Below are 57,671 nucleotides of genomic sequence, written 5' to 3'. Positions count from 1 at the left end.
AAACACAAGGTTTCGGACCTGTTTTATTTAGAGAAGAATGTATTTTTAGAAAAGAATTAAAACTTTCAGACAAAATATTTATTCATACCAAAACATCAAAAATGAAGGCCGATGCTTCGCGCTGGTCGATCATTCACGAATTTAGAAGAGAAGACGATACACTTTGTGCAACTATTACAGTCGATGGCGCATGGATGGATACTAAACTTAGAAAACTAGCTTCTCCAACTCCTGAAATTGCCATTCAGGCGTTAAGCATTTTCCCAAAAAGTGATGATTTTGTTGGATTATAAAACCAAAAAGAAATGAAGTATTCTATAGCATTTTTATTTTTTTTAGTCATTTTTACAAACTGTGAGTTGCGTAAATCTTCAAAGGAAAACGTCGCTCAGGAATCGCCAAAAACTCCAAAAGAAACTGTTATTGCTTATTTAGCCGCAACAAATCAATTTGATCTTAAAGCAGCAAAAGAATTCATAATTCCGAACAAGGATAATTTGATGAATTTAGAAACGCTGAAAAAAATGGAAAAAAGCATTCCAGATGATCAAAAAGCCAGATTTCTGGATAAAGAAAAAAATGCTGAATACTACGAAAAAGAAATTACAGATTCGACTGCCCGCATAGTTGTATCTCCAAAGGAAGTTGCCATGCCAATAGAATTTAACCTGAAAAAAGTAAAAAACAAATGGTTAATCGAATCCGTAATTTCACTTTAATACAAAAATTCTAAAGCTATGATCGATTACATAAAAGACTTCAGAATAGGAATTTTTATTGCCATTATAGCCATCACAACGATAGTTTTAGGAGCTGTAACAGAAAAAATGCTTCGTTACTTTTTATATCGAAAACTCAGCCAGAAAGAATATGATGTTACGGGATTTAAATTCTTAAAACATTTAATAATAACCGTAATTTACATTCTGGGTTTTGCATTTGCTTTAATTCAAATTCCTGAATTTAAAATCATCGGACATTCATTTTTAGCCGGAGCCGGTGTTATTTCGCTCGTTGCGGGTTTAGCTTCACAGCAGGCTTTAAGTAATATTGTAAGCGGTGTATTTTTGGTAATTTTTAAGCCTTTCCGAATTAACGATAAAATCACAATCAATAATTTCGTGGGAACTGTTGAAGATATAAATCTCAGACAAGTTGTTTTAAAAGATGCCGAAAACAATCGAATCATAATTCCAAACTCAGTTATCAGCAATCAAATTATCGTAAACACCAATATGCACGATACCAAATGCTGTAAAATAATCGAAATTGGCATTGGTTATGAATCTGACATCGAAAAAGCTTTGGAAATTATGAAAGATGAAATTGCCAAACATCCGCTTTTTATTGATACCAGAACTGCCGAAAATAAAAAACAAAAAACACCTCTGGTTGTCGCAAGAGTAGTTGCATTAGCTGATTCCAGCGTAACTTTAAAAGCGTGGTCGTGGGCAAAAAACTCAACTGATGGCTTTGTTATGTATTGCGATTTACTGCAGAGTATAAAAAAACGTTTCGATGAAGCCGGAATTGACATTCCTTATCCACAAAGAGTTGTAACACTAAAAAAATAGTTTATTCAACATTTTTTCTGATAATTTTAAGAGTCTAACTTTTGGTTTTCAAAATACATAGCGGTAAATTTATAATTCTATCTAAATGTATTTTAAATGAAAATTATCAAACTCGCCATATTATTGCTGCCTTTGTTTTGTTTTTCGCAGGAAGACAAAATAAAACAATTAGATATTAATTTAACTAATTACGAATATCCGTTCCCAGTTCAGTTTTTAGAATTGAATATTCAGCGCCAGACTTTAAAAATGGCGTATATGGATATAAAACCAGACAATTACAACAATAAAAATATTGTTTTACTTCACGGAAAAAACTTCAACGCAGCATATTGGGAAACTACCATAAAAGACTTAACAAAAGAAGGTTTCCGCGTAATTGTTCCCGATCAGATTGGCTTTGGAAAATCATCCAAACCAGATAATTTTCAATATACATTTCAGCAGTTTGCAGAAAATACCAAGAAACTGCTTGATCATTTAGGCATTCAAAAAACAACAATTTTAGGGCATTCTATGGGTGGAATGCTTGCCTCAAGATTTGCTTTGATGTATCCTGAAACTACTGAAAAATTAGTTCTCGAAAACCCAATTGGTTTAGAAGACTGGAAATTGGTCGTACCATATAAACCCGTAGATTGGTGGTACGAATCTGAATTAAAGCAAAATTATCAGGCCATTAAAAAATATCAAATGGAAAATTATTACGACGGAAAATGGAATGCCGATTACCAAAAATGGGCTGAACTTTCTGCCGGGTGGACTTCTGCGCCAGATTATAACAAAGTTGCCTGGAATTCTGCTTTGATGTACGATATGATTTTTACACAGCCTGTTTTATATGAATTTAAAAACATCAAAAGTCCAACACTTTTAATCATCGGAACAAGAGATAAAACCGCAATTGGAAAACCTTTGGTTTCTGAAGAGGTTCGAAAAACAATGGGAAATTATGCTGAATTGGGCAAAAAAACGCAAAAAGCAATTCCAAACTCAAAATTGGTTGAAATTCCAAATACCGGACATTTACCACATATCGAAACTTTTGATCAATTTATAAAACCATTAATCGTATTTTTGAAATAAATAATCTTTTTTTAGCCACGAATTCACGAATTTTATTAATGAATTAATTTAAAAAATAATTCGTGAATTCGTGGCGGAAAATTTTTAAAATAACTAATCTAAAATTAAAATAATATGTTTACAATCGATCAAATCAAAGAAGCACATGCTAAAGTAAAAAGCGGAGCTGATTTTCCAAATTATATACAAGATTTAATTATTCTGGGTGTAAAAGGTTACGACACTTTTGTGAATGACGGACACGTTGAATATTATGGTGTAAATGGTTATTCTGTTACATCGGATGAAAAATACAGTCCAATTTCGATTGCAGTGAGCGTTAATAAAGAACTTTTTATTGAGTTTCTGTTAAAACATCAAAATGGAGAAACGGATTATCTTACTTTTTGCAATCACGCAGGTCAATGCGGAATCGCAAAATGGAGAGTCGATATTATTGAAATGACGTGTACTTATTTTGACAGTGCCGAAAACGAAATATTAATTGAAAAAATCCCAAGTTAATTTTATAATTGATGGCAAATTTTAATCAGACTTCATTAGCTAAAAAAAGTATTTTATTAATGCTTTTTTTAGCTTGTTTTTCAGGTTTTTCTCAGCATAAAAAAGACAAACCAAAATTTAAAGTAATTGCTTTTTATACTGCAAAAAACGATCAGGCACATATAAGTTTTGTACATGAAGCCAATAAGTTTCTTCCAAAACTGGCTGAAGAAAACCATTTTGTTTATGATTCTACCAACAACTGGGATAATCTTAACGCTAAATTTTTAGCCAATTATCAGGTCGTTTTGTTTTTAGATACAAGACCTGAAACAAAAGAACAGCGTGACGCTTTTCAAAAATATATGGAAAACGGCGGTGGTTTCATGGGGTTTCATTTTTCAGCATTTGCCTTAAACAATTCAAGTTATCCGCAAAACTGGGATTGGTACCACAATACATTTCTTGGTTCCGGCGAATATGGAAGCAATACCTGGAGGCCGACATCTGCCGTTTTGAGAGTTGAAAACCAGCATCCGGTAACAAAAAACCTTCCTAAAACTTTTTCATCAGCACCAAACGAATGGTACAGATGGAGCAACGATCTTAGAAAAAATCCTGATATAAAAATTCTTTTGGCAATCGACGAAAGCAGTTTTCCTTTAGGAACTGGACCAAAAGCACACGAAATTTGGCATGAAGGTTATTATCCTGTAGTTTGGACAAACAAAAAATACAAAATGCTGTACGTAAATATGGGACATAATGATATTGATTATGAAGGCGGAACTAATAAAACACTTTCTTATACTTTTGAAAATAAAACCGAAAGCAAACTCATTCTTGATGCGTTGCTTTGGTTAGGAACTTCTAAAAAATAAAACCATTAAAATGTCTAAACTTTCTCCCATCATAAACGTTGAAGATTTATTAAAATTAAATCCTTTAGAAATTATTCTAATTGATGCCAGAGCCGGAATTAATGCTGAGGAAAACTATAAAGCAGAACATTTAAAAGGCGCCCGCTATGTTGATTTAAACAAAGATTTGGCAACAGTTGAAGATCCTGCAAATGGTGGAAGACATCCACTGCCTTCGCTTTCTAAATTTTCTGAAGTGCTTTCAAAACTGGGAATTTCTCCTTCTTCACATATTGTAATTTATGATGATAAAAACGGATCAAATGCAGCGGCGAGATTTTGGTGGATGCTAAGATCAGCTGGACATGAAAAAGTTCAGGTTTTAAACGGAGGTTTACAAGAAGCTGTAAAAGCAGGCTTTTCAATAAGTTCTGAAAAAGAAAATTTTGAAACTACAGAAAAATATCCAATTTCTGAATGGAAATTAAAAACGGCTGATATAGAAGAAGTTGAAAAAGCCCGAAATAATAGTGATAATATTGTAATTGATGTAAGAGATAAAAATCGTTTTGACGGACTCACTGAACCTTTAGATTTAATAGCAGGACATATTCCCGGAGCTGTAAATGTTCCTTTTAGTGAAAATCTGGATGAAAATGGCCTTTTTAAATCTTCTAAAATTTTAAACGATAAATATTCAGAAGTATTAAAAGATAAATCGTCAGAAAACACAATTGTACATTGCGGTTCAGGAGTTACAGCATGTCACACTTTATTGGCAATGGATTATGCCGGAATTGAAATTCCAAAACTATACGTAGGTTCATGGAGTGAATGGTCCAGAAACGACCGCGAAATGGCGACCAAAAAATCAGAATAAAATTATATTTTTTTGCTACTTCCTTTAAAATGATTATTTCTTTTAACCCTTTAATCTGTGGCAAAAACAACAAATATTTAAAATACAAAAAATGCAACACTGGGACATATTATTATCTAACCAGGTAAACAAAAAAGCTTTTATAGACAACATACTTAATGGAGAAGCAGAAGGAGAATTAGCCATTTTTAATACTCAAAAAGGAATTTTGTTCTCTGACATAGCAATCGAAAAATTCATCGAAAAAGAATACCAATACGACAGCGTAGAAGCTTCTCCTGAATCACACCGACAATTACGCACCTTTTCATCTGGTGAACGTAAAAAAGAATTTTTAAAATACTGCATCAATCAAAAACCGGATTTTATCATTTTTGATAATCCTTTTGATCATTTAGATCAGGCTTCAAGAGTTATTTTAGCCGATTCACTTAAAGATTTAACGAATGATATTGCGATAATTCAACTCTTAAATCGTGTTGTTGATGTTTTGGAATTTGTTCCGAATAAAGCACTGATTAAAGACAATACTTTTGAATTACATCCGATTTCAAAAAACGAAAATCATTTTAAAACATTAAATACTTCTGCAGTTCCAAAAGCTTTAGAGCCGCATTCTTTTCACGAAAGTGAATTAATCAAACTCGAAAATGTTTCGGTTAGTTACGACGAAAGAAAAATTCTGAACAATATTTCATGGACTATCAAACAAGGCGAATTTTGGCAGTTAATCGGTCCAAACGGTTCCGGAAAAAGTACCATTTTATCTTTAATAACAGGAGATAATCCAAAAGGATTTGGTCAGGATTTATATTTATTTGGAAGAAAAAAAGGAACCGGAGAAAGTGTTTGGGAAATCAAAAAACAAATTGGTATTTATACTACTTCGATGATGGATTTGTTTCAAAAAGGCCACACGCTGGAGCAAATGATACTATCCGGATTCTTCGATCAAATCGGACTTTATACAGAACCCACAACGCATCAAAAAAATATCGTTTCGCAATGGCTTGAAGTAATCGAAATGACGCATTTAAGAAAAAAACGTTTCATCGATTTAACATTAGGTCAGCAAAGAGTTGGCTTGATTGTACGTGCCGTATTAAAACATCCGCCGTTATTGATTTTAGACGAACCGGTAGAAGGCTTAGATGACGAAAATGTAGATTTGGTAATTCAGTTGATTAATACCATAAAACAACAAACAAACGTTACAATTTTATATGTTTCACATCGAATTGAACAAGGGCTCGCTCCTACTTCGGTTTTTGAACTTTTACCATCTAAAGCTGGTTCAACAGGACAAATAAAAAGTTAATTTTAAACCATTAAGATATTAAGTTAATTAAGAATGTTGTACTTAATTTTCTTTTTAAGAATATTAAGCTTTCTGCCAACTTAACTTAATTAACTTAATATCTTAATGGTAAAAAACTGGACAAATATTAAACGTAAAGTATATCTGTAGAGACGCACTGCTGTGCGTCTACGCAACGAATATACTTTTACCATAGGAAACTGGTTCAACAGGACAAATAAAATATCATTCGGAGTTTGAGTTAAGGAAATATAAAAATCGGTAAATGAAGCAATACAGCATTAAACAGAATGGAAACAGCGAAATAACTGTTTCATTTGATTTAAACAAATCATCCTTAATTTTTCCAGTGCTTTTCACTAGTTCTATAGCCATTATAGTTCTTACGCAAATAAATATTCAAACTTTACAAAATCAATGGCTGTCATTATTGTTTAGCTGGGTAGTTATTGGTTGCATTGTATTTAAGGATTATTTTGAATGGTACAAAAACAGAAATCACGTAATCACCATAAAAGATGAAGATTTATATATCAACAATAAGTTTCGCTGTCAGCTTTATAAATTAAAATCAGTAAATATCTGCTATATAAATTCGTATAATTTAGGCTGGATGGTTTATCTTGATATATTTCCCGATTCATCTCATGATTATACCATTAAACAAAGATTACACGAGAAGGAAGCTAATGAAGTTGCTAAAGCGATTTCAATATTTCTCAACAGAAATATTAAAATTGAATCATAAAAAAAGCTCCAAATTGGAGCTTTTTTTATATAAGTGAATAATAATCTAATTAATTTTCCTCTTCCGTATTATGCGATTTCACATAATTACGCCATTTCTCAATACATTCTTTAAAATCGTCTGGCAGTTCAGTATCAAAACGCATCATTTCGCCTGTATTTGGGTGAACAAAACCAAGTGTTTTAGCATGTAAGGCCTGACGAGGCAAAGCTTTAAAACAATTTTCGATAAACTGTTTGTATTTTGTAAACGTTGTTCCTTTTAAAATCAAATGACCACCGTAACGTTCGTCATTAAATAACGGATGACCAATATGTTTCATGTGCGCACGAATTTGGTGCGTTCTTCCTGTTTCCAATTTACACGAAATAAGAGTCACATAACCAAAACGTTCCAAAACTTTATAATGCGTAATAGCAGGTTTACCAATTTCAGGATCATCAAAAACTGCCATTTGCATGCGGTCTTTTAAATGTCTTGCTAGGTTTCCTTCAATTGTACCGCTATCTGCAGCGACATTTCCCCAAACAAGAGCAATATACTCACGTTCAGTAGTTTTAGCCTCAAATTGTTTTGCTAAATGCGTCATAGCCGCTTCTGTTTTGGCAACAACCAAAAGTCCGGAAGTATCTTTATCAATTCGGTGAACCAAACCAGGACGCTCACTGCTGTTCATTGGCAGATTATCAAAATGATGCGCCAAAGCATTTACAAGAGTTCCTGTATAGTTTCCGTGTCCCGGATGCACAACCATTCCCGGCTCTTTATTAATCAACAAAAGAGCATCATCTTCATACACAATATTCAACGGAATATCTTCAGGAAGAATGTGGTTTTCAAACGGAGGATGCGACAACATAATCGTGATCACATCAAAAGGTTTTACTTTATAATTTGATTTTACCGGAATATCATTTACAAAAATATTTCCGTCCGTTGCTGCATTCTGAATTTTATTTCGTGTAGCATTCGGAATCAAATACATTAAATATTTGTCAATACGCAAAAACGCCTGACCTTTTGGAACTTCAAATCTGTAATGCTCAAATAATTCGTCTTCCAGATCTAAGTTTTCTTCAATATTATTGTTGTTCATCTTGTGGGGTTTCTACAGGCACTGCAGTACTGTCTGCCTGGCTGTCATCTACATAACTTGCTTTTCCGTCACCTAAAACCAAATCAATTTTAGACGCTTTCAAAACGCGGTCTCCTACTTTTAAATTTCTGCCTTTATAACGCATTTCAAGAACCATATCTTTTCCAAGATTCGGGATATAAGTAATCGTTCCCGGCTCAAGTCCTAAAGCTTTCAAAGTTGGAACCGCTTCACGATATGTTTTTTCAATTAAATCAGGAATCTTAACAGAAGAAAATCCCGATGAGTTAATTTTAATATATATTTTTCTTCCAACTTTAACCTTAGTACCAGGCAGCGGATCCTGCTCTACAACGCTATATTTTGGAAATTCACTTCTATAATCAACACTATCCAAAAGCACATAATCTAAGTCAAGCTCATCTAATTTTTCTTCAACTTGTTCTTCAGTCAGTCTGGCCAAATTTGGCACTGCAATTTCATGTCCGTGATCAGTTGTAAAAGTCAACCAATGCATAAACAAATACCCTAAAACTGCGATAATTCCTGCTGCACTTAATACTTGTAAAAAAAATACTCGGCTAGTTAAATACTTACGTAAACTCATAAATTTATTTTTAGTTGACGCAAAGATAAAGTATTTCATTTCAAAAAAAATGATAATTTTGTTTAAAACAAGAAAGCCGCTGACTGTCATCCTGAGCGAAGTCGAAGGAAGGAGCTATTTCCTGCTGTCCGCTGTATCTTTTGCGCCGAACCCCGGCACAAAAGGATGCCGCTCCCATCAGGGCTAGGGCATTCAGTTTCAAAAGAAGATTTTGTTTTTTATTAAAACAACGACAATATTGTCAGACTGAGCGAAGTCGAAGTCCCGCATGCTGCATCACTTTGCGTAGACTTCGACTTCGCTCAGTCTGACAAGCAAAACGATTAAACAAATTAACGATTAAACAAATAAACAAAAAGTCAATGAAAAACATTGCCATCATCATGGGCGGATATTCAAGCGAATATAAAATCTCGCTTATCAGCGGAAACGTTGTGTACCAATATCTTGACAAAACAAAATACAACGGATTCCGAATTCATATTTTTAAAGAAAAATGGGTTTATGTAGACGCAGACGACGCCGAATTTCCAATTGACAGAAATGATTTTTCTGTAACAGTAAATGGTGAAAAAATCAAATTTGACTGCATTTTCAATGCCATTCATGGAACTCCTGGCGAAGATGGATTAATGCAGGCTTATTTTGAATTATTAGGTATTCCTCAGTCATCATGCGATTATTACCAATCGGCATTGACTTTCAATAAAAGAGATTTGTTATCAGTTTTAAAACCATACGGAATCAAAACGGCAATTTCTTATTATCTAAATAAGGGTGATATAATTAATACTCAGGAAATCATTGCAAAAGTTGGTTTACCTTGTTTTGTAAAACCAAACAAAGCAGGTTCAAGTTTTGGAATTTCAAAAGTAAAAACAGAAGCTGAACTCCCAATTGCAATTGAAGTTGCTTACAAAGAAGATAACGAAATCATAATCGAAAGTTTCCTTGACGGAACCGAAGTTTCTGTCGGCGTAATTAATTACAAAGGAGAAGTAATCGTTTTACCAATTACAGAAATTGTTTCAGATAATGATTTCTTCGATTACGAAGCCAAATACGAAGGAAAATCACAGGAAATAACACCAGCCAGAATCTCTGACGAATTAACAAAAAAAGTGGGAGAAACTGCAAAACGTGCTTACGAAGTTTTAAAAATGAAAGGGTTCTCAAGAAGCGAATTCATCATTGTTGACAATGAGCCTTATATGCTTGAAATGAACACAATTCCAGGTTTAACTACAGAAAGTTTAATTCCGCAGCAGGCAAAAGCAGCCGGAATTTCTCTGGAAGATTTATTTACAAATGCTATTGAGTTAGCTTTAGCTTAAAGATACTAAGGTTCTGAGATTCTAAGTTACTAAGATTTCAGAACCTTATTTTTTAAATTTATACAACTATGAGGCTAAGCGAAATCGAAGTCCCTTCCAAAAAGAAAACCTTTGCCTCTCTGAACCTTTGAACCTCTAAAAAAAAAAAATGAAAGAAATCTTCGAATGGAATAGATTATTTTACAACAACCTGCCTGAAACCTTTATTCTGGAGGTAATCTTCCGCTCGACGGTAATGTTCACTATTTTATTGCTGACATTAAAACTGGCAGGCAAAAGAGGCGTAAAACAATTATCGATTTTCGAAACCGTAATTATCATTGCTTTAGGTTCTGCGGCAGGCGATCCGATGTTTTATGAAGATGTTGGAATAATTCCAGCTGCAATAGTTTTTTCTACTATAATTATTTTGTATCGCACCGTAACCTGGCTTACAGGAAAAAGCAAAAAATTTGAAGAATTTATTGAAGGCAGAACCGAATGTTTAATCAATGACGGAAAATTTTCTGTTTCAACTTTTAGAAAAGAAAGTTTAGCTCAGGATGAATTTTTTGCAGAATTGCGTATCAAATCAATAGAACATTTAGGTCAGGTAAAACATGCATTTATTGAAACCAGCGGTGAAATAAGTGTTTTTTATTATGAAGATAAAGATGTTGGATATGGATTACCTATTTTACCATCATTATTCTACACAAAAAGTAAATTCATTCCATCTGACGGTATTTACTCCTGCTCTTTCTGTGGACATACAGAAGAACAAAAAACGGGAACAGCAAATTGTAAGGTGTGCAAAAAAGACGAATGGGTAGAAGCAATCAACACAAAAAGAATAACTTAATTTCAAAAAACTCTGCGCCTTTGTGCCTTTGCAGCTTTGAATCTTAAAAAGAAAATGAAATGCGAAAAGCAATATTTCCGGGATCATTTGATCCAATTACACTTGGACACGAAGATATTATCAGAAGAGGAATTCCTTTATTTGATGAAATCATAATTGCTATTGGTGTTAATGCCGAAAAAAAATACATGTTTTCATTAGAAGAAAGAAAACGTTTTATTGAAGAAACTTTCAAAGATGAACCAAAAATCTCTGTAATCACTTACGAAGGTTTAACAATTGATTTGGCAAAAAAAGAAAAAGCAAATTTTATACTTAGAGGTCTGCGCAATCCAGCCGATTTCGAGTTCGAAAAAGCTATTGCACATACAAATAGAAAACTTTCTAAAATTGAAACTGTATTTTTATTAACCGCAGCAAAAACATCTTTTATCAGCTCTAGTATTGTTCGTGATGTATTGCGAAATGGCGGTGAATATGAAATGCTGGTTCCGGATGCTGTTAGAATAAAAAAATAAAAATAACCCCAACTCATTAATTTATGACATTAACAAAAACAATTATCTCCTTTTTACTACTAATCTTCTGTAACATTACTTTTGGTCAAAAATATTTCGGACAAATTGTAACCCCAAAAAATGATACTTTAAGTGTTGAAATAAAATTTGATGCATCTTTTAATGTAAACCGATTAATTGGTTTACAGGACAAAATTACCGTTATCGAAAATGGAGTTACTAAAACTTATCTGCCAAAAGATTTAAAAAGTTTTAAAATTAGATTAGAAAAAGAAATAATTCCTTTTGAAAGCGTTGATGAAACAACTTTTGCACAAATTTTATATTCTAATAAAATAAAACTCTATAAAGTTTTAAATAAAATATCGCATAGCCATATAATAAGAATATATGTCATTAAAAAAGCAGATAAAAATTATGCAAAAATGCCAGCAATGGGGTTGAGTCGATTAATTACTAAAAATGATATGCTGCCTGCAATTGAAGATTGTAAAACTTCTTATGATAAAATTAATAACGACGAAATTAAAATTAAAGACGAAGAGGTATTAATAGAATTCATTAAAGATTACGAAACTAATTGTTTTTCAAAATAAAACATAAAAAACATAAAAAACACAAACTTGCAATCAATGCAAATTATAAGTAATTTCGCATTTTTAAAATAAACAAACAATAATGAGTATCGAAAGAGAATTGAGCAAACGAAGCGGATCTAAATGCGAACTTTGTAATGCCGAAGAAAACCTAAAAGTATATCAGGTACTGCCAACAAAAAAAGGCGGTATTGATGAAGCAATATTAGCATGTAACACTTGTATTGACCAAATTGAAAATCCAGATAATGTCGATTTAAACCACTGGAGATGTCTTAATGACAGCATGTGGAATGAAAATATACCGGTTCAGGTTGTTGCATGGAGAATGTTAAGCCGTTTACGTTCTGCAGGATGGCCGCAGGAATTACTTGATATGATGTATTTAGATGAAGATACTCTGGCATGGGCACAAGCTACTGGCGAAGGTGAAGATGACGAAAACAAACTAGTTCATAAAGACAGTAACGGTGTTATTTTGCAGCACGGAGATTCTGTAGTTTTAATAAAAGATTTAAAAGTAAAAGGATCTAGCATGGTTGCCAAACAAGGAACTGCTGTTAGAAACATTCGTCTTGACCACGAAAACGCCGAATACATTGAAGGAAAAGTAGATGGCCAGCAAATTGTGATTATTACGCAGTATGTGAAGAAAATTTAATTTCTAAGGTTCAGAGTGCAAAGATACAAAGGCACAAAGTTCCAAACCTTTGCTTACTTTGTCAATCTTAAAATTTGAACCTAAAAACAAAAAAGCTGTTCTAAATAGAACAGCTTTTTTTATGATAATATAAAAAGATAAAGAACTTAAACTTTGTCCCTTTGTCTCTCTGTATCTTTGAACCTTAAAGAAATTTATTTTTGGAATAATTTGCTGATTTGATCTTTTACAAATGGCTCAGAAACACTGTTTGTAGCCGCATCTCTGTCTTTGCTTGAAACCATAAACTGAACTGTAGCTTTGTCCGGAACAACATTTCCTGTGTAATGTAACCAGATGTAGTTGTTTGGCAATTCTAATTTAATATCATATAACGGAGTTGCAGTGAAACCGCCCATGATAATATTGTAAAGGTTTGTATAATCGTTATTAACGTTTTTAAAAGAAAATTTTCTTAACGGAGAAGAATCATCATCATTTAAGATACTAGTGTAGTACACTGTATACTCGTCTCCAATTTTCTGAATGTAGTTGTTATTTACTTTTCCTAATTTCTCTACAGGAACTGTTTCAATAACTTTAATTTGTGCAAACGAAACAAAACTAAATAACAAAATGGCAATGGTAATAATCTTTTTCATAGTGGATTTGGGGTTTACAATTTTACTGCAACAAAAAAACACAGAAATATTGAAAAAACAGCTATCAAATCATTATTTTTTTACACAAAATTGTTAATCTTCTTCAATAATTCATAAAAAACTGACATCCAGAAAGATAAATCAAAACATAACCCTCTACAGCTATCTCAAAAAACCTAAAATTTCTTATTTTTTTCTTCTTCTTTCTTTATAACATTTCGGGCAACTTCAATTTTAAACTTTTTACCCTTCATTTTTTCATCTCTAATGTTCTTAAGAAGGTCTTTTACTTTCCCAAATTTCACAGCTGCAAATGAAACAAAATCTTTTACTTCTATAAGTCCTAAATCATCTTTTTCAAGTTTTCCTTTTTGAGAAAAGAAACCCACAATATCAAACTTATTCAATTTCGTCTTTTTCCCCCCGCTAATATAAATTGTTTGAAACTCGGGAGGCTTTGGCAGACTTTTAATATCTTTTACATCCAGAACTTCCATATTATAATCAATATAATCAAGTTCTTTTTCGCTTTCGTGTACAATAATATAAGCCGTACCGGTTGCCTGCATACGCGCTGTACGACCGTTACGATGCGTAAATTCGTCTTCTTTTAAAGGCAGATGATAATGAATAACGTGTTTCATTTCAGGAATATCCAATCCGCGGGCAGCAAGATCAGTCGTGATGAGGTAACTTACACTTCCGTTTCTAAACTGAATCAAAGCACGTTCACGTTCATCCTGATCCATTCCGCCGTGATAATAAACTGAATAAATTCCTTTTTCGTTTAAAGTATCGCTGATACGTTCAGCAGCATCTCTGTGATTACAAAAAATAATAGCCGACTGTGATTTTAAAGAGCAAATCAAATTAAATAAACTCTCCAGTTTATCTTTAGAAGGAGAAAGAATCATTTTCATCGAAAGATTAGCCTTCTCTTCTTCTTCAGGAATAAAATCTAAAACCGTTGGGTTTATAACTCGTGTATATTTCGGAATTTCAATATCAGATGTAGCTGATACTAAAACTCTTTTATTCACTTTCGGTAATCTTCCAATGATAAAAGACATTTGTTCGTGAAACCCAAGCTGAAGCGATTTATCAAACTCATCAAGAATTAAAGTCTGAATTTTATCGGTTCTAAAAGTTTCCCTGTCAATATGATCGGCGATTCTTCCTGGCGTTCCAATTAAAACGGCCGGAGGATTACTTAAATTCTTGATTTCAGTATCAATTGAGTGTCCGCCGTAACAAATATTTACTTTGTACTGCGTTCCCATTTTCTTCCAAACCTGTTCAATCTGAAGTCCCAATTCTCGTGAAGGAACCAAAATTAAACATTGAACCGATAAAATTTCCGGCTGCAATAATTCTAAAACAGGAAGTAAAAACGCTAAGGTTTTTCCAGATCCCGTTGGAGAAAGTAACAAAACGTTGTTGTCGTTTAGAATTAAATCTTTTGCAGTTTCCTGCATTTCGTTTAGGTTTTTAATTCCTAAATTCGAAAGTATATCGTTGGAATGGTGTTTTTTATTCATTTTGCAAAAGTAGAGAAAATAGTTGGCAGTGTACAGTTTTTAGTATTCAGTTTGCTATACTTTGTCTGTAATTTTTTAACGCAAAGTGCACTAAGTTTTTTTTTCCAGTTAAGCATTATAATAATGCAAAGTTCACAAAGCTTTATCCACAAAGCTTTGCGAACTTTTTGTTTTTTAAAACCTTGAATATAAAAAAGATCTTTGCGCACTTTGCGTTAAAAAACACAAAGTACATCAAACTCGAAACCTGAAACTTGAAACAAAAAAAACTTATATTTGATTCGCATTAATTAAACCAAACCATGAAACTTTTTACCATTCTCTTTTCACTTTTCACAATAACAATCGCTGCTCAAAACAATAAAAAATACGATACCTTTTTTGAGAAAGGAAACGGCAATCAATCGGCTTCTTATCAAGAAACTATTGCTTATTTTAAAATGCTGGCGAATGATTTTCCAACCATTCAGATGAAAGAAATGGGATTAACAGATTCGGGTGAACCTTTACACATGATTACTTTCAATCCTGATAAGGAATTTGATTTTGATAAAATACAAAAAACAAAAGCGGTTCTTTTTGTCAATAACGGAATCCATGCCGGAGAACCAGACGGAATCGACGCCACAATGCAGTTTTACAGAGATTTAGCAATTGGAAAAATAAAAGCGCCAAAAAATACCGTTTTGGTTATCATTCCGGTTTATAATATCGGCGGTGCTTTAAACCGAAATTCGACAACACGCGCCAATCAAGATGGACCTGAAATTTACGGTTTTAGAGGAAATGCGAGAAACTACGATTTGAATCGTGATTTAATGAAATCAGATACTCGAAATACAAAGAGTTTTGTAGAGATTTTCCAAAAAATAAACGCTGATGTTTTTATTGACAATCACGTAAGTAACGGCTCTGATTATCAATACAAACTGACATATATCATGACAGAACACAATAAACTGGGAAAAGTTTTGGGTGATTTTATGAATGATGAAATGATGCCGGCTTTGGTAAAAGATCTTCAGAAAAAGAAAATCGAAACGACGCCTTATGTCGATTCTTTTAAAGATACTCCAGACAAAGGTTTTGGACAGTTTGTCGATAGTCCGCGATATACAACGGGTTACACTTCCCTATTTAATACAATTGGTTTTGTGGTTGAAACGCACATGCTGAAAAAATATGCCGAACGTGTAAAAATGACCTACGAATACATGAAATCGACTTTGGATTTTACCGATGCGAATTACCAAAAAATAAAAGATTTAAGAGTAAAAAATCTTGAACAATATCAGCCTAAAAAATCTTATACTTTAAAATGGGAATTAGACAGCACAAAAGCCACAACTTTTTCATTTTTAGGATATGAAGCGGGTTACAAAAAAAGCGAAGCCACAACTGGAAACCGTTTATATTACGACCGAAGCAAACCGTATAAAAAAGATGTTCCCTATATTAAAGAATTCAAATCACAAAAAGAAGTTGTTATTCCTTCTGCTTATATCATTCCACGTGGTTACTGGAATATAATTGAACTTTTGAAAAACAATAATATCTCGTTTAAACAAATTCAAAACGATACGATTATAGAAGTTGAAAGTTATCGAATTGCCGATTTTAAAACGGTTCCTTCTGCTTACGAAGGACATTATTTGCATAGAAATACAACGGTGACTTCTAAAATAGTTAAAATGGCTTTCGCCAAAGGAGATTACATCGTGCCAACCAGCCAAAAAGGCGTAAAATATCTTGTAGAAGCTTTTGAACCAGAAGGTGTTGATTCGTTCTTTAATTGGAATTTCTTTGATCCTATTTTACAGCAAAAAGAACATTATTCTGAATATATTTTTGAAGATACAGCGGCACAACTTTTAAAAGAAAATCCTTCTCTAAAAACTGAATTAGAAACTAAAAAACAAAACGATCCTGCTTTTGCTAAAAATCCAGAAGCCCAATTGGATTGGCTTTATAAGCATTCTGTTTATTATGAAAAGGCACATATGCAGTATCCTGTTTATCGAGTGCTTTAGTTTTTTTATTGTGTAGTTTTTTTAACGCAAAGTGCGCTAAGATTTTTTTCTTTTGAGGATTTTTAAAAAGTTAAGATCGTAAAGCTTTACGCATAGAACTTTGTCAAAGTTTAAAACTTTGACAAAGTTGAATCTCAAAGATTTTTTACATTAAAAATTATGAAATACAAACTCTTTCTTGACGATATTCGTGATGTAAATATGGTTTACAAAAAACTAACTAATGATGATTTTGTTGTAGTTAGAAATTTCGACGATTTTAAAAAAGTAATTATTGAAAAAGGATTGCCTGAATTAATTAGTTTTGATAATGATTTAGGTCTTGATGAAAATGATCAGATTGCGGAAGACGGTTATGCTTGTGCTAAATGGCTGGTTTATGAATCTGGATTAGATTTAAGAAATTTAAAATTTAATGTACATTCTGCTAATCCAGTTGCAAGTCAGCAAATTCAGGGCTTACTTGATAATTATATTAAGCATTTGAGAGCTAACAATTAAATACAACTAATAAAAGATTAAATGAAATGCCTAAAAAAGATATTATATGTTTAGCTTTCCTTTTTATATCAATGGGTTCACTCATTTTTTTCGGAAATAAATATCAGGATCAAAAAAAAGCTTTAATTGATAATAACAAATTTATTACAGTGGCAAAGGTTTTTGATATCAGTTATAGAAGAAGTTTTACAGATGCTAGATTTTATTTTTATTTTAATGGAGTAAAATATGAGTCTGGAAAACATATTGATAACTCCGGAAAAATGTATATTAATAAATACTACAAAGTTGAAATTGCGAGTATAAAGCCAGAGTATTCCCGTATTCTGTTAGATCATGAGGTTATTGATTCAATGGAAATTGTTAACGCTGGGTTTAATTATCTAACTGAGTAAGTTTCTAGCACTACGTAAACATTCCTTCTCTGATCTTTTTTATATATTATTTAATTTATACTCCGAAGTATAATATTATGCTGTTTTGATGCTTTACAAATCTTAGGAATTGATTCTTAAAATTTAAGCATTAATCAATTATGGTTTTCCGTAATTTTCAAACTTTACATGTTTTTATTTTTGAATATTCATTAATTTAAAAATAAAAAATATGGCTTGGAGTTTTCGTAAACGCATTAAAGTTATACCTGGAGTTCATTTAAATTTAAGTAAAAATGGTATCAGTACTTCCATAGGAGTTAAAGGAGCTAGTATAACATTTGGAAAATCAGGAAATTATTTAAACACAAGTATTCCTGTTTTAGGGATTAATAGCCGTCATAAAATATCTGGTTCAGAAAATAATTTAAAGCCGGAAATGTATGAAACTATTGAACTTTCTGACAACATTTTTAGTTCTGATATTCAAGAAATCACAAGTCAGAATATGCAAGGAATCAAGGAAGCTATTGTTATGGCTAATCAACAAAAAAAAGACCTAAACAAAGATCTCTCAAAAATTCAAACATCATTAAGTTCTTCAAAATTAAAACTTGGCTTGAGCTATTTTTTAGTTTATGGCTTAGTCAAAAAAGATATTCCTGAAAGAATAAGAATAGACATTACAACAAAAAAAGAAGCTATAAAACAAACAAAAGAACAAATAGAGAATAGTTTTGTTAAGCTTGATATAGAATTTGATCAAGAAATCATGGAACAATACAAAATCCTTGTAGAAGCATTTAAAAAACTTATAACTTCACAGAAAATTTGGGATGTTACAAGTGCATATTATCAAGATAGAGTTGCTGCAAGATCTTCTGCGAGTACTTTAGTAAAAAAAAGAGAGGTAAGGTTTTCATTAAGATCACTTCCAGACATAAAATCTGATTTTAATGCTTTATATTTTCAGAATGCAAATGGTGCAGATTTATATTTTTATCCAAGTTTTATAATTATGTATTCAAACAACAAAGATTTTGCATTAATTGGAATTGATGAAATAATTTTTAATCAAAGCTATGTACGGTTTACAGAGACAGGCTTTATTCCTAAAGATTCCAAAGTAATTGATCGTACATGGGCAAAAGTAAATAAAAAGGGTACTCCTGATAAAAGATTTAAAGGTAACTATCAAATTCCTGTGGTTCGTTATGGAGAAATTAAGCTAAGAACAAATACCGGATTAAATGAGGAATACGAATTTAGTAATTATGAACTTACTGAAGAGTTTGGTAAAGCCTTCAGAGATTATCAATTAACAATAAAATCTTTAAAACATCTTAATTAATGTTCGCCCGCTACAATAAAAAGATAAAATTAAACTCTCAAAAAAAAGCCTAATAAAACAATTTTATTAGGCTTTTCAAATTTTAAAAAATAAAAAAACTATTTATTTTTTATGTTTGATATAGATATTAAACTTTCTTTTTTTAATAAACTTTCGTAAAGATTTTATTTTTTACAATTATATAAAAGATATAGATTAGAATTCCAAAACTTGTTAATTCTTAGAATTTGTAATCTTAAATACTGGGTTTTTCTCTTCCTGAAACAGCAACTTAATATTCTCATAAGAGTTTTTAAGCGCTTCTTTAATTTGTTCTTTGTTCAGCCAGGCCACTTTTTCAATTCCTTCTTCGATTTGACCGTGCGGAGTTCCTTCAAAATCAGACTGCATTTCGAACCAATGCGTGATTTTAAGTTTGTATTTTCCGTTACGTTTAAAGATATGATAGGTCTTTTGAAGTTTGTTTATAACGCGTAGTTTGTTTACGCCAGTTTCTTCTTCAACCTCGCGCATTGCTGTTGCTTCAATGTCTTCTCCCTTCTCGATTCCGCCTTTTGGCAAATCCCATTTTCCGTTTCTAAAAATAAACAGAACCTCACCTTTCTTATTATACACAAAGCCTCCGCCCGCTTTATTTACGGGAATTTTAGCTTTAAGTGTTTTCATTATCTCACTTTCGTCAGGATGATATAAAATGGCTTTTTGAATTTTATTTTGAAAAATTTTTATAATAAGCTGTTCGATATCAATACTTTCCAACAAGAACAATTGAAAATCTGTTTCTCTCGAGATTTCATTTGTCAAAAAAAGTGGTTTGTCGTTTACAAAAACTTTATACATTTGTACTATGATTTTTAATAAAGATACTGCCGAAAAAACAGCCGAATTGCTTTTGCAAATAAATGCAATTAAATTGAATCCAGAAAATCCTTTTACATGGGCTTCTGGATGGAAATCTCCTATTTATTGCGATAATAGGTTAATTCTTTCATTTCCAAGCATCCGAAACTACGTTCGCGATGAATTTGCGAAAAACATTGAAAAACAATTTGGAAAACCTGATGTTATTGCTGGTGTTGCTACTGGAGCCATTGGAGTTGGAATTCTTGTTGCCGAAAGTCTTGGACTTCCGTTTGTATACGTGCGTCCGGAACCTAAAAAGCACGGAAGACAAAACCAGGTTGAAGGTTTTTTACAAAAAGGACAAAATGTTGTGGTTGTTGAAGATTTAATCAGTACCGGAAAAAGCAGCTTGATGGCTGTTGAAGCTTTAAGAAATGAAGGTGCTAATATTAAAGGAATGGCTGCTGTGTTTACTTATGGTTTTAGCGTTGCCATAGAAAACTTTAAAGAAGCAAATGTTGATTTGTTTACTTTGAGTAACTACGAAAACCTATTAGATTTAGCTGTTCAAAAACAATACATTACAGAAGACCAGCAATCAACCCTGCAAGAATGGAGCGTTAGCCCATCAACCTGGGGGCAGGAGTAGATTTTAGATTTTAGATTTTAGATTTTCTAAAAATCGCTTCGCTCTTTTTGGAATTTGGAATTTAATTATTGGAATTTATTTAAAATCCAGCTTTGCGAACTTTGCACAATTATACACAAAGCTTAGAAAGAAAACCTTGCGCACTTTGCGTTAAATAAAAAAAATAAAAACAAAATAATATATGAACTTAGAAAGTCCAAAAGTTACTGTTCAGAAATCAGCTCAGGATTTATTCGATCAACTGACTGATGTTAAGAATTTTGAAAAACTAATGCCGGATAACATTGCTAAATTTGAAGTAACTGGTGAAGATGCTTTTATTTTTGGATTGAAAGGTATGCCGGAAATCAAATTAAAAATGAAAGATAAAGTGGCTCCAAACAAAATTGTTTTAGGCGCTGCAAGTGATAAACTTCCGTTTACTTTAACTTCAAACATAGACAGCATTTCAGATTCAGAAAGTGCAGTTCAATTATTCTTCGAAGGCGAATTCAATGCCATGATGGCAATGATGGTTAAAGGTCCGATCAGTAAGTTTATTGAAACTTTAGCAAACAATATGCACAAGCTTTAATAATGGTAAATTATTAATTGTGAATTATAAATGAAAGCCTGATTTAACGATCGGGCTTTTTTTTGCTGCAGATTAAACGCACTTTATTGATTTTTTTCTCACGCAGATCTGGCAGATTAAGCGCATTATTTTTCAGAAAACAAAAACAACTTAGAGTCTCAGCATCTCAGAATCTTAGCAGCTTAGTAAAGCATCTGAATCTCTTTTATCTCAAATTCTGAAACCGAGTCATCTTCTAATAAAACCTGAAGTTTTCCAACTGACGAAACGCCCTGAATGATTCCCATAAAGTTTTTATCATCAAGGTTTTTAAATGGCGTAGGAATACCTTTTCGAAACAATGAATTAAAGTAATCTTTCCAAAAAATGGCAGAAGATGATTTCCATAATTCGATTTTTTCTTTCATTTTTTCAGTAATAGAAATTACTAAAGCTTCCTTATCAAAAGATTTTCCGGCAATAACCGCCAGAGAAGACCCGCGTGGCAGTTCTTCAAAATTAGTTTGGTTAACATTTAAACCAATTCCAACGACTGACACGATTCTGCCATCGCTTTTTAGTGTGTTTTCGATGAGTATGCCACCAATTTTCTTATTGTATGACATTATGTCGTTTGGCCATTTTATGCATAAATCAGGGATATTTAAAGTTTTTAAAACTTCTAAAACCGACAAAGAAACTACAATGCTGAGGTTAAAAACCTGTTCGTTATCAAACAGAAAATCCTTTACCAAAACACTCATAATTAAGTTTTTACCTTTCTCAGACTGCCACTTCGCTCCCATTTGCCCTTTGCCTTTTGTCTGATTTTCAGCCGTTACCACCGTAAAATTCTCCTGTTCATCCTGACCAGATAATGATTTAAGGAAATCATTTGTAGAATCTATGGCATCGAGTTTGATTAGTTTCATTAAATAATTTAAATATCTTAATTTAATATTTTGTTAAGGTTCAAAAATAATCACAAAATTTGGTAACTTTACAAATTCATATAAAATAATTCATGGCGAAAAAGACTATTAATAATGATGTTCTACTGGCGAACATAATCAAAGGGATTGAAGAAGTAAAAGGAAATGATATCGATATTCTTGACTTAAGAGATATAGATACAGCAGTTTGTGACTATTTTGTTATCTGCAACGGAAGTTCTAATACCCAAGTTAACGCCATCGTAAACTCAATTCAAAAAACAGTATCTAAAGACTTAAAAGACAAACCTTGGCACGTAGAAGGAACCGATAATGCAGAATGGGTTCTTATGGATTATGTGCATATTGTGGTACATGTTTTCCAAAAACACATTCGCGAATATTACAATATCGAGAGCCTTTGGGGTGACGCCAAAATAACTACAATCGAAAACAAATACTAAAGAAAAATTTTTCTAAATGGCTAAAGATAATAATCCAAATCCGAGTAAATTTAAAATAAGTCCCTGGTTAATCTATACCGCAATACTTTTGGTTTTTTTATTTATAAGTTTTGCAACCGGTGGATCAAACTTAAGCGAACCTGCTCAATTAACTTCTTCTAAATTCAACACATTATTAGAAAAAGGACAAATTGAAAAAGTTATCGTTTATAATAAAGCCGAAGCTGAAGTATACTTAACTACTGCAGCATTAAAAGATCCGGCTAACGAAAAAGTTTCTAAAGATATTTTTAAAAACCCTAACAAAGGACCACATTATACTTTAGAAATTGGTAACGACCAGATTTTTCAAACTAAACTTGAAAAAGCAGTAAGCGAAGGCAAACTGAAAGACTTCAATTTCATCCAAAAAAACAATTGGAGCGACATCCTAATCAGCTTACTTCCTATTATCATCATTATTGGTGTATGGATTTTCATTATGCGTAAAATGTCAGGCGGCGCTGGTGGCGGAGGCGGACAAATTTTCAATATTGGAAAATCAAAAGCGAAACTTTTTGATGAAAAAACAGATATCAAAACTACATTTAAAGATGTAGCAGGTTTAGAAGGTGCAAAAGAAGAAATTCAGGAAATTGTAGAATTCCTTAAAAACCCTGAAAAATACACTAATCTTGGAGGTAAAATTCCAAAAGGAGCTTTACTTGTAGGACCTCCGGGAACTGGTAAAACATTATTAGCAAAAGCTGTTGCCGGTGAAGCACAAGTGCCATTCTTCTCTCTTTCAGGTTCTGATTTCGTAGAGATGTTCGTGGGAGTTGGAGCATCACGTGTACGTGACTTATTCAAACAAGCTAAAGAAAAATCTCCTGCAATTATTTTCATCGACGAGATCGACGCTGTTGGTAGAGCAAGAGGAAAAAGCAATATGTCTGGCGGAAACGACGAAAGAGAAAATACTTTAAACCAGTTATTGACTGAAATGGACGGTTTTGGTACAAACTCTAACGTAATTGTTTTAGCTGCAACTAACAGAGCTGACGTTCTTGACAAAGCTTTAATGCGTGCCGGACGTTTTGACAGACAAATTTTTGTTGACTTACCAGACATTCGCGAAAGAGCCGAAATCTTCAAAGTACACTTAGCTCCTATTAAAAAAGTTGAAGGTCTTGATTTAGATTTCTTAGCAAAACAAACTCCGGGATTCTCTGGTGCTGATATTGCAAATGTTTGTAATGAGGCTGCTCTTATTGCTGCTCGTAATAACAAAGCTGCTGTTGACAGACAAGATTTCCTTGACGCAGTTGACAGAATTATTGGTGGTCTTGAAAAGAAAAACAAAATTATAACTCCAGAAGAGAAAAGAGCTATTGCAATTCACGAAGCGGGTCACGCTACTGTAAGCTGGATGCTTGAACATGCTGCGCCGCTTATTAAAGTAACAATTGTTCCTCGCGGACAAAGTTTAGGAGCTGCATGGTACTTACCAGAAGAAAGACAAATCGTAAGAACAGATCAAATGTTAGACGAAATGTGTGCTACTATGGGAGGAAGAGCGGCTGAAAAAGTAACTTTTGACAGAATTTCGACTGGTGCATTAAGCGATTTAGAAAAAGTAACTCGTCAGGCTCGTGCTATGGTTACGATTTATGGATTAAATGATAAAATTGGAAACGTTACTTATTATGATTCATCAGGACAAAGCGAATACAATTTCTCAAAACCATATTCTGATGAAACTGCAAAAATTATTGACGCTGAAATTTCAGAATTAATTGAAGGTCAATACCAAAGAGCAATTCAAATTCTTGAAGAAAACAAAGACAAGCTAAATCAGCTTGCTGATATACTGATTGAAAAAGAAGTAATCTTTAAAGATGACTTAGAAGCTATTTTCGGAAAACGTACTTTTGATAAAAATTTAGAAGAAGTGGTTTCGTAAAAGCATTCAATAAATATGTAATATTTTTTAAAATCTTAATTCAAAATACCCTTTTGAATTAAGATTTTTTTATCTTTGAACGTTTTCAATTAACATGTAAAGTATTTCATATAAAAAATGAATTTTTTCAAAAAAATATTTGGTTCCGGTGAGTCCTCTTCTGACGAAGAACACGAAAGTGAATACGCAGGAACAGCACCCGCAAACAGTCATTTATCATTAGATGAGCAATTCATTTTTAATTTTAAGAAAAATGGCGGTAAGTTTTTGTATTGCGAAAACAAAGCTGAAGTTGCTGAACAATTTGAAAATATTTTAGAAGAAAACGATTGGTTTGAAAAGGAAGTTTTATGTTATGAACCTGCTCTTTTTCATTTATTAGAAGAAAACAAACTATTTTATATTGCTCCTTCTAATCCAAAATTTTTATTAGCAAGCTGCGAAAACTTAATTGCAGAAGAAGGTTCTATTTTGTTTTCATCAAAACAAATTAGACAAAACAAACCAAACGATTTACCGGCAAATATTGTAATTCTTGCCACAACAAGTCAAATTCTCCCAATGAAAAGCGATGGTTTAAGTGCCATAAAACGCAAATACGAAAGAGATTATCCGACTAATATTACCACAATAAAATATTTCGAAAAAGCAAAAGAAGAAGATTTTACTCAATACGGAAGTGTTGCAAAGAACCTGTACTTATTGCTGCTAGAAGATCTTTAAGATGAACGAAACGCTTAAAAGAACCATTTCTGGTGCTGTTTATATTGCTCTGCTCCTTACTTCAATCCTGTTTTCTACTGAAAGCTTTATCATTCTTTTTGGTATTTTTTTAATTATTACCATTTATGAATTTTCTAATATTGTTAACCTAAATAAAACATTCTCGATTTTATTTGGAACTTTACTTTATACAGTAACAATACTTATTAGTCATTACAATATAGAAACTACGGCTTATTTAAATAATACTTTAAATTTAAATGTAAGTTTAGAAACCAATATAAAACAATTAGATCTTGTGCTTTTGGCCATAACTCTTGTTGTATCGATTAAGTGTATCATCTTTTTGTTTTATGACACTGTTCAAAAAATAAGCACATCCTCAAAATATTTATATCTGTTAGGATACATTACATTGCCTTTTATTTTTATCGTAAAGATTTCCTTTGGAACAAATGATTATAATCCAAAGATCATAATAGGCTTATTTGTATTAATCTGGACAAATGACACTTTTGCTTATTTGGTAGGGAAATCAATGGGAAAACATAAATTATTTGAACGTGTTTCTCCTAAAAAAACCATTGAAGGCTTTTTAGGCGGAATGGTTTTCGCAGCTTTTGCAGGTTTTTTAATTTCAAAATTGTACATACAGCCAAATCCGGCTTTTAGCAATAAATCTATTCTTATATGGACTATTATTGCTTTAATCGTAAGCATTTTTGGAACAATCGGTGATTTAATCGAATCAAAATTTAAAAGAATTGCAGGTGTTAAAGACAGCGGTTCGATTATGCCGGGACACGGAGGTATCTTAGATCGACTAGATAGTGTTATATTTGTAGCACCAATTATATTTTTATTTTATCAAATTTTATATTATGTTTCATAAAGAAGGAGGCCCGTCTATTTTATTAGGTACCGTTTTTGCGGTAGCAGTACTTTTAATTGCTGATAAATTCATTGATATTTCTTGGCTAAGAATACTGGTGCAGATTTTCGGCGTAGTAATTTTGATTATAATTTTACAATTTTTCAGAAACCCAAAAAGAATTGCTGTCAGAGACATCAATCACATTCTTGCTCCGGTTGATGGAAAAGTGGTAGTAATTGAAGAAGTTTACGAAGGTGAATATTTTAAAGACAAACGTTTACAGGTTTCTATTTTTATGTCGCCAATCAATGTTCACGTTACGCGTTATGCGATGGACGGAATTATAAAATTCAGTAAATATCATCCTGGAAAATTTTTGGTTGCATGGCACCCAAAAGCGAGTGAGGAAAACGAAAGAACTACAGTAGTAATCGAAAATGATACTTTTGGAGCAATTCTTTACAGACAAATCGCTGGTGCTTTGGCAAGAAGAATTGTAAATTATGCTCAGGAAGGAATGCAGGTTGTTCAGGGAACTGATGCCGGTTTTATTAAATTTGGATCGAGAGTAGATTTATTTTTACCTTTAGGTACACCTATTAATGTAGAGTTAAACCAAAAAGCAATTGGAGGAAAAACTATTATTGCTACAAAAGCGTAAATGGCAGAAAAAGATTTAGATACACGCTTCAACGAGGCTGTGGAAACTGCAATGAAAATGACTCAGGCCTCACTGCCGCAAGATGTGCAGCTAAGACTTTATGCATTTTATAAACAGGCCACTTTTGGCACTGCTGTATATAATCAGTCTGAGAATTTTGATTTGCGTAATGCTTTTAAAACAAATGCCTGGATGCAGATTAGCCATTTATCAACTGATGAAGCCAAAGAGAATTATATTGAAATCATTAATTCGCTAACATCAAAATAAATTTTATTATGAAGAATAACATTGTTCGCTTTAGCATTTTAGCTTCATTTTTACTCTTATTTTCTTGTAATGATAACAATAAGCTTACTGAAGTAGTAGAAGTTCCGCTGCCTACCAAAGAAGAAAAAATAACAATAGGATCTCCAAATGATGTAAAAGCAGACCCGGGTTCGTTTGAACTTACTAAACTGCCTTTTGCATACGACGGATTAAGTCCGGCTCTACGTTCTTTAACTTTAGAAACGCATTATTCTAAACATTATTTATCGTATACAAATAATTTTAATAAAGAGATTGTTTCTACTGAATTTGAAAATATGCCGATTGAGGATATTCTGAAAAAGATGGATTTAAATAATGCTAAGCTTCGTCAGAATGCCGGCGGATATTACAATCATACGCTTTATTTTAATGTTTTAACTCCAAAGGAACAGACTCCAAAAGATACACTTGCGGGCTCTATTAATAAAGAATTTGGATCATTTAACAATCTTACTAATCAGTTTAAAGGTCAGGCTGAAAAGCAATTTGGTTCTGGCTGGGTTTGGCTGGTTGTTGACCGATACGGAAAACTTCAAATTACAACAACTGAAGATCAGGATAATCCGTTAATGAAAAATGCTTTGATTCCCGGAACTCCAATTTTAGGTATTGATTTATGGGAACATGCTTATTATCTGGATTATCAAAACAGAAAAGGAAGTTATATTGACGCTTTTTATCAACATGTAAACTGGGAAAAAGTAAATGAATATTACGTCGAGGCTCTCAAAAAAGTCAAGAAGGTATAAACAAAAAAGCTGATACAAATTGTATCAGCTTTTTTGTTGTTTTTAAGATTTATTTATTTCACTTCATAAATAAACGACTCAGAAGGTTTAATTTTTACTCTCGCAGTTCCTTCTCCATTTTTTACCGTAAAATAGGTTTTGTTTTCTAAGTATAATTGATCTAAAAGCACATAATTTCCGTCTTTTAAATTCCATTTTGAAATAACATCAGCAGGAACTTTTAATTCAAAATCACTTGTTTTTTCAGATGAAAAATTAGCCACAATAATCAACTTTTGTTTTTCTGACCAACGAACGTACGAATAGATTAATTCATCATAACCTGTATTATTTTGACGATTTACAGACTGAATCTCCTGAAAACTCCCCATTAAGGCAGGGCTTTTTATCGAGAAGTTTAATAATCGTTTGTAAAAATCACGCAAAGCTTTTTCTGAATCTGATAATTGTCCGCCGTCAAATTTGCCTTCGTTCATCCATTTTTGATGATTTGGAACACCAATATAATCGAAAATAGAAGTTCTTGAATGAGTTCCAAAACCTGCATTTTCATTTCCGGCCTCTCCTACTTCCTGTCCAAAATAAACCATAGTTGGCGCTGTACTCAAAGTTGTTGAAACGACCATTAAAGGTTTTCCTCTTTCCGGCGTTCCTGCAAATTCCGGTGAAGCTAAACGTTGTTCATCATGATTATCTAAAAAATGAAGCATATGATGTTCAATATCAGCCATTCCTTTTTGAATATCAGATAATCCGTCTGGAGAAGATTTTCCTCGAATAATATCTTTCAGTTTATCATACGTTTCAACTTTATCATACAAATAATCCATTTTTCCTAAACGGATATAGTTTCGATATTCATTAGGATTATAAACTTCTGCCAATAAAAAGGCATCTGGATTTTTCATTTTTATTGCCGAATTCATATAACTCCAAAATTCGTACGGAACCATTTCGGCCATATCGTAACGGAAACCATCAACCCCTTTTGCAGTCCAGTAAAGCGCAATAGATTTAAACTTTTTCCAGGAATCAGGAACATCTTTATCCTGCCAAAAATCAAAATGTTCTTTATATGACTTTTGGTCAAATCCAGCAGGAAGTTCAGGAAAATCTTTTGAACTATCGGGACGAACACCATAGTTTACTTTTACAGTTTCGTACCAATCATTTTGATCCGGTTTTACTTTACGAGATCCATTTCCTGTCCATTTTGCTGGGTTTTCATCAAATTTTCCATCAATAAGCGGATTTTTTTCTCCATTTAACGGAACATCTCCATCTGGAATTTCAAAATGCTGCTGCGGGATATAATAGAAATTATTATCGCGTTTGTATTCAACCGTTACATCATCATCGGCACCAAAATCTCTTACGCCTTCAGGATTGTTTTTTCCTTCGTATTTGCGGGCAATATGATTAGGCACAATATCAATAATCAACTTTAAACCTGCTATATGAGTGCGGACAATCAAATCTTCAAATTCCTGTAATCGGTTTGCCGGATTTACAGCCAGATCCGGATTTACATTATAATAATCTTTTACCGCGTATGGAGATCCAGCTCGGCCTTTTACAACTTCAGGATCATCATTTGAGATTCCGTAAGCTGTATAATCGCGTACCAATGCATGATGAGGCACACCAGTGTACCAAATATAGTTTACTCCCAAATCTTTTATTTCATGAAGTGCTTTATCTGTAAAATCATTAAACTTCCCTACTCCGTTTTCTTCAATTGTTCCCCAAGGTTTGTTGGTTTTGTTTTTATTTCCAAACAATCTGGTAAAAACCTGATAAACAACAATTTTATGATCTTTCGAATTTTCTTCTTTTACTTCACTCATTTTTAAATCTTTTGTTTTACAGCCAGAAAACAACATTGCTCCGGCTAATCCCACAGCAATAAATTTACTTTTTATCATATTTTTGAATCTAAATCTTATCTATTTATTGGAGTTAAAAAACCAAATCCAATTCCTAAATTTAATCTATTTTTTAAAACCCAAAAGCAACGGGCTTTAATTTGTCTTTTTGCAACAGCGAAATCGTTAACTACAACGAAAGAGTTCCGGGTTTTGTTGATAAATTGATGAGGTACAAAGTGGCATAGTGACAAAGGTGCAAAGCTTTTAAAATAATCTAAAAAAACTTTGAACCTCTGCTCCTCTGAACCTTTGCTCCTTAAAAAATAAACACATAAATTAATGCTAATAACAATCTAAGGTTCTATCCTTTTTTATAAATTTGACAAAAATTTAATCACTTGAAGAAATTACTCTTTTTTATATCTTGTCTGCTTTTATTAAGTGTTCAAATCATTTCTGCGCAAGCACCTAAAAAAAATGCACAGGCACCAAAAAAAATCAACATAGAACATTCTGACTACCTTGATGTTGATCAGGAAACTGCACCAGACGCTGTTTTGCTTACAGGAAATGTAAAAGTAAATCACGACGGAGTAGTTCTTACGTGCAATAAAGCGTATTATTTTCAAAAAGAGAACTACTTAAAAGCTTTTGGAAACGTGCAATTAGTACAAGGTGATACGTTGTTCCTAAACAGTAAATATGCTGAATACAACGGGAATATGAAAAAAGCTTTTGCAACCGGAAATGCTGTTATGACTTCACCAGATGCAACTTTGCAGACGGACACTATTAACTTTGACCGAAATACTCAGGAGGTTTTTTACAATACTAAAGGAACTATCATTAACAAAGACAACACTTTGGTAAGTAAATCCGGTAAATATTTTGTTACTGAGAAAAAGTTTCAGTTTTTGACAGAGGTTACGATTACGAATCCAAAATACGTTATTAAATCAAATCATTTAGATTATTATAGTAATTCAGGGCATACTTATTTACTTGGTCCGTCGACAATTACAAGTAAAGCCAATTATATTTATACCGAAAGAGGTTTTTATGATACCAAGAAAAACCTCGCTCACTTTTTACGGAAATCGTATATAAAATACGACGACCGACTCATTGAAGGTGATAGTTTGTTTTATAACAGAAACACCGAATTTGCTTCGGCAACACGAAATGTAAAAATCACCGATTCTATTAATAAAGGGCTTGTAAAAGGTCATTATGCCGAAATTTACAAACTTAAAGATTCAATGTTTGTAACGAAACGTGCAGTTGCTATTAACTTAGTTGAAAACGATTCGGTTTACATTCACGGGCAGAAATTAATGGTTACCGGAAAAGAAGGCGAACGTATTTTAAGAGCTTTTAAAAATGTTCGTTTTTATAAAACGGATATGAGCGGAAAATGTGATTCTATTCATTCAAATTCAAAAACGGCTCTTACAAAACTAATTGGAAATCCTATTTTGTGGAACGGAGACAGTCAGATTACCGGTGAGGTAATGCACTTAATTGGAGATAATAAAACCCGAAAATTAGATTCGCTAAAAGTTATTAATAATACTTTTTTAATATCCAAAGACACTCTCGGAACCGGATATAATCAGGTCAAGGGACTCAATTTATTTGGTAAATTTAAAGACGGAAAACTTCATGATGTAGATGTCATCAAAAATACCGAAGTTGTCTATTTTATGCGGAATGATGCCAACGAATTAATCGGAATTAATAAAAATGTAAGCAGTAAAATCAACCTTATTCTTGAGAATAATGCAGTAGAAACTATTACATTTTTTAATCGTGTCGACGGAGATATTTTCCCCGAAGAAGATTTGCCGGAAAATGCCCGAAAACTGCGTGGTTTCGTCTGGCGCGGCGATGAAAGAATAAAATCAAAAGATGATATTTTTTCTGCCGAAGAAAATGAAATGAATGACAAATTAATCAAAGAAGGAAAAGAACAGGAAGAAAAAGATAAAAATGTTCCGCTAAAAGTCAGGAAAGAGACTTTGAATTACGACAAGAAAAAACCAGCTGTGAAAGCAGATACTTCGGCTGCAAAAACTAAGAAATAGTTTTCAGTCGCAGTTTTCAGAAACCAGAAACTTAAAAACACATTTTAATTTTCAGTTTGAGCTTTGAAATCTTTGCATTAACAATGCAACCTTAATTTTAACCTTACAAACTTTGCGTAAATCTTTGCGATCTTTGCGTTAAAATTAGTCGCGCTTTTTAAGCACAGTTTTCAGAGCCAGGAGCAAAAACCTCAGAACATTAGTACCTTTGTCACTTTGAACCTTTAAAAAGAAATGAACCCAGATTTTATAAAATATCAGGCACAAACTTCTCCTTATCCTTTAGGAATGGAAGTTTCGCACGCCATTGGCTCTTATATTTACGATACAAACGATAAAAAATATTTAGATTTTGTTGCCGGAGTTTCGGCTTGTACGCTTGGGCATCAGCATCCTAGAGTAAATCAGGCAATAAAAGATCAGTTAGACAAATATTCGCACGTAATGGTTTATGGAGAATATTCGCAAAGTCCGGCTGTACAATACTGCAAATTAATGGCTTCTTTCCTGCCAGAATCTCTAAACAAAACGTATTTAGTAAATTCAGGAACAGAAGCTATTGAAGGAGCTTTAAAATTAGCTAAACGTACAACAGGACGCAGTCAGCTAATTTCATGTCATAACGCCTATCACGGAAACACAATGGGATCTATGAGTGTTATGGGATTTGAAGAACGAAAACAAGCATTTAGACCACTCCTTCCTGACGTAGATTTTATTACCTTTAACAACGAAGAAGATTTACAAAAAATAACAACCAGAACTGCAGCTATTCTTTTAGAAACTATTCAGGGCGGTGCCGGATTTATTCAGCCGGAAAACAATTTTCTGCAAAAAGTCCGCAAGCGCTGTGATGAGGTTGGAGCATTGATGATTGTGGATGAGATTCAGCCAGGTTTTGGAAGAACAGGAAAGCTTTTTGGTTTTCAAAACTATGATGTCGTTCCGGATATTGTAGTTATGGGAAAAGGTATGGGAGGCGGAATGCCAGTTGGCGCTTTTACAGCTTCTGCAGAAAAAATGGATCTTTTGACCGAAAATCCAAAACTGGGACATATAACCACTTTTGGAGGACATCCTGTCATTGCGTCAGCCTGTTTAGCTACTTTGCAGGAATTAACTGAAACAAACTTAATGCAGGAAGCCTTAGAAAAGGAAAAACTCTTTAGATCACTTTTGGTACATCCTTTGATAAAAGAAGTTAGAGGAAAAGGTTTAATGCTGGCAGCAATGACCGAATCGGCAGATATTACCAATGAGGTGATTTTAAATTGTCAGGATAAAGGTTTAATATTGTTCTGGCTTTTGTTTGAAGGATGCGCCATCCGGATAACGCCGCCATTAACCATTTCTGAAGAAGAAATAAAGGAAGGCTGTGCCATAATTTTGGAAGTTATGGATGAAATACTGAAAAGAAAAAAAGCTTAATTTTAACTCATTTAATCTTTTAAAAATCAAAAGATTAAACTTAAAAGCAGAATCAAAATTCTGTTATTATTGTTAATTAAATTGTTCAAAACAATTAATTTGCCTTCCCCACATCAATAATATGGTTGCCTAAATTTATATCAGGCTAATTTCAAATAATACAGAGTATGCAATTAAGCAACGAAGAAGAAGATTATAACCTATCCTTATCAAAATTTGAGTCGATGTTAAAAACTAACAAAGTACTCTTTTTTGATTCTGAAGAATTTGAAGAAATTATTCTTCATTATTTAGATATAGGTAAGGCTAATTTAGCAAAAAAGGCCTTAAAACTTGCATTAGACCAACATCCAAAATCTACAGGCTTAAAATTAGTACAAGTAGAAATGCTGGTTTACGAAGACAAACTTGAAATAGCTGAGAAGCTTTTAAACGAGTTGTATGCAATTGAACCGAACAACGAGGAAATTTATATCCAGAAAGCCAATATCTGCTCTAAAAGAGATCAACACGAAAAAGCGGTAGAATTACTTAAAATTGCTTTGCAATATACTGATGACTATGCCGACGTGTACAACTTGATTGGAATGGAATATCTTTTTATGGATAATCTTGAACTGGCAAAAGAAAGCTTCATTAAGTGTCTTGAAGAAGATTTAGAAGATCAGTCTGCTTTATACAACGTGGTTTACTGTTTTGAATTTTTAGATCAAAATCAGGAAGCTATTGTATATCTAAACGAATACATCAATAAAAACCCATACAGCGAAATCGCCTGGCATCAGCTTGGAAGATTGCATTATGGTGTAAAAGAATATGAAGATGCGATTCGTGCTTTTGATTATGCAACCCTTATTGACGATGAGTTTTTAGGTGCATTTATGGAAAAAGCAAAAGCATACGAACGTCTTAAAAAATACAATGAAGCAATCGAAAGCTACAATCGTACAATCGAATTAGACGACGCTACTTCGTATGCATTACTGCGTATTGGTAAATGCTATGAAAAGCTTGGAAATTCTATAAAAGCACTTCAATATTATAATCAGACTGTACATGAAGATCCGCTTTTAGATAAAGGCTGGATTGCGATTACAGATTTTCATGTCCGCCAGAAAAACTTTCAGAAAGCCTTATTTTTTGTCAATAAAGCATTAGCTATTGACAACCAAAATCGTTTATACTGGAAACGTTATGCGACGATTAATAAACAAATGAACTTTTTTGAAGAGGCTGAATTTGGTTACAGAAAAGCTGTAGAGTTTGGCGATTATGCGCTTGATACGTGGTTATATTGGGTTGATATACTTCAGTTTTTAGGAGAATTCGAAAGTGCTATCCAGACTTTACTTCAGGCAACTGAATATTTCCCGGAAGAAAACGAAATCGAATATCGTTTGGCTGGTTTATACTTTATGATTCAGGACAATACAAAAGCAAAATTCCATTTAAGTAATGGTTTGCGCTTAAACTTCGATAATTATATCTTGATCGAAGATTTGTTTCCTGTGGTATGGACTAAAAAAACAGTTAGAAATTATATCGAAAAATACCGTAAATAATAATGATTGATACTCTAAAAAGAAGATTTGGTCTATTGGGTCGTAATATAAGTTATTCATTTTCTAAAGGTTATTTTACAGAAAAATTCAACAATGAAGTTTTCACAGGCAACAGCTACGAAAATTTTGATATTTCTGAAATAAGCCATTTTACAGGACTGTTAAAAAACAATCCTGACCTGAAAGGACTTAATGTTACGATTCCATACAAAGAACAGGTAATTCCTTATTTAGATAAATTATCAAAAAAAGCAGCTTTAATTGGTGCTGTAAACACTATTAAATTTACCAAAAACGGAAAATTAAAAGGATACAACACCGATTATTACGGCTTTAAAAAATCATTAAAACCATTATTAGAGCCTCACCATAAAAAAGCCCTTATTCTGGGCACGGGCGGGGCTTCCAAAGGAGTTGCATTTGCTTTAGATGAGCTTGATATTCCGTATACTTTTGTTTCAAGAGAGGCAAAAGAAAATATCATTGATTACAATTTAATTAATGCTACCACTTTTGATAATTTTCAAATTATTATCAATTGTACTCCGGTTGGAACGAGTCCGAATATCGAAGCATGTCCTGATCTTCCGTATGAGTTTTTTACAGAAAAACATATCGCTTACGATTTAATTTACAATCCGGCAGAAACACAGTTTTTAAAAAATGCAAAAGAAAAAGGTGCAGTTATTAAAAACGGATACGACATGCTTATTTTTCAGGCAGAAAAAGCCTGGAAGATCTGGAATAAATAAAAAAGCCTAAAAATCAATAAGTTAAAGTAATTTTCGTAAATTAGTCTACACATTTGTAGATAGTTATGAAAAAAACTTTACTTTACTTCTGCATTTTATTTTTTATTACACTTGCTTCAAAAGCACAGGAATCTCAAAATACAAATGAGACAGCAAAGAGTGTTTATGAAGAAGCCCGATATCATTATTATCTAAAAACGATTCTACTTTTTAATGAATATTTAGATACTGATTCCGGCTCATTTAATACTACTGAGATTCGTTTTCTACATCCTATTGCAAACAAAGCGTGGAATTTGCGAGTTGATCTTCCTTTAGTATCAACAAATACATCTTCTATTAATAAAACCGGTATTGGTGATATTGGTGTTGGCGTAAGCTATATTCCATATTTAAACCATCAAAATGGAGGCGTTGCTTTTAGAACCAGAATTATTTCTAATTCAGCTGTTGATCCGGCTTTGGGAACTGGAAAATGGGTCTTTGCCCCTGCTGTCTTCTACGGAAAATATTTGATAATGAATAAACTTTTATGGATAAGTTCATTAGAAAATCAAAGCAGTTTTACCGGATCAAGCAACAGAAGCAAAGTCAACACTACTTCATTTGAAAATTACTTTATGTTTCTTTTTGGAAAAAACTGGGTTGCTGCCGATGCTGCTTTTCGTTATAATGCCACAAACAAAGGTTTTCCAAATAATGCTTTTGTTGAATTTGGACGAAAAATAACCCCGAATGATCTGGCATATATTCACCCAAGTGTTGCATTTGGAAATCATAAAAGTTATAATTTTGGTATTGAAGTAGGCATGTTGATATTATTTTGAATTCAGAATAAACAAGATTTAATTCCTAAACATCCGGTTTTCAATTCATTTTTCTAAAAATATTACGAAATCAGAATTTTTAAATCTTTCAAATAATCCATAAAAATTAACATATCAAATACGTAAATAAGTGTAAAGAATAAGAATTTCATCGTAAAACTCAGCATAAACAAACGATTTATTTTGTATTTAGAAACACCTTTACTATCTTTCGCACTGTTTAAAGTAAAAACCTTATACATTTAAAAATGTTAGAAGAAAAGAATGATAACCTGCATGAAGCAGACGGAAAATTAGGAATCGATATTAGTGATTCTACAGAAAATGATGCAGTACAAGCTACAGAACCAGAAACTGTAACTGAAACTCCTGTTTCAGAAACTAAAACTGAAGTTGAAGAAACATCTGAAATTGCAGAAGCTGATCATCAAAGTGCATTGGATGCCATAACAAATTCAAATGCCGAAGAAAGTGAAGATGAAACGCTGAAAGAGCGCCATGAAATCCCTATGAAGGATTATCACACTTTTTCTTTAGATGCACTTGTAGATGAATTAAAAAAACTGGTTAACATAGACAAAACTATGTCTGTAAAGGATCATATTGAAGAAATCAAAAAATCATTTTTACTACAATACAATCATCTTTTAGATGAAAAAAGAGAAGAATTCAATGCTACGAAAGAAGATCCAAATGATGAATTTGAATATCATTCTCCTCTAAAATCTAAGTTTGATGAATATTATAATATTTTTAGAGAAAAAAGAAATGCTCATTTTAAGCATTTGCAAACAAATCTAAAAACGAATTTAGATAACAGACTTGCTATTGTTGAGGAATTAAAAGAACTTATCAATCCTCAGGCAAACATAAAAGATACTCTTAAACATTTTAACGATTTAAGAGAAAGATGGAAAAACGCAGGAGCTATTCCAAAAGATAAATACAATCACGTTTGGAACAACTACCATTTTCATGTTGAAAATTTTTATGATTATCTGCATTTAGACCGTGAAGCAAGAGATCTTGACTTTAAACACAATTTAGAGCAGAAACAAAAAATTATAGCAAGAGTTGAAGAACTTGTAAATGAGGCTGACGTAAGCAAAGCTTTCCGTGAATTACAAGATTTACACAGACTTTGGAAAGAAGATATCGGACCGGTTTCTAAAGAACACCGTGATTCTATCTGGAATAAATTCAGCGAATTAACTAAAAAAATCCACGACAAGAGAGAGCTTTTATTTGAAAGTCAAAGAGCCAGTGAACAGCAAAATCTTGAAACTAAAAAAGATATTATAGCTAAAATAGAAGTTTTAGGAACTGAAAAAGTAAATTCTCACTCTCAATGGCTGGTTCAGATTCAGAAAGTAGAAAACTTAAGAAATGAATTTTTTGCTGCCGGTAAAGTTCCTGCAGAGGTTAATGAAGAAACCTGGGCTGCATTTAAAACGGCTGTTAGAAATTTTAATGCATTCAAAAATTCGTTTTATAAAGACATCAAAAAAGATCAAAACGATAATTTAAATAAAAAAATGGCTCTTGTAGCGAAAGCTAAAGAACTGCAGGAAAGTACTGATTTTGGTTCTACAACGCCAATTATGAAACAAATTCAGGAAGAATGGAAACAAATTGGCCATGTTCCTAAAAAATATTCAGACAAAATCTGGAAAGAATTTAAAGACGCCTGCAATCATTATTTTGATAAATTAAAAGAACACAAATCAGAAGAAAATGCTGATGAGGTGGCTGCTTTTGATAACAAAAAAACATATTTAGATACTTTAAGAGCGTATCAGCTTACGGGTGACCATAAAACAGATTTAGACGCTATTAAAAAACATATTGAAATATGGAAAGGTTACGGAAAGGTTCCTTTCTCCAGACGTCATATAGAAGGAAAATTCAATAAAATTTTAGATGCTCTTTTTGAAAAATTAAGTTTGAGTAAAAAAGAAAGCGAAATGATGCGTTTTTCTAATAGAATTGATTCTTTATCAGACAGTAATGATACACGCAAATTAGATAATGAGAAAATTTTCATCATGCGTAAAATTGAAGAAGTACAGAATGAAATTTTCCAATTAGAAAATAACATTCAGTTCTTTACTAATACTAAAAATGCTAAAAAAGAAAATTCTATAGTTACTGAAGTGCGTAAAAATATTGCAATTCACAAAGAAAGTCTTGAAGTTTGGAAAGATAAACTGAAACAATTAAGAAACTTAAATCAGGAATAAAACAGGAAAAATTTCCAATATTTTTAAATTCCAAATTCCAATTGAATATGGTTTCATTGGAATTTGGAATTTATTTTTTACAATTTTTAAAAAGGTGTAATGAATTGATTCATTACACCTTTTTTTATGATTACTTTTTGCGTTCATTTTTTAACGCAAAGATCTCAAAGATTTTTTTATTAAGGAATGTTTAAAAACATAAGTTCACAAAGCTTTTTCAAGACAAAGCTTTGCGAACTTTGTATAGAAGTATAAAAACAAAAAACTTGCGAACTTTGCGCAAACCTTTGCGCTCTTTGCGTTAAATAATACAACAACGAAAACTAAAACTTAACATTCTCATTAAATTTCGTAAAACTATTCTGCAAAATATTGATTATATTTGAGTTAACACTATTAGATAACAAAACAAATAACATTAAATATTAATTTTTTTAAACAACTAAGAACATGAAATTTACTAGAAAAGCAAATGCCAACTGGAAAGGAACCGGCATGGAAGGAAAAGGAACTATAAGTACACAAAGTACTACTTTAGATAACGCTCAATTATCTTTTAAAACAAGATTTGCTGACGGAGTTGGTACAAACCCGGAAGAACTAGTAGCTGCGGCACATTCAGGCTGTTTTACAATGCAGCTGAGCTTTTTACTTAACGAAGGCGGTTACACTGCAGATGATTTATCTACAGAAGCTACAGTTACTTTTGAAGATGGCTCTATCACTTTAATCCATTTAGATTTAAAAGGAAAAGTACCCTCAATATCTGCTGAAGAATTTGAAAAAACAGCATTAAAGGCGAAAGAAATCTGCCCAATTTCCAAACTATTGAATACAACCATCACATTATCTGTTGCATTGGTTTAAGCATTCTTCAGGCATAAAAAAAACCATTCGTTGTGGCGAATGGTTTTTTTATGAAGTGAAATAACTAAATTAGTTCATTGTAGCTTTTAAAGCTTTTGCCTCAGCAGTCATTTCTAATGCTTTATAAACTCCTAACAATGTTTTAGCAACATCTTCGTTTTTAGGATCTAATTCATTTGCTTTTTTAAGGTAAGGAATTACTCCTTTAAATACATCTTCTCTCTGCGCTTTTAAAACATCGTAACGTTTCATATCTTTTGCAGAAGTACCCAATTTATTCATTTCGTCGATGATTGGTTTTTCAGCTTCTAACTTTAATGCAGCAAGATTTAAGTATGCATTAGTATAGTTTGGATTGATTTCGATCGCTTTTAAGTAATATTTTTCAGCATCTGCATTGTTTTTTGCGTTTGCACTTAATACACCTAAGTTAAAAACTAAATCAGCATTGTTTGGATCTTTTTGTAAAGCCTCACCAACTAATTTTTTGTATTGATCGTAATCTTTTGTTTCAAGGTATAAGTTAGCTTCAGTAAGAATTAAAGAACTATCTTCCGGATTAGTTTTTCTAGCGTCTGCAATAGCTTTTTTAGCTTCTTCGATTTTTCCTTTTTGAACTAAAATTAAAGCCAAGTTTTTGTAGATTTCTCCTCTCTTTGAAGGAATAGCTTCTGTTTTAGGTTTTTCGTGAGTTCCTAATTTAATAGCTAAATCTCTTTCTTTAGCGTTAGCGAAGTTATCTTCATTGTTATTCGCTTTGTTTGTAGCTAAATATAAAGTTCCTTTTCCTGAATAGTTTAGTTTTTTCAACTCCTCATACATAGGAAGTGCAGTATCAAAATCCTGAGCGTTTACAGCTGTAGAAGCTGCGTAGTAAAGGTTGATAGTGTCGTTTTTATCTAACAAGTAAGCATCGTATAATTTTTTTGCACCGTCAGCATGTTTGTTAGCCTGAGTATCAGCAATAGCTGAATTAATCAACAATCCTTTGATGTTAGTGATTGAAGCAGCAGCCTGAGTAGAATATTTTTGTTTCCCAGAAGCTTTTTCAACATCGATTAATTTTTTATAACTGTCAGCAGCAGCAGTTAAGTTTTTGCTTTCTTCAACTTTTTTGTTAGCAAGATCTAAGTAAGCATTTCCTTGTACAAAATAGAATTGCGCCTGCTCAGTATCTTTTGCATTTACAATTAAGTTCTCTGCATCTTTTAATTGTGCAAGAGCCCCTTGTGCATCACCGCTTTTCAATGCTTTTTCAGCATTTTTAATTTGATCTTTTTGAGCAAATGTAGCTACAGAAATCAGAAATGCTGATGCTAGTATAACATATTTACTTTTCATAATGTTCAATTTGTATATTTAATTTAATTTTCGTGTGGTTCTATTTTATTCCTCAGATTCTTCTTCTTCAGAATCATCTTCGTCTTCAACTACATCGTCAGAATCGTCATCATCATCTTCAGCGGTTCCATCGTCTTCAAGAACTTCATCAAGATCTGGTTTAACTCTTTCAATTGCAGATTCTACAACGTTTCCATCTTCATCAACAACAACTTCTTCAGCGTCATCTTTCATTACCTTTGTAACGGCTGCAATAGAATCTTTACCTTTTAAGTTAATCAATCTAACCCCTTGAGTTGCACGTCCCATAACACGTAAATCCTCAATTGCCATTCTGATTGTTAATCCAGATTTATTGATAATCATTAAATCATCGGAATCAGTAACAGCATTAATCGAAATTAATTTACCTGTTTTTTCTGTAATATTAAGAGTTTTAACCCCTTTACCTCCACGGTTTGTAATTCTGTAAACATCTTCACCATCTTCATCAACCAGTTTAGTACGTTTACCGTATCCGTTTTCAGTTACAACTAAAATTTGCGAATCGGCAACATCATTTTTAGCTACAGTAACCATACCAATTACTTCATCAGTATCATCTTTTAATGTAATACCGCGAACTCCAGAAGCTGTTCTTCCCATCGGACGTGTTTTCGTTTCTTCAAAACGAACCAGTTTTCCTGACTTCACAGCAAGGATAATCTGGCTTTCGCCATCGGTTAATTTAGCCTCAAGTAATTCATCACCATCTTTAATAGTAATCGCTGCAACACCATTAGCACGAGGTTTAGAATATTTCTCTAAAGAAGTTTTCTTAACCTGTCCTTGTTTTGTTACCATTACAAGGTTATGTGTATTGATATAATCTTTGTCTTTTAAATCTTGTGTACAAATGAAAGCTTTTACTTTATCTTCACTTTCGATGTTGATAAGGTTTTGAATTGCTCTTCCTTTTGCTGTTTTACTTCCTTCCGGAATTTCATAAACACGCATCCAGAAACATTTTCCTTTTTGCGTAAAGAACATCATATACTGGTGATTTGTTGCAACGAACATGTGTTCAAGGAAATCCTGATCTCTTGTTCCGGCACTCTTCTGTCCTACTCCACCTCTGTTTTGAGTTTTGTACTCAGATAGGTTTGTACGTTTGATATAACCTGCGTGAGAAATTGTAATTACCACATTCTCATCTGCAATTAAATCCTCAATACTTACATCACCTCCAGAATATTCGATTTGAGAACGACGATCATCTCCGTATTTATCACGGATTTCTGTAAGCTCTTCTTTAATTAAATCTATTCTTAAATTAACATCAGCTAACAAAGCTTTTAAGTGTTCGATTAATTTCATCAATTCATCATACTCAGCTCTTAATTTGTCCTGCTCAAGACCAGTTAACTGACGCAGACGCATTTCAACAATAGCACGAGCCTGAATATCTGATAATTTGAATCTTTCGATTAACTTTTCTCTTGCTTCATCTGTGTTTTTAGAACCTCTAATTAACGCAATTACTTCGTCAATATTGTCAGAAGCAATAATTAAACCTTCTAAAATATGCGCTCTTTCTTCTGCTTTACGCAATTCAAACTGCGTTCTTCTTACTACTACATCATGACGGTGCTCAATAAAATAGTGAATCATATCTTTCAGATTCAACAATTGAGGACGTCCTTTTACTAATGCAATATTATTTACACTAAAAGAAGATTGTAATTGTGTATACTTATATAAGGTATTTAAAACTACGTTTGGCGTAGCGTCACGTTTTAAGATATAAACGATACGCATACCGTTTCTATCCGATTCGTCACGGATATTCGCAATACCTTCAATTTTTTTCTCGTTAACTAAATCAGCCGTACGTTTGATCATTTCGGCTTTGTTAACCTGATAAGGAATTTCGGTAACAATAATAGACTCTCTTCCGTCAACTTCTTCAAAACCAACTTTGGCACGCATTACAATACGTCCTCTACCAGTTTTAAAAGCTTCACGAACACCTTCATAACCATATATTATACCTCCAGTTGGAAAATCCGGAGCTTTAATATGTGTCATTAATTCGTCTACTTCAATATCATTATTATCAAGGTAAGCCAAAGTACCGTTAATAACTTCCGTTAAATTGTGGGGCGGCATGTTTGTCGCCATACCAACTGCAATACCTGTAGCTCCGTTTACTAACAAAGTAGGAACTCTTGTTGGCATTACTTTTGGCTCATATATAGTATCGTCAAAGTTTAATTGAAAATCAACAGTCTCTTTTTCGATATCTGCCATAATTTCCTCAGAAATTTTGCGCATTCTAGCCTCAGTATAACGCATTGCTGCCGGGCTGTCACCATCTACAGACCCAAAGTTACCCTGACCATCAACTAATAAATATCGCATACTCCATTCCTGAGCCATACGAACCATCGCATCATAAACAGAGGTGTCACCATGCGGGTGATACTTACCCAGAACCTCCCCTACAATTCTCGCAGATTTTTTGTGGGCAGATCTTGAAGTTACACCTAAATCATACATTCCGTAAAGAACTCTTCGATGCACTGGTTTCAAGCCATCTCTAACATCAGGAAGCGCTCTCGATACAATTACTGACATCGAATAATCGATGTAAGCTGACTTCATTTCATCCTCTATGTTAATAGGAATTAACTTTTCTCCTTCAGACATAAGTTGTTATGTTTAAATAATTATTTAGTTTCAAAGCGTGCCAAGATACGTTTTTTTAAAATTTTTTCAGCTATTTCCTTACACTTATTTAAATGATTTATTAACAACTTTAATTTTAGTTTTGGTTAATAAATTAAGCGTTTTTTAACGCTTTTATTGTTATTTTTTTTGTCAATTAGCTGACAGTAGTTCTCGATGGGTACGGTTTTTGTTTTTCATACTGTAATTCATTAAATTTACAATACCAATTATATATTATGGATGATAATTTTTCACCAAGAGTAAAAGATGTTATTACATACAGTAAGGAAGAAGCCCTTCGTTTAGGACACGACTTTATTGGTACTGAACATCTAATGCTGGGCATTTTAAGAGATGGTAACGGAAAAGCTATTCATATACTTAATAACCTGGCAGTCGATTTAGACCATTTACGCAGGAAGGTAGAAATACTGAGTCCCGCCAACCACAGCGTTGAAGTAAATGCCGAAAAGAAAAACCTTCATCTTACCCGACAGGCCGAAAGGGCGCTGAAGACCACTTTTCTTGAAGCAAAAGTATTTCAAAGTTCGTCGATTAGCACAGCTCATTTGCTTCTATGCATCTTACGAAACGAAAACGATCCAACAACCAAGCTGTTGAATAAGCTAAAAATAGATTATGACATAGCTAAAGAACAATATTTAAACATGACGCCAAACGAAGAAGAATTCTTAGAAAACTTGCCAAGAAACGAATCGTATAATGACGATTCAGGACAAGATGACAGTCTAAAGGAAAGCAGTTTTAATAATCCCGCCAATAAGTCAAACAAAAAATCTAAGACTCCGGTTCTGGATAATTTTGGGAGAGATTTAACAGAAATGGCAGAGGAAGGAAAACTTGACCCTGTTGTAGGACGCGAAAAAGAAATTGAACGCGTTTCTCAAATTTTAAGCCGAAGAAAAAAGAACAACCCGCTTCTTATTGGAGAACCCGGAGTTGGTAAATCTGCTATTGCAGAAGGACTTGCGTTACGCATTATTCAAAAGAAAGTATCACGTATCCTGTTCCACAAACGTGTAGTTACTCTTGATTTAGCTAGTTTAGTGGCAGGAACAAAATACAGAGGCCAGTTTGAAGAAAGAATGAAAGCCGTTATGAACGAGCTTGAAAAAAATGACGATATCATTCTATTTATAGATGAAATTCATACTATAGTAGGTGCTGGTGGAGCAACAGGTTCTCTTGATGCATCCAACATGTTCAAACCTGCTTTAGCAAGAGGCGAAATTCAATGTATTGGCGCTACTACTCTTGATGAGTACAGACAATATATTGAAAAAGACGGCGCTCTTGAAAGACGTTTCCAGAAAGTAATCGTTGAACCAACTTCTGTTGAAGAAACAATCGCTATTTTAAATAACGTAAAAGACAAATACGAAGATCACCACAATGTAACGTATACACCAGAAGCTATTGAAGCCTGTGTTAAACTTACAGATCGTTATATGTCTGAACGTTTCTTACCAGACAAAGCTATTGATGCGCTTGATGAGGCCGGATCTCGTGTACACATTACAAATATTGATGTTCCAAAACAAATTTTAGATTTAGAACGTCAGTTAGAAGAAGTGCGTGAAATGAAAAACATGGTAGTTAAAAAACAAAAATATGAAGAAGCTGCCAAACTTCGCGATGATGAAAAACGTATCGAAAAAGACCTAGCTTTAGCACAAGAACAATGGGAAGAAGATTCTAAAAACAACAGAATTGAAGTTACAGAAGATAATGTAGCCGATGTTGTTTCTATGATGACCGGAATTCCTGTAAACAGAATTGCACAGACAGAAAGCAACAAATTAGCCAAATTACCTGATTTAATTCAGAACAAAGTAATTGGTCAAAATGATGCTGTTCTTAAAATCGCACGTTCTATACAACGTAACAGAGCCGGACTTAAAGATCCTAACAAACCAATTGGTTCATTTATTTTCTTAGGTCAGACTGGTGTTGGTAAAACACAATTAGCAAAAGTTTTAGCAAAAGAATTATTTGATTCAGAAGATGCGCTAGTTCGTATCGACATGAGCGAATACATGGAAAAATTTGCGATTTCTCGTTTAGTTGGAGCGCCTCCGGGATACGTAGGTTATGAAGAAGGTGGTCAATTAACTGAAAAAGTTCGTAGAAAACCATATTGTGTTGTTCTTTTAGACGAGATCGAAAAAGCACATCCGGATGTATTCAATATGATGTTACAAGTTTTAGATGACGGATATTTGACTGATAGTTTAGGTCGCAAAATTGACTTTAAAAACACTATCATTATCATGACATCTAACGTTGGTGCACGTCAATTAAAAGACTTCGGACAAGGTGTTGGATTCGGTACTGCTGCAAGAACAGCTCAGGCTGATGAAAACTCAAAAAGCATTATCGAAAATGCATTGAAGAAAACTTTTGCTCCTGAGTTCTTAAACAGAATTGATGACGTAATTGTATTCAACGCATTAGAAAAAGCTGATATTGATTTGATTATCGAAATCGAATTGAAAAAACTATATTCTCGTATTGCAGAGTTAGGTTACAAATTAAGCTTAACAGACAAAGCTAAAGCATTTATTGCAGAAAAAGGTTTTGATAAGCAATTTGGAGCAAGACCTCTAAAAAGAGCAATTCAGAAATATGTTGAAGATTTGTTAGCAGAAGAAATCATCACTTCAAAAATACATTCAGGAGATGAAATCCTGATGGATCTTAAAGATGATTCACAAGAACTTTCAGTAGAAATTCATAAAGCTGAAGAGCCGACAAATCAATAAATTAGTCAAAATTTATAACATTAATAACTCACCCGTTACGTTTTCATAACATAACGGGTGTTTTTTTTAGATAATTTACTATCTTTAGTAAAAGCAAATAGCTATTTTTGAATTTAAATTCTTTAACATAAAAACAAAATATGCTTCAACACAAAGTCATTTTAGGCAGCGAAGAATGGTGCTCATTTCCAGAACTTGGAATCCCGACAATTAAAGCTCGTGTCGATTCTGGTGCCAAAACTTCGGCGATGCACGCTATCAACATAGCTCCTTTTATAAAAAATGATGCTAATTGGGTTAAGTTCGACATCAACCCAATTCAGAATAACATTAAAACTATTATTCATTGCGAAGCTCCGCTGATTGACAAACGAATTGTCAAAAGTTCAAGCGGTTACAGAGAACACCGTTACGTTATTCAAACTCATATAAAAATCGGCGATGCAAAATGGCCGATAGAAATGACTTTAACGAATCGTGATTCGATGGGTTTTAGAATGCTTTTAGGCCGAGAAGCCATGAGCGGACGTGTATTGGTAGATCCTGAACAAAAATATCTTTTAGGACAGCCATCTCCAGAAACCTTAAAAGAGTTATACCAAAATTCAGAAAAAGCTAGCTCTGGTTTAAGAATTGGCCTTTTAGCCAGCAATCCTGAATTATACAGCAATAAACGTATTATGGAAGCCGGCGAAATGCGCGGTCATGAAATGCATTTTTTGAACATCAAAGAATGTTACATGAAACTTGATGCGAAAAAACCTGAAATTCATTACAGAGGAGGAAAAATTCTAAATGAATTTGATGCAATAATCCCGAGAATTCGTCCAAGCATTACTTTTTACGGCTGCGCCCTGACACGTCAATTTGAAGCTCTAAAAGTTTTTGTTTTAAATTCGGCAACAGCCATAACACAATCAAGAGACAAACTGTATTCTTTACAGTTACTTTTAAACAGCGGAATTGATATTCCAACCACAGGATTTGCTAATTCTCCGCTTGATACAGACAATTTAATTAAAATGGTGGGAGGTTCACCTCTAATCGTAAAATTATTAGAAGGAACACAAGGGAAAGGCGTTGTTTTAGCCGAAACCAAAAAAGCCGCAGAAAGTGTTATTAATGCTTTCAAAAGCCTAAATGCCAATATATTAGTTCAGGAATTTATTAAAGAAGCCAACGGAAAAGACATTCGTTGTTTTGTAATTGACGGAAAAGTAGTGGCTGCTATTCAACGCGAAGCTATGCCGGGAGAATTTAGAGCTAATATTCATCTTGGCGGAACCGCATCTGTCATCAAAGTAACTTCTGAAGAAAAAAGATCGCTATAAAAGCCGCAAAAGCAATGGATTTAAAAGTGGCGGGTGTTGATATTATCCGCTCTTCTAAAGGACCGTTATTGCTTGAAGTAAACTCTTCTCCCGGGCTTGAAGGAATTGAAGGCGCAACCAATAAAGATGTTGCAGGAGAAATGATTAAAGCGATTGAAAAGAATTTTAAACTTTGTTAAGTTCATTTCAACTTAATATCTCATAAATAATTTAGCAGCTTTGTCAAAGTTTCGAACTTTGACAAAGCTTTTTTTATTTAACTTTAAAATAAAAATTTATGCTTTTCCCTTATTTTGATATTATTCTCAGAAGCGTTGCCGTTTATTTTTTCATGACAATAGCATTACGCATTTTTGGCAAAAAAGAACTCTCTCAATTAAATACTGCCGATATTATTCTGATTTTGTTAATCAGTAACTCGGTTCAAAATGCAATGGTTGGTCCTGATACCAGTCTTTTAGGCGGTTTGGTTGCGGCGCTGGTTTTGTTTGTAATCAACTTTGCTATCAAAAAACTAACACGCCGATACAAGACACTTGGTAATATATTACTGGATAAACCAGAAGTATTAATTCACGACGGTAAACTTGATTTTAAAGCTTTAAGCAAACTGGATATTTCTGATGAAGAATTAAAAGAAGCCATGAGAGAACATGGAATCGAATTTTTCAAAAATGTAAAACTGGCTATGCTGGAAATTGACGGAACGATAAGTATCATTTCTGAAGATCAGGATAAACTAAAACAAACACATTATAAAAGAAAACGCAATCATAAAAACTTTAGAAAATAAAAGTTTTCATTTCTTAGTTATTTAATGTTTTAGCTTTTCCATAAAATGATAAAAGTAAATCTTCATCGGCAAATCTGCCATCAAGATCATATTTCAAAGGTGTTTTTACCAAAAGCGTACTAAAATTACCTTCGACATCAATATAAATTTTCTTCATATAATATCTTTCAGAAGTAATTAAGCAATCATGAATAGCATATAGCATTTTTTTTCGTGATTTCTTTTCAATACCCATCATATCAGTAACTTTAGCAATCACCAATATGGTATCGTTTCTTTCTACAGAATAATATTTTAGTTTAGATGTATCAATACCATTCAAAGTCCTGCTGACAGATTCTTTTACATAACATGAAATTAAATCCGATTCTTCATTCGGATTACTGGTAACTTTCTTCTGATCTGCTTTCAAACGAATTCGTCTAATATCATTTTCTTTACAGGAAATAAAAGAACAAAAAATAAGTGAGCAAAATAAATGCGAAATTATATTTTTTTTGATTTTATACATTACTTTGGGATTAGCAGTTTCTCAAAATCATTTCAATCTATTCTACTCACTTCGTCATTTATTGAAACTCATGTCAAATAATCCCGCAAAGATCCTTTTACGAAACTTTAAGATTGACTACTAAAAATTAAAAGAATATCATTTCAAGCCATTTTTCAATAGCAATACACCAAAATAAAAAAGCCGATTTCAATTCGAAATCGGCTTTAAAATATTTAAATAAATGTGATTATATCTCACATTTCGCAATAATCATTTTACTAAATAAATACGCTTAGTACAAAGTAAACCAAACCTGCTAATATTGCAGAAATAGGAATAGTTAAGATCCATGCCCAAACCAGGCTTACTGTAACTCCCCAGCGAACTGCAGATACACGTTTTGTCAATCCAACACCAATGATAGATCCTGTGATAGTATGCGTTGTACTTACTGGAATTTTTAAGTGCTCAGTAAAGTAAAGTGTCAAAGCTCCAGCTGTTTCTGCAGCAACACCTTCAAACGAACTTACTTTTGTGATTTTAGAACCCATTGTTTTCACAATTTTCCATCCACCACTTAAAGTTCCTGCTGCGATTGCAGAATAACATGCTAACGGAATCCAGCTTGGCATTTGTCCTTTAACACCTAAATCTTCATTTGGTAAAACAACATCTAACCAGGCATCCATATGAACACCATGATTTGTGTTTATGTAAACTGCAACAGCTGCTGCAATAATACCCATTACTTTTTGAGAATCGTTTCCTCCGTGACCTAAACTAAAAGCTGCAGAAGATAGTAATTGCATTTTCTTTAAAGCAGCATCAGCCTGATGAAGATTTAAACTGCTAAATATTAAACAGAATGCGCTAACTGTTAAGATAATAAAGGCTACTAAAAACCATTTAATATTATGAGCTTCAAAAGCAACACTCCAAAAATGCGAACTGAACCTTGGTTTTTCAATTTCAGAATAAGGAACCATTTGAGAATATACAAACCAGATTGTCGCAATCATTAAAGCTCCGGTGAATATTTTTGGACCAATACTTTTACGAGAAGCATTAAGCAGCCAAATCGAGATTAAATAAGAAGCCAGCGCTCCTAATAATGGTGCTAAAACAATAAAAGCAATAATAATAAGAACTCCCGAAGGCATTGCCCCATCTTTTCCAGCCTTATACCAGCTCACAATTTCATACCAATAATGAGTTGCTCCGTCTTCTCCAACATAGCCTGAGAATCCGTGAACAGCAATTGCATGCGCTACAGCTGCTCCAGCAAAACCTCCAATTAATGTATGTGAAGAACTTGAAGGGATTCCTAACCACCAAGTCAATAAGTTCCAGCATATTGCCGCAATAACTCCAGCCAAGATAACTACTAGATTAATTTCCATAGTGTGCGCCGTTTTAGCAACAGTATCTGCAACACCAAATCCAAAAACCCAATAAGCCAGAAAGTTAAAAAATGCTGCCCAGACTACCGCCTGAAAAGGTGTCAAAACCTTTGTTGCAACAACAGTCGCTATAGCATTTGCCGCATCATGAAAACCATTGATGTAATCAAAAATTAAAGCAAGTACTATAATTAATATAAGTAGCGTCATAAAATTATAACTTCAGAATGAAAAATTGAATTAAGAATGTTTTACAGAAATAGATTCTAGTATGTTTGCAACACTCTTACATTTGTCTGTTGCTGATTCTAAAACAGATAACACCTCTTTATATTTAATGATATTTTTAGCGTCTGTTTCGTTTTCAAAAATTTCAAAAACTGCTTTGTTATAAACGTTATCAGATTTGTTTTCCAGTTTGTTAATTCTGGCACACGCATCTTTAATAACTTTAAAATTTTGTAAGTTTCTCAACTCTTTTACCGCACTGTCAATGTTTTGACAAGCTTCAAGGTTGATTTCTGTCATTTTTCTGATAGATTTTGTAATCTTATCTACCTGATACAATCTCATACGGCTAGATGCACCATGAAGGTAATCTGCAACGTTATCAATTGAAGTAATTAATGTATGAATATCTTCACGGTCAAACGGAGTAATGAAGTTTCTGCTTAACTCTAAGTTTGTCTGACGAGTGATATCTTCTCCTTTTTGTTCTAATTCGTCAATCTTTTGAAAAAGAATCTCTCTTTCCTTTAATGGTAAATTTACAGCTTCGTGTAAGTTAGAAGCTAATTCAATTAAATTGCTTGAAGCCTCTTCAAAAAGTGGAAAGAATTTCTTGTCTTTCGGCACTAAAAATTGGAAAATACTGTTTATTGACATTTTTATATTTTTGATAGTGCAAAATTACTTCATTAATATTTTACAATGTTAAGCCATTGTTAACAAATCGTTTTCTATTTGAAAACTATCAAGGAATAAAACTGTGTTTTCTATGTCGTTATGTAAGATTCTGTCTTCTTTTACCAAGGGCACTACTTCTCTGTAACTGCTTAGGAACATTTCGATAAAATCACTTGATTTTAAAGGCTCTCTGTACGCAATTGCCTGAGATGCATTCAATAATTCAATAGCTAAAATACGTTCTAAATTATCTAAAATTCGTAAGGCTTTTGTCGCTCCGTTTGCTCCCATGCTTACGTGATCTTCCTGCCCGTTACTCGAAACAATACTATCGATACTTGCCGGAGTTGCCAATTGTTTGTTCTGACTTGCTATACTTGCCGCCGTATACTGCGGAATCATAAATCCTGAATTTAACCCCGGATTATCAACCAAAAATGCCGGAAGATTTCGTAAACCAGAAATTAACTGATAGGTTCTTCTTTCTGAAATACTTCCTAATTCTGCCAAAGCAATTGCCATAAAATCCAACGCCAACGCTAAAGGCTGTCCGTGGAAATTTCCTCCTGAAATAATCTGATCGGCTTCTATAAATATATTAGGATTATCGGTTACCGAATTGATTTCAGTTTTGAATACTTTCCGAACATAATCAATCGCATCTTTTGAAGCGCCGTGAACCTGCGGCATACAACGGAAAGAATAAGGATCCTGAACATGTTTCTTTTCCTGAGCGATAATTTCGCTTCCTTCTAAGAATTCAGTAATTCTTTGTGCAGTTACAATTTGCCCTTTGTGCGGACGTATATAATGTATCAATTCATTAAATGGTTCGATTCTTCCATCAAAACCTTCCAAAGAAATAGTTCCGATTAAATCTGCCAAGTATGAATATTTATAAGCTTTTATTAAAATATGAGCTCCGTAAGCACTCATAAATTGAGTTCCGTTCAACAGAGCTAAACCTTCTTTTGACTGCAAAACAATTGGTTCCCAGTTAAAATGTTTTAAAACTTCTGCTGAATCTGTTTTCTTTCCTTCAAAAAACACTTTTCCTTCTCCAATTAAAGGTAAAGATAGATGTGCCAAAGGAGCTAAATCTCCAGAAGCTCCAAGTGAACCTTGTGTATAAATAATAGGAAGAATATCATTATTGTAAAAATCTACCAAACGCTCTAAAGTTTTTAACTGAACCCCAGAGTGTCCATAACTTAAAGACTGTATTTTAAGCAAAAGCATCATTTTTACAATCTCAGCAGGAACTTCCTCCCCTGTTCCGCAGGCGTGAGATTTTACTAAGTTTTCCTGAAGTTTAGATAAATTCTCGTTTGAGATTTTAACACTATAAAGTGACCCGAAACCTGTATTAATACCGTAAATAGGAGCTGTATGCGACTCCATTTTTTTATCTAAATAATCACGGCATTTTTGAACATTTACTTTCGCTTCCTCAGACAATTCAAGCTTTTTATCATTTGCTATAATTTCGTGCAGCGTTTCTAAAGTTATAGTTTCAGTACTAATATAATGGATATCCCTCATGATATTTTTAAATTTAAGGTGTCAAAATTCAACAAATCAATATTAAAAAGCAACATTTTATCACAATAATTAAAATTCAGATAACTGCAATTCTTGACTTTTATTTATTTCTCAATCGTTTAATACAGAAAGTTCAGGTAGTTTTCAATTATATTTCCCTTAAAAATCAAACCTTTGCTCTCACAAAATTCAATTTTAAATCAGCTGAAATATATCAAAACAGCAACTTAACATATTTAATTTTAACAAATGCTCAATATTAAAATGTAAGGATTTGAATTATTAAAATATTCGTAAAAAGGCTTTTTGAGTTTTTAACTTTTATAAAAATCTGTACTTTTGAAAAATCAAAAATGAAAAGTAACAGTATAAAATATCAATCTACAATTATTACAACTCAAACAGGAGTTGCAATTGCTGTTACCACAATTTCTACTACAACAACTACTACCCCTTAGGGGTATACATTTTTACATATAATCCGGTTTGTCTGTACTTTTTTCGTAAAAGAAGAAAGGTAATGGATACATGAAAAACATTTACAAAGAAAAAAAGTCGCAGTTTTCAGTTTCAGTTCACAGTTTATAACCTTTGAACCTTAGTTACTCAAAATCTTTGCACCTTATTAAAAAATATCACAAAAATGAAAGTATTAAAATTTGGCGGAACTTCGGTTGCCAATGCTCAAAATATAAAACTCGTTCTCGAAATTGTTAACCAAAAAGCCAAGCAGGATAAAGTAGTAGTTGTAGTTTCTGCACTTAGTAAAGTAACAGATTTATTGCAATCAGCAGCGGCAAAAGCGGCAGCAAACGACGAAGGCTTTAGAGACATCGTTGCCGAAATCGAGAAAAAACATCTTGACACACTTAAAGAATTGATTCCGGTAAGCGAACAAAGCAGTTTGTTAAGTCATGTAAAAAGAATCATTAATCATTTAGAAACTTTATTAGACGGTTGTTTCCTTTTAGGAGAATTATCTCCAAGAACTGCCGATACTATTTTAAGTTTTGGAGAATTACTTTCTTCCTATATTATCGCACAGGCTTTTCAACAAACTGAAAAAGATGCTGTTTACAAAGACAGTCGAGAATTAATTAAAACAAACGCAGATTTCGGAAAAGCGGCTGTTAACTTTGAAATTTCAAATAAATTAATTCAGGAATATTTTGCTTCGAATGATGCAAAAATCAATATTCTTCCTGGGTTTATTGCACAAACTTTAGATGGAATTACTTCTACTTTAGGACGCGGTGGATCTGATTATACTGCAGCAATTATCGCCGGAGCTATCGATGCAGAACAACTGGAAATCTGGACTGACGTAAACGGAATGTTTACTGCAAATCCTAAAATCGTAAAACAAGCACAGCCAATTGCAAACATTTCATATCAGGAAGCGATGGAATTATCGCATTTTGGTGCTAAAGTTTTGTATCCGCCAACAATTCAGCCAGTTTTAAGAAAAAATATTCCAATTTTAATCAAAAATACTTTTGAACCGGAAGCCGAAGGAACTTTAATTTCTGACGTTGTTTTATCAAAAGATACAGTTGTAAAAGGAATCAGCCATATTGATAATATTTCGCTTTTGACTCTTGAAGGACCGGGAATGATTGGTGTTGCGGGCTCATCAAGACGTTTGTTTGAAGTTTTGTCTCAGGAAAAAATCAACGTTATTTTTATTACTCAGGCTTCTTCTGAACACTCTATTTGTATCGGAATTCTAAATTCTGATGCAGACAATGCTGAGGCTGCCATTAATAGAGCTTTTGAAATCGAAATTGCACAAAACAAAATCGATCCTTGTTATGTAGAAAAAGACCTTTGCATTATTGCTTTGGTTGGTGAAAACATGAAAAATCACCAAGGTTTGAGCGGAAGAATGTTCAGCACTTTAGGAAAAAACAACGTAAACATTCGTGCCATTGCGCAAGGTGCTTCTGAAAGAAATATTTCGACTGTAATTAATGAAAGAGACGTCAAAAAAGCACTGAATACTTTACACGAAAACTTCTTTGAAGAAAACACAAAACAGCTGAATTTATTTGTTATGGGAGTTGGAAATGTGGGTGAGAAATTCATCGAACAAATCCACAATCAAAAGAAATTCTTAAAAGATGTTTTAAAAATTAATGTTCGTGTAATCGCTTTATCAAACTCAAGAAAAATGGTATTTGATGAAGACGGAATTTCGTTAAAAGATTGGCAAGCGACTTTAGATAAAGGCGAAGAAGCAATTCCGACAGAATTCATAGCTCGCGCAAAAGAACTGAATTTAAGAAACAGCATTTTTGTTGATATTACGGCAAATGCAGGCGTTTCTGACCTATACGAGAAATTCTTAAAAGAGAGTATTGCGGTTGTAACTTGCAACAAAATTGCATGTTCATCTGCTTACGACAATTATAAAAAACTAAAAAGCTTATCACGTCAATACAATGCTCCGTTTTTGTTTGAAACGAATGTTGGTGCGGGATTGCCAATTATTGATACGGTAAAGAACTTGATTGCTTCTGGAGATAAAGTGCATAAAATTCAAGCGGTTTTATCGGGAAGTTTGAACTTTATTTTCAACAATTTTGATGAGAATAATTCTTTCCACGATGTGGTTAAAGAAGCGGGAGTTCAAGGTTTCACAGAACCAGATCCAAAAATCGACTTAAGCGGTATCGATGTTGCTCGTAAAATCTTAATCCTAATTCGCGAAAGCGGTTACGAAATGGACATTGACGCCATTGCAAACGAATCGTTCCTTCCAGCAGAATGTTTAGCAACAACAAACAATGACGATTTCTTTGCATCGTTAATTAAACATGCATCTCATTTCGAGAACATTTACAAAGAAGCTTTAGCCAAAGATTCAAGATTGAAATACGTTGCGCAATTCGAAAACGGAAAAGCAAGCGTAGGTCTGCAATTCATTCCAAAAGATCATCCTTTCTACAATTTAGAAGGAAAAGATAATATCGTGCTTTTCTATACAGATCGTTACGTAGATCAGCCTTTATTGATCAAAGGCGCCGGAGCCGGAGCCGCGGTTACCGCTTCAGGAATATTTGCAGATGTAATCCGCATAGGAAATATATAAAGGTGCTAAGGTTCTAAGATGCTAAGGTTCTGAGTTTTTCTCAACTAATCTTAGCCTCTTAGATCCTCAAAACCTTAAACCCTTAAAAATAAAAAAGTTGCAAAAGAAACCTTAGAATCTTAGCATCTTAGAACCTCAGAACCTTAAAAATGGAAATTAAACTTTTTTGCCCGGCAACTATCGCCAACCTCTCATGCGGATTTGACGTATTGGGACTTTGCTTAGACAATGCGGGCGACGAAATGATTGTTCGAAAAGTCGATCAAAAAGGAGTTCGAATTACTAAAATTGTCGGTGCCGATTTGCCTTTGGAAACCGAGAAAAACGTTTCTGGAGTTGCAGCTTTGGCCATGTTGGAAACTTTAGACGAATTGGACTTCGGATTTGAAATCGAAATTTATAAAAACATAAAAGCTGGAAGCGGAATCGGAAGCAGTGCTGCAAGTTCTGCCGGAGCGGTTTTCGGAATTAATGAATTATTAGGAAGACCTTATTCTCGTAAAGATTTAGTTCAGTTTGCGATGCAGGGTGAGAAATTAGCCAGCGGAAATGCGCATGCTGACAACGTTGCCCCTGCCCTTTTAGGAGGATTTACTTTGGTAAGAAGTTATGCGCCTTTAGATATTATAAGAATTGACAGTCCAGAGGAATTGTACGCAACGGTTGTTCACCCGCAAATTGAATTAAAAACTTCTGACGCACGTTCGGTTTTAAAACAAAATGTTTCCCTAAAAAGTGCCATTATGCAATGGGGAAATGTAGGCGGATTGGTTGCAGGTCTTTACACTAAAGATTACGAATTAATCGGAAGATCGCTTCATGATGAAATCGTGGAGCCTTTAAGAAGTGTTTTAATTCCGGGATTCGATCAAATCAAACAAACCGCTTACGAAAATGGCGCTTTAGGATCTGGAATTTCAGGTTCTGGTCCATCAATTTTCGCCTTAAGCAGAGGAAAAGAAACCGCTGAAAAAATCGCAAAAGCCATGAGCGACGTTTACGAAAAAATGAATTTACCGTATGAAATTCACGTCTCGAAAATCAACCCTGATGGAGTTAGGATTTTGTAAAAAGTGAAATGTATTAAATAAAAAAGCATTAAGACAAAGTTTTGTCAGGCTGAGCGAAGTCGAAGCCCACGCAAAGTAAAACACATTCAGTTTGTCATTTCGACGGAGGAGAAATCTGCGCAAGTAACTCCGCAATGAGAGTCAAATCTTTGTCGAGCTTCTTGCGCAGATTTCTCCTCCGTCGAAATGACAAGAAAACGGAATAATTATTATTGAAACTTAGAATTTAAAAGTTTGAAATTGACATTTCAAAAAATCTAAAATCTAAAGTCTAAAATCTAAAATATCACAATGAAATATTACAGTTTAAACCATAATGCCCCAAAAGTTTCTTTTCAGGAAGCTGTTATACAAGGATTAGCAACTGACAAAGGATTATATTTCCCAGAAAGCATCACACCGCTTGATCCTTCTTTTTTTGATAAAATCGAAAGCTTAAGCCACGAAGAAATTGCCTTTGAAGCCATAAAACAATTTGTTGGCGACGAAATCCCGGCAGAAAAACTAAAAGAAATCATTGCCGAAACTTTAGTTTTTGATTTTCCTGTTGTGAAAGTCGAAAACGGAATCTATTCGTTAGAATTATTTCACGGTCCAACAATGGCGTTTAAAGACGTTGGAGCACGTTTTATGTCGCGTTGTTTGGGTTATTTCAATAAAGACAAAAAAGACGCTAAAAACACCGTTTTAGTAGCGACTTCTGGAGATACAGGCGGTGCTGTTGCCAGCGGATTTTTAGGCGTTGACGGCGTTGATGTTGTTATTTTATATCCGTCAGGAAAAGTGAGCGATATTCAGGAAAAACAATTGACAACTTTAGGGCAAAACATTAAAGCACTAGAAGT

Annotated in this window: 52 protein-coding genes and 1 pseudogene (2 of these 53 running past the window's edge); 40 read left to right on the top strand and 13 right to left on the bottom strand. The window is 33.2% G+C overall.

What is annotated here, in order from left to right; all coding sequences use genetic code 11:
- The 9 genes from ABDW27_RS20665 to ABDW27_RS20625 all read left to right on the top strand — a co-directional run.
- A protein-coding gene (locus tag ABDW27_RS20665) for an acyl-CoA thioesterase (protein ID WP_343697623.1) crosses the window boundary here: on the top strand, positions 1-293 show its 3' portion. The gene continues 145 nt to the left of window position 1, outside the view; 293 of the gene's 438 nt are visible here — the last part of the coding sequence; its start codon lies beyond the left edge, outside the window; the stop codon is at positions 291-293.
- A 12-nt stretch (positions 294-305) separates the two neighbouring features.
- The gene (locus tag ABDW27_RS20660; protein ID WP_343697622.1) at positions 306-719 is read left to right on the top strand and encodes a hypothetical protein; all 414 of its coding nucleotides are present in this window, start codon (positions 306-308) and stop codon (positions 717-719) included.
- 18 nt (positions 720-737) lie between these two features.
- The gene (locus ABDW27_RS20655; RefSeq protein ID WP_343697621.1) at positions 738-1,574 is read left to right on the top strand and encodes a mechanosensitive ion channel family protein; all 837 of its coding nucleotides are present in this window, start codon (positions 738-740) and stop codon (positions 1,572-1,574) included.
- Between the two features lie 96 nt (positions 1,575-1,670).
- Positions 1,671-2,660 carry an alpha/beta hydrolase gene (locus ABDW27_RS20650; RefSeq protein ID WP_343697620.1) on the top strand — a complete coding sequence of 330 codons (990 nt, stop codon included), beginning with the start codon at positions 1,671-1,673 and terminating at the stop codon, positions 2,658-2,660.
- Between the two features lie 114 nt (positions 2,661-2,774).
- Positions 2,775-3,164: a DUF1398 family protein gene (locus tag ABDW27_RS20645; RefSeq protein ID WP_343697619.1), complete on the top strand. Its 390-nt coding sequence runs from the start codon at positions 2,775-2,777 to the stop codon at positions 3,162-3,164.
- An 11-nt stretch (positions 3,165-3,175) separates the two neighbouring features.
- Entirely contained in the window at positions 3,176-4,024 is an 849-nt protein-coding gene (locus tag ABDW27_RS20640; protein ID WP_343697618.1) for a ThuA domain-containing protein, read from the top strand.
- Positions 4,025-4,034: 10 nt separating this feature from the next.
- Positions 4,035-4,883, top strand: a complete 849-nt coding sequence (locus ABDW27_RS20635) for a sulfurtransferase (RefSeq protein WP_343697617.1) — start codon at positions 4,035-4,037, stop codon at positions 4,881-4,883.
- Positions 4,884-4,974: 91 nt separating this feature from the next.
- Positions 4,975-6,201 carry an ATP-binding cassette domain-containing protein gene (locus tag ABDW27_RS20630; RefSeq protein ID WP_343697616.1) on the top strand — a complete coding sequence of 409 codons (1,227 nt, stop codon included), beginning with the start codon at positions 4,975-4,977 and terminating at the stop codon, positions 6,199-6,201.
- Between the two features lie 265 nt (positions 6,202-6,466).
- The gene (locus tag ABDW27_RS20625; protein WP_343697615.1) at positions 6,467-6,949 is read left to right on the top strand and encodes a hypothetical protein; all 483 of its coding nucleotides are present in this window, start codon (positions 6,467-6,469) and stop codon (positions 6,947-6,949) included.
- Between the two features lie 49 nt (positions 6,950-6,998).
- Here ABDW27_RS20625 and ABDW27_RS20620 read toward each other — a convergent pair whose 3' ends face one another.
- Both ABDW27_RS20620 and ABDW27_RS20615 read right to left on the bottom strand, forming a co-directional pair.
- The gene (locus ABDW27_RS20620) at positions 6,999-8,045 is read right to left on the bottom strand and encodes an RluA family pseudouridine synthase (protein WP_343697614.1); all 1,047 of its coding nucleotides are present in this window, start codon (positions 8,043-8,045) and stop codon (positions 6,999-7,001) included.
- Positions 8,032-8,652: a PASTA domain-containing protein gene (locus ABDW27_RS20615; RefSeq protein ID WP_343697613.1), complete on the bottom strand. Its 621-nt coding sequence runs from the start codon at positions 8,650-8,652 to the stop codon at positions 8,032-8,034. The genes ABDW27_RS20620 and ABDW27_RS20615 overlap by 14 nt, the downstream gene beginning before the upstream one ends.
- Before the next feature lie 362 nt (positions 8,653-9,014).
- Here ABDW27_RS20615 and ABDW27_RS20610 point away from each other — a divergent pair, with 362 nt between their 5' ends.
- From ABDW27_RS20610 to ABDW27_RS20590, 5 genes are all read left to right on the top strand, one after another.
- Positions 9,015-9,986 (top strand): D-alanine--D-alanine ligase, encoded by a 972-nt coding sequence (locus ABDW27_RS20610; RefSeq protein WP_343697612.1) that lies wholly within the window; start codon positions 9,015-9,017, stop codon positions 9,984-9,986.
- A 148-nt stretch (positions 9,987-10,134) separates the two neighbouring features.
- A complete protein-coding gene (locus ABDW27_RS20605; protein ID WP_343697611.1) occupies positions 10,135-10,827 on the top strand; it encodes a YetF domain-containing protein in 693 nt (230 codons plus the stop codon).
- 59 nt (positions 10,828-10,886) lie between these two features.
- Positions 10,887-11,345: a pantetheine-phosphate adenylyltransferase gene (coaD, locus tag ABDW27_RS20600; protein WP_343697610.1), complete on the top strand. Its 459-nt coding sequence runs from the start codon at positions 10,887-10,889 to the stop codon at positions 11,343-11,345.
- Positions 11,346-11,368: 23 nt separating this feature from the next.
- A complete protein-coding gene (locus ABDW27_RS20595) occupies positions 11,369-11,941 on the top strand; it encodes a hypothetical protein (protein WP_343697609.1) in 573 nt (190 codons plus the stop codon).
- Positions 11,942-12,023: 82 nt separating this feature from the next.
- Positions 12,024-12,602: a PhnA domain-containing protein gene (locus ABDW27_RS20590; protein WP_343697608.1), complete on the top strand. Its 579-nt coding sequence runs from the start codon at positions 12,024-12,026 to the stop codon at positions 12,600-12,602.
- A 194-nt stretch (positions 12,603-12,796) separates the two neighbouring features.
- Here the strand turns inward: ABDW27_RS20590 and ABDW27_RS20585 are convergent, their stop codons facing one another.
- Together ABDW27_RS20585 and ABDW27_RS20580 are read right to left on the bottom strand one after the other, a co-directional pair.
- Positions 12,797-13,243 (bottom strand): hypothetical protein, encoded by a 447-nt coding sequence (locus tag ABDW27_RS20585; RefSeq protein ID WP_073414050.1) that lies wholly within the window; start codon positions 13,241-13,243, stop codon positions 12,797-12,799.
- Between the two features lie 176 nt (positions 13,244-13,419).
- Positions 13,420-14,781 (bottom strand): DEAD/DEAH box helicase, encoded by a 1,362-nt coding sequence (locus ABDW27_RS20580; protein WP_343697607.1) that lies wholly within the window; start codon positions 14,779-14,781, stop codon positions 13,420-13,422.
- A gap of 302 nt (positions 14,782-15,083) precedes the next feature.
- On the opposite strand from ABDW27_RS20580, the gene ABDW27_RS20575 reads away from it, so the two are divergent.
- The 4 genes from ABDW27_RS20575 to ABDW27_RS20560 all read left to right on the top strand — a co-directional run bounded on the left by ABDW27_RS20575 (position 15,084) and on the right by ABDW27_RS20560 (position 19,037).
- Complete coding sequence (locus tag ABDW27_RS20575) at positions 15,084-16,811, top strand: M14 family metallopeptidase (RefSeq protein WP_343697606.1); 1,728 nt, start codon at positions 15,084-15,086, stop codon at positions 16,809-16,811.
- A gap of 159 nt (positions 16,812-16,970) precedes the next feature.
- Positions 16,971-17,312 (top strand): cyclic-phosphate processing receiver domain-containing protein, encoded by a 342-nt coding sequence (locus ABDW27_RS20570; protein WP_343697605.1) that lies wholly within the window; start codon positions 16,971-16,973, stop codon positions 17,310-17,312.
- A gap of 26 nt (positions 17,313-17,338) precedes the next feature.
- The gene (locus ABDW27_RS20565; RefSeq protein ID WP_343697604.1) at positions 17,339-17,707 is read left to right on the top strand and encodes a hypothetical protein; all 369 of its coding nucleotides are present in this window, start codon (positions 17,339-17,341) and stop codon (positions 17,705-17,707) included.
- A gap of 211 nt (positions 17,708-17,918) precedes the next feature.
- On the top strand, positions 17,919-19,037 hold the full coding sequence (locus tag ABDW27_RS20560) for a DUF4236 domain-containing protein (protein WP_343697603.1): 1,119 nt from the start codon (positions 17,919-17,921) through the stop codon (positions 19,035-19,037).
- Between the two features lie 213 nt (positions 19,038-19,250).
- On the opposite strand, the gene ABDW27_RS20555 is transcribed toward ABDW27_RS20560, so the two are convergent.
- Entirely contained in the window at positions 19,251-19,877 is a 627-nt protein-coding gene (locus ABDW27_RS20555) for an NUDIX domain-containing protein (RefSeq protein WP_343697602.1), read from the bottom strand.
- 7 nt (positions 19,878-19,884) lie between these two features.
- Here ABDW27_RS20555 and pyrE point away from each other — a divergent pair, with 7 nt between their 5' ends.
- Together pyrE and ABDW27_RS20545 are read left to right on the top strand one after the other, a co-directional pair.
- Complete coding sequence (gene pyrE, locus ABDW27_RS20550; protein ID WP_343697601.1) at positions 19,885-20,529, top strand: orotate phosphoribosyltransferase; 645 nt, start codon at positions 19,885-19,887, stop codon at positions 20,527-20,529.
- Positions 20,530-20,710: 181 nt separating this feature from the next.
- Complete coding sequence (locus ABDW27_RS20545) at positions 20,711-21,103, top strand: SRPBCC family protein (protein WP_343697600.1); 393 nt, start codon at positions 20,711-20,713, stop codon at positions 21,101-21,103.
- A gap of 182 nt (positions 21,104-21,285) precedes the next feature.
- Here ABDW27_RS20545 and ABDW27_RS20540 read toward each other — a convergent pair whose 3' ends face one another.
- A complete protein-coding gene (locus ABDW27_RS20540) occupies positions 21,286-22,014 on the bottom strand; it encodes a biotin--[acetyl-CoA-carboxylase] ligase (RefSeq protein WP_343697599.1) in 729 nt (242 codons plus the stop codon).
- A gap of 92 nt (positions 22,015-22,106) precedes the next feature.
- Here ABDW27_RS20540 and rsfS point away from each other — a divergent pair, with 92 nt between their 5' ends.
- From rsfS to ABDW27_RS20505, 7 genes are all read left to right on the top strand, one after another.
- Entirely contained in the window at positions 22,107-22,478 is a 372-nt protein-coding gene (gene rsfS, locus ABDW27_RS20535; protein ID WP_012024667.1) for a ribosome silencing factor, read from the top strand.
- A gap of 16 nt (positions 22,479-22,494) precedes the next feature.
- Positions 22,495-24,420 carry an ATP-dependent zinc metalloprotease FtsH gene (gene ftsH / locus ABDW27_RS20530; RefSeq protein WP_343697598.1) on the top strand — a complete coding sequence of 642 codons (1,926 nt, stop codon included), beginning with the start codon at positions 22,495-22,497 and terminating at the stop codon, positions 24,418-24,420.
- A 117-nt stretch (positions 24,421-24,537) separates the two neighbouring features.
- The gene (locus tag ABDW27_RS20525) at positions 24,538-25,143 is read left to right on the top strand and encodes a lactate utilization protein B/C (protein WP_343697597.1); all 606 of its coding nucleotides are present in this window, start codon (positions 24,538-24,540) and stop codon (positions 25,141-25,143) included.
- Position 25,144: 1 nt separating this feature from the next.
- On the top strand, positions 25,145-26,035 hold the full coding sequence (locus ABDW27_RS20520; RefSeq protein ID WP_343697596.1) for a phosphatidate cytidylyltransferase: 891 nt from the start codon (positions 25,145-25,147) through the stop codon (positions 26,033-26,035).
- Entirely contained in the window at positions 26,025-26,678 is a 654-nt protein-coding gene (locus ABDW27_RS20515) for a phosphatidylserine decarboxylase family protein (RefSeq protein ID WP_343697595.1), read from the top strand. Before ABDW27_RS20520 ends, ABDW27_RS20515 begins: the two co-directional genes overlap by 11 nt.
- Positions 26,679-26,948 (top strand): acyl-CoA-binding protein, encoded by a 270-nt coding sequence (locus ABDW27_RS20510; protein ID WP_343697594.1) that lies wholly within the window; start codon positions 26,679-26,681, stop codon positions 26,946-26,948.
- 8 nt (positions 26,949-26,956) lie between these two features.
- Positions 26,957-27,739: a superoxide dismutase gene (locus ABDW27_RS20505; RefSeq protein WP_343697593.1), complete on the top strand. Its 783-nt coding sequence runs from the start codon at positions 26,957-26,959 to the stop codon at positions 27,737-27,739.
- A 53-nt stretch (positions 27,740-27,792) separates the two neighbouring features.
- On the opposite strand, the gene ABDW27_RS20500 is transcribed toward ABDW27_RS20505, so the two are convergent.
- Positions 27,793-29,664: an alpha-amylase family glycosyl hydrolase gene (locus ABDW27_RS20500; RefSeq protein WP_343697592.1), complete on the bottom strand. Its 1,872-nt coding sequence runs from the start codon at positions 29,662-29,664 to the stop codon at positions 27,793-27,795.
- A gap of 341 nt (positions 29,665-30,005) precedes the next feature.
- Here ABDW27_RS20500 and ABDW27_RS20495 point away from each other — a divergent pair, with 341 nt between their 5' ends.
- From ABDW27_RS20495 to ABDW27_RS20465, 7 genes are all read left to right on the top strand, one after another.
- On the top strand, positions 30,006-31,691 hold the full coding sequence (locus ABDW27_RS20495) for an OstA-like protein (RefSeq protein WP_343697591.1): 1,686 nt from the start codon (positions 30,006-30,008) through the stop codon (positions 31,689-31,691).
- Between the two features lie 234 nt (positions 31,692-31,925).
- On the top strand, positions 31,926-33,119 hold the full coding sequence (locus ABDW27_RS20490) for an aspartate aminotransferase family protein (protein ID WP_343697590.1): 1,194 nt from the start codon (positions 31,926-31,928) through the stop codon (positions 33,117-33,119).
- 167 nt (positions 33,120-33,286) lie between these two features.
- The gene (locus tag ABDW27_RS20485) at positions 33,287-34,681 is read left to right on the top strand and encodes a tetratricopeptide repeat protein (RefSeq protein ID WP_343697589.1); all 1,395 of its coding nucleotides are present in this window, start codon (positions 33,287-33,289) and stop codon (positions 34,679-34,681) included.
- Between the two features lie 2 nt (positions 34,682-34,683).
- Positions 34,684-35,433, top strand: a complete 750-nt coding sequence (locus ABDW27_RS20480; protein ID WP_343697588.1) for a shikimate dehydrogenase — start codon at positions 34,684-34,686, stop codon at positions 35,431-35,433.
- A gap of 65 nt (positions 35,434-35,498) precedes the next feature.
- Positions 35,499-36,260: a lipid A phosphoethanolamine transferase gene (locus tag ABDW27_RS20475; RefSeq protein WP_343697587.1), complete on the top strand. Its 762-nt coding sequence runs from the start codon at positions 35,499-35,501 to the stop codon at positions 36,258-36,260.
- A 248-nt stretch (positions 36,261-36,508) separates the two neighbouring features.
- Complete coding sequence (locus ABDW27_RS20470; RefSeq protein ID WP_343697586.1) at positions 36,509-38,500, top strand: DUF349 domain-containing protein; 1,992 nt, start codon at positions 36,509-36,511, stop codon at positions 38,498-38,500.
- A 450-nt stretch (positions 38,501-38,950) separates the two neighbouring features.
- Entirely contained in the window at positions 38,951-39,367 is a 417-nt protein-coding gene (locus ABDW27_RS20465; protein WP_343697585.1) for an OsmC family protein, read from the top strand.
- A 69-nt stretch (positions 39,368-39,436) separates the two neighbouring features.
- On the opposite strand, the gene ABDW27_RS20460 is transcribed toward ABDW27_RS20465, so the two are convergent.
- Together ABDW27_RS20460 and gyrA are read right to left on the bottom strand one after the other, a co-directional pair.
- Complete coding sequence (locus ABDW27_RS20460; protein ID WP_343697584.1) at positions 39,437-40,708, bottom strand: tetratricopeptide repeat protein; 1,272 nt, start codon at positions 40,706-40,708, stop codon at positions 39,437-39,439.
- A gap of 45 nt (positions 40,709-40,753) precedes the next feature.
- Positions 40,754-43,396, bottom strand: coding sequence for a DNA gyrase subunit A (gene gyrA, locus ABDW27_RS20455; RefSeq protein WP_343697583.1), 2,643 nt, complete (start codon positions 43,394-43,396; stop codon positions 40,754-40,756).
- A gap of 257 nt (positions 43,397-43,653) precedes the next feature.
- On the opposite strand from gyrA, the gene ABDW27_RS20450 reads away from it, so the two are divergent.
- The 3 genes and pseudogenes from ABDW27_RS20450 (at position 43,654) to ABDW27_RS20440 (ending at position 48,324) form a co-directional block, all read left to right on the top strand.
- Entirely contained in the window at positions 43,654-46,200 is a 2,547-nt protein-coding gene (locus ABDW27_RS20450; protein ID WP_343697582.1) for an ATP-dependent Clp protease ATP-binding subunit, read from the top strand.
- 140 nt (positions 46,201-46,340) lie between these two features.
- Positions 46,341-47,710, top strand: a pseudogene (rimK, locus tag ABDW27_RS20445) (30S ribosomal protein S6--L-glutamate ligase).
- Positions 47,711-47,808: 98 nt separating this feature from the next.
- Entirely contained in the window at positions 47,809-48,324 is a 516-nt protein-coding gene (locus ABDW27_RS20440) for a YetF domain-containing protein (RefSeq protein WP_343697581.1), read from the top strand.
- Between the two features lie 13 nt (positions 48,325-48,337).
- Here ABDW27_RS20440 and ABDW27_RS20435 read toward each other — a convergent pair whose 3' ends face one another.
- The 4 genes from ABDW27_RS20435 to hutH form a co-directional block, all read right to left on the bottom strand.
- Positions 48,338-48,835 carry a hypothetical protein gene (locus ABDW27_RS20435; RefSeq protein ID WP_343697580.1) on the bottom strand — a complete coding sequence of 166 codons (498 nt, stop codon included), beginning with the start codon at positions 48,833-48,835 and terminating at the stop codon, positions 48,338-48,340.
- A gap of 260 nt (positions 48,836-49,095) precedes the next feature.
- Positions 49,096-50,427, bottom strand: a complete 1,332-nt coding sequence (locus ABDW27_RS20430) for an inorganic phosphate transporter (RefSeq protein ID WP_343697579.1) — start codon at positions 50,425-50,427, stop codon at positions 49,096-49,098.
- 30 nt (positions 50,428-50,457) lie between these two features.
- On the bottom strand, positions 50,458-51,102 hold the full coding sequence (locus ABDW27_RS20425) for a DUF47 family protein (protein ID WP_008462731.1): 645 nt from the start codon (positions 51,100-51,102) through the stop codon (positions 50,458-50,460).
- Positions 51,103-51,150: 48 nt separating this feature from the next.
- On the bottom strand, positions 51,151-52,665 hold the full coding sequence (gene hutH / locus ABDW27_RS20420) for a histidine ammonia-lyase (RefSeq protein ID WP_343697578.1): 1,515 nt from the start codon (positions 52,663-52,665) through the stop codon (positions 51,151-51,153).
- A gap of 643 nt (positions 52,666-53,308) precedes the next feature.
- Between hutH and thrA the strand changes: the two genes are divergently transcribed.
- From thrA to thrC, 3 genes are all read left to right on the top strand, one after another.
- Positions 53,309-55,756 carry a bifunctional aspartate kinase/homoserine dehydrogenase I gene (gene thrA, locus ABDW27_RS20415; RefSeq protein ID WP_343697577.1) on the top strand — a complete coding sequence of 816 codons (2,448 nt, stop codon included), beginning with the start codon at positions 53,309-53,311 and terminating at the stop codon, positions 55,754-55,756.
- Between the two features lie 149 nt (positions 55,757-55,905).
- Positions 55,906-56,826: a homoserine kinase gene (locus tag ABDW27_RS20410; RefSeq protein WP_286967406.1), complete on the top strand. Its 921-nt coding sequence runs from the start codon at positions 55,906-55,908 to the stop codon at positions 56,824-56,826.
- 291 nt (positions 56,827-57,117) lie between these two features.
- Positions 57,118-57,671, top strand: the 5' portion of a protein-coding gene (gene thrC / locus ABDW27_RS20405; protein WP_343697576.1) for a threonine synthase. The gene runs 736 nt beyond the window's last position; only the first 554 of its 1,290 coding nucleotides appear in the window; the start codon lies at positions 57,118-57,120; its stop codon lies beyond the right edge, outside the window.

It is taken from the genome of Flavobacterium sp. (assembly GCF_039595935.1).
Taxonomy (GTDB): domain Bacteria; phylum Bacteroidota; class Bacteroidia; order Flavobacteriales; family Flavobacteriaceae; genus Flavobacterium.
The sequence above is the reverse complement of the archived record's forward strand: the minus strand, read 5'-3'. Positions and strand labels throughout refer to the sequence as shown.

What these genes read in the sequence shown, in the direction of transcription:
- ABDW27_RS20660 (WP_343697622.1), top strand. Translation starts at nt 306, where the DNA reads ATGAAGTATTCTATAGCATTTTTATTTTTTTTAGTCATTTTTACAAAC.
- ABDW27_RS20655 (WP_343697621.1), top strand. Translation starts at nt 738, where the DNA reads ATGATCGATTACATAAAAGACTTCAGAATAGGAATTTTTATTGCCATT.
- ABDW27_RS20650 (WP_343697620.1), top strand. Translation starts at nt 1,671, where the DNA reads ATGAAAATTATCAAACTCGCCATATTATTGCTGCCTTTGTTTTGTTTT.
- ABDW27_RS20645 (WP_343697619.1), top strand. Translation starts at nt 2,775, where the DNA reads ATGTTTACAATCGATCAAATCAAAGAAGCACATGCTAAAGTAAAAAGC.
- ABDW27_RS20640 (WP_343697618.1), top strand. Translation starts at nt 3,176, where the DNA reads ATGGCAAATTTTAATCAGACTTCATTAGCTAAAAAAAGTATTTTATTA.
- ABDW27_RS20635 (WP_343697617.1), top strand. Translation starts at nt 4,035, where the DNA reads ATGTCTAAACTTTCTCCCATCATAAACGTTGAAGATTTATTAAAATTA.
- ABDW27_RS20630 (WP_343697616.1), top strand. Translation starts at nt 4,975, where the DNA reads ATGCAACACTGGGACATATTATTATCTAACCAGGTAAACAAAAAAGCT.
- ABDW27_RS20625 (WP_343697615.1), top strand. Translation starts at nt 6,467, where the DNA reads ATGAAGCAATACAGCATTAAACAGAATGGAAACAGCGAAATAACTGTT.
- ABDW27_RS20620 (WP_343697614.1), bottom strand. Translation starts at nt 8,045, where the DNA reads ATGAACAACAATAATATTGAAGAAAACTTAGATCTGGAAGACGAATTA.
- ABDW27_RS20615 (WP_343697613.1), bottom strand. Translation starts at nt 8,652, where the DNA reads ATGAGTTTACGTAAGTATTTAACTAGCCGAGTATTTTTTTTACAAGTA.
- ABDW27_RS20610 (WP_343697612.1), top strand. Translation starts at nt 9,015, where the DNA reads ATGAAAAACATTGCCATCATCATGGGCGGATATTCAAGCGAATATAAA.
- ABDW27_RS20605 (WP_343697611.1), top strand. Translation starts at nt 10,135, where the DNA reads ATGAAAGAAATCTTCGAATGGAATAGATTATTTTACAACAACCTGCCT.
- coaD (WP_343697610.1), top strand. Translation starts at nt 10,887, where the DNA reads ATGCGAAAAGCAATATTTCCGGGATCATTTGATCCAATTACACTTGGA.
- ABDW27_RS20595 (WP_343697609.1), top strand. Translation starts at nt 11,369, where the DNA reads ATGACATTAACAAAAACAATTATCTCCTTTTTACTACTAATCTTCTGT.
- ABDW27_RS20590 (WP_343697608.1), top strand. Translation starts at nt 12,024, where the DNA reads ATGAGTATCGAAAGAGAATTGAGCAAACGAAGCGGATCTAAATGCGAA.
- ABDW27_RS20585 (WP_073414050.1), bottom strand. Translation starts at nt 13,243, where the DNA reads ATGAAAAAGATTATTACCATTGCCATTTTGTTATTTAGTTTTGTTTCG.
- ABDW27_RS20580 (WP_343697607.1), bottom strand. Translation starts at nt 14,781, where the DNA reads ATGAATAAAAAACACCATTCCAACGATATACTTTCGAATTTAGGAATT.
- ABDW27_RS20575 (WP_343697606.1), top strand. Translation starts at nt 15,084, where the DNA reads ATGAAACTTTTTACCATTCTCTTTTCACTTTTCACAATAACAATCGCT.
- ABDW27_RS20570 (WP_343697605.1), top strand. Translation starts at nt 16,971, where the DNA reads ATGAAATACAAACTCTTTCTTGACGATATTCGTGATGTAAATATGGTT.
- ABDW27_RS20565 (WP_343697604.1), top strand. Translation starts at nt 17,339, where the DNA reads ATGCCTAAAAAAGATATTATATGTTTAGCTTTCCTTTTTATATCAATG.
- ABDW27_RS20560 (WP_343697603.1), top strand. Translation starts at nt 17,919, where the DNA reads ATGGCTTGGAGTTTTCGTAAACGCATTAAAGTTATACCTGGAGTTCAT.
- ABDW27_RS20555 (WP_343697602.1), bottom strand. Translation starts at nt 19,877, where the DNA reads ATGTATAAAGTTTTTGTAAACGACAAACCACTTTTTTTGACAAATGAA.
- pyrE (WP_343697601.1), top strand. Translation starts at nt 19,885, where the DNA reads ATGATTTTTAATAAAGATACTGCCGAAAAAACAGCCGAATTGCTTTTG.
- ABDW27_RS20545 (WP_343697600.1), top strand. Translation starts at nt 20,711, where the DNA reads ATGAACTTAGAAAGTCCAAAAGTTACTGTTCAGAAATCAGCTCAGGAT.
- ABDW27_RS20540 (WP_343697599.1), bottom strand. Translation starts at nt 22,014, where the DNA reads ATGAAACTAATCAAACTCGATGCCATAGATTCTACAAATGATTTCCTT.
- rsfS (WP_012024667.1), top strand. Translation starts at nt 22,107, where the DNA reads ATGGCGAAAAAGACTATTAATAATGATGTTCTACTGGCGAACATAATC.
- ftsH (WP_343697598.1), top strand. Translation starts at nt 22,495, where the DNA reads ATGGCTAAAGATAATAATCCAAATCCGAGTAAATTTAAAATAAGTCCC.
- ABDW27_RS20525 (WP_343697597.1), top strand. Translation starts at nt 24,538, where the DNA reads ATGAATTTTTTCAAAAAAATATTTGGTTCCGGTGAGTCCTCTTCTGAC.
- ABDW27_RS20520 (WP_343697596.1), top strand. Translation starts at nt 25,145, where the DNA reads ATGAACGAAACGCTTAAAAGAACCATTTCTGGTGCTGTTTATATTGCT.
- ABDW27_RS20515 (WP_343697595.1), top strand. Translation starts at nt 26,025, where the DNA reads ATGTTTCATAAAGAAGGAGGCCCGTCTATTTTATTAGGTACCGTTTTT.
- ABDW27_RS20510 (WP_343697594.1), top strand. Translation starts at nt 26,679, where the DNA reads ATGGCAGAAAAAGATTTAGATACACGCTTCAACGAGGCTGTGGAAACT.
- ABDW27_RS20505 (WP_343697593.1), top strand. Translation starts at nt 26,957, where the DNA reads ATGAAGAATAACATTGTTCGCTTTAGCATTTTAGCTTCATTTTTACTC.
- ABDW27_RS20500 (WP_343697592.1), bottom strand. Translation starts at nt 29,664, where the DNA reads ATGATAAAAAGTAAATTTATTGCTGTGGGATTAGCCGGAGCAATGTTG.
- ABDW27_RS20490 (WP_343697590.1), top strand. Translation starts at nt 31,926, where the DNA reads ATGAACCCAGATTTTATAAAATATCAGGCACAAACTTCTCCTTATCCT.
- ABDW27_RS20485 (WP_343697589.1), top strand. Translation starts at nt 33,287, where the DNA reads ATGCAATTAAGCAACGAAGAAGAAGATTATAACCTATCCTTATCAAAA.
- ABDW27_RS20480 (WP_343697588.1), top strand. Translation starts at nt 34,684, where the DNA reads ATGATTGATACTCTAAAAAGAAGATTTGGTCTATTGGGTCGTAATATA.
- ABDW27_RS20475 (WP_343697587.1), top strand. Translation starts at nt 35,499, where the DNA reads ATGAAAAAAACTTTACTTTACTTCTGCATTTTATTTTTTATTACACTT.
- ABDW27_RS20470 (WP_343697586.1), top strand. Translation starts at nt 36,509, where the DNA reads ATGTTAGAAGAAAAGAATGATAACCTGCATGAAGCAGACGGAAAATTA.
- ABDW27_RS20465 (WP_343697585.1), top strand. Translation starts at nt 38,951, where the DNA reads ATGAAATTTACTAGAAAAGCAAATGCCAACTGGAAAGGAACCGGCATG.
- ABDW27_RS20460 (WP_343697584.1), bottom strand. Translation starts at nt 40,708, where the DNA reads ATGAAAAGTAAATATGTTATACTAGCATCAGCATTTCTGATTTCTGTA.
- gyrA (WP_343697583.1), bottom strand. Translation starts at nt 43,396, where the DNA reads ATGTCTGAAGGAGAAAAGTTAATTCCTATTAACATAGAGGATGAAATG.
- ABDW27_RS20450 (WP_343697582.1), top strand. Translation starts at nt 43,654, where the DNA reads ATGGATGATAATTTTTCACCAAGAGTAAAAGATGTTATTACATACAGT.
- ABDW27_RS20440 (WP_343697581.1), top strand. Translation starts at nt 47,809, where the DNA reads ATGCTTTTCCCTTATTTTGATATTATTCTCAGAAGCGTTGCCGTTTAT.
- ABDW27_RS20435 (WP_343697580.1), bottom strand. Translation starts at nt 48,835, where the DNA reads ATGTATAAAATCAAAAAAAATATAATTTCGCATTTATTTTGCTCACTT.
- ABDW27_RS20430 (WP_343697579.1), bottom strand. Translation starts at nt 50,427, where the DNA reads ATGACGCTACTTATATTAATTATAGTACTTGCTTTAATTTTTGATTAC.
- ABDW27_RS20425 (WP_008462731.1), bottom strand. Translation starts at nt 51,102, where the DNA reads ATGTCAATAAACAGTATTTTCCAATTTTTAGTGCCGAAAGACAAGAAA.
- hutH (WP_343697578.1), bottom strand. Translation starts at nt 52,665, where the DNA reads ATGAGGGATATCCATTATATTAGTACTGAAACTATAACTTTAGAAACG.
- thrA (WP_343697577.1), top strand. Translation starts at nt 53,309, where the DNA reads ATGAAAGTATTAAAATTTGGCGGAACTTCGGTTGCCAATGCTCAAAAT.
- ABDW27_RS20410 (WP_286967406.1), top strand. Translation starts at nt 55,906, where the DNA reads ATGGAAATTAAACTTTTTTGCCCGGCAACTATCGCCAACCTCTCATGC.